This window comes from Lysinibacillus sp. GW823-FHT02G10 (genome assembly GCF_058797135.1).
This window is the reverse complement of the sequence record NZ_JBXAJI010000007.1, coordinates 115,343-171,508: the sequence shown is the minus strand read 5'-3', so window position 1 is coordinate 171,508 and position 56,166 is coordinate 115,343. Positions and strand designations below refer to the sequence as shown.

67 protein-coding genes and 2 other annotated features (1 of these 69 running past the window's edge) are annotated in these 56,166 nt (G+C 37.1%); of the genes, 19 read left to right on the top strand and 48 right to left on the bottom strand.

Features of this window, described 5'->3' with window-relative positions:
• Positions 1-111: 111 nt before the first annotated feature.
• From AC1RFD_RS19100 to hmpA, 10 genes are all read right to left on the bottom strand, one after another.
• Positions 112-816: a DsbA family oxidoreductase gene (locus AC1RFD_RS19100; RefSeq protein WP_054549636.1), complete on the bottom strand. Its 705-nt coding sequence runs from the start codon at positions 814-816 to the stop codon at positions 112-114.
• Positions 817-828: 12 nt separating this feature from the next.
• Complete coding sequence (locus AC1RFD_RS19095; protein WP_103118920.1) at positions 829-1,605, bottom strand: sulfite exporter TauE/SafE family protein; 777 nt, start codon at positions 1,603-1,605, stop codon at positions 829-831.
• A gap of 80 nt (positions 1,606-1,685) precedes the next feature.
• Positions 1,686-1,916, bottom strand: coding sequence for a sulfurtransferase TusA family protein (locus AC1RFD_RS19090; protein WP_103119113.1), 231 nt, complete (start codon positions 1,914-1,916; stop codon positions 1,686-1,688).
• 139 nt (positions 1,917-2,055) lie between these two features.
• Positions 2,056-3,183, bottom strand: a complete 1,128-nt coding sequence (locus tag AC1RFD_RS19085) for an MBL fold metallo-hydrolase (protein ID WP_054549638.1) — start codon at positions 3,181-3,183, stop codon at positions 2,056-2,058.
• A 79-nt stretch (positions 3,184-3,262) separates the two neighbouring features.
• A complete protein-coding gene (locus AC1RFD_RS19080; RefSeq protein ID WP_048394137.1) occupies positions 3,263-3,658 on the bottom strand; it encodes a DsrE/DsrF/DrsH-like family protein in 396 nt (131 codons plus the stop codon).
• 17 nt (positions 3,659-3,675) lie between these two features.
• Complete coding sequence (locus AC1RFD_RS19075; protein WP_048394135.1) at positions 3,676-4,224, bottom strand: sulfurtransferase TusA family protein; 549 nt, start codon at positions 4,222-4,224, stop codon at positions 3,676-3,678.
• A 66-nt stretch (positions 4,225-4,290) separates the two neighbouring features.
• Positions 4,291-4,587, bottom strand: a complete 297-nt coding sequence (locus tag AC1RFD_RS19070; protein WP_048394133.1) for a rhodanese-like domain-containing protein — start codon at positions 4,585-4,587, stop codon at positions 4,291-4,293.
• Positions 4,588-4,599: 12 nt separating this feature from the next.
• Positions 4,600-4,941 carry a rhodanese-like domain-containing protein gene (locus AC1RFD_RS19065; protein WP_054549639.1) on the bottom strand — a complete coding sequence of 114 codons (342 nt, stop codon included), beginning with the start codon at positions 4,939-4,941 and terminating at the stop codon, positions 4,600-4,602.
• A gap of 41 nt (positions 4,942-4,982) precedes the next feature.
• Positions 4,983-5,243, bottom strand: coding sequence for a metal-sensitive transcriptional regulator (locus AC1RFD_RS19060; RefSeq protein ID WP_054549640.1), 261 nt, complete (start codon positions 5,241-5,243; stop codon positions 4,983-4,985).
• Between the two features lie 221 nt (positions 5,244-5,464).
• On the bottom strand, positions 5,465-6,631 hold the full coding sequence (hmpA, locus tag AC1RFD_RS19055; protein ID WP_054549641.1) for an NO-inducible flavohemoprotein: 1,167 nt from the start codon (positions 6,629-6,631) through the stop codon (positions 5,465-5,467).
• Positions 6,632-6,821: 190 nt separating this feature from the next.
• Between hmpA and AC1RFD_RS19050 the strand changes: the two genes are divergently transcribed.
• The gene (locus AC1RFD_RS19050; protein ID WP_048394127.1) at positions 6,822-7,259 is read left to right on the top strand and encodes an Rrf2 family transcriptional regulator; all 438 of its coding nucleotides are present in this window, start codon (positions 6,822-6,824) and stop codon (positions 7,257-7,259) included.
• A gap of 49 nt (positions 7,260-7,308) precedes the next feature.
• On the opposite strand, the gene AC1RFD_RS19045 is transcribed toward AC1RFD_RS19050, so the two are convergent.
• The 4 genes from AC1RFD_RS19045 to AC1RFD_RS19030 all read right to left on the bottom strand — a co-directional run bounded on the left by AC1RFD_RS19045 (position 7,309) and on the right by AC1RFD_RS19030 (position 10,867).
• The gene (locus AC1RFD_RS19045; protein WP_048394125.1) at positions 7,309-8,289 is read right to left on the bottom strand and encodes a GNAT family N-acetyltransferase; all 981 of its coding nucleotides are present in this window, start codon (positions 8,287-8,289) and stop codon (positions 7,309-7,311) included.
• Between the two features lie 177 nt (positions 8,290-8,466).
• Positions 8,467-9,585, bottom strand: coding sequence for a DUF4179 domain-containing protein (locus tag AC1RFD_RS19040; protein ID WP_492475184.1), 1,119 nt, complete (start codon positions 9,583-9,585; stop codon positions 8,467-8,469).
• Positions 9,557-10,147, bottom strand: coding sequence for an RNA polymerase sigma factor (locus tag AC1RFD_RS19035; RefSeq protein ID WP_054549643.1), 591 nt, complete (start codon positions 10,145-10,147; stop codon positions 9,557-9,559). The genes AC1RFD_RS19040 and AC1RFD_RS19035 overlap by 29 nt, the downstream gene beginning before the upstream one ends.
• A 225-nt stretch (positions 10,148-10,372) precedes the next feature.
• Positions 10,373-10,867, bottom strand: coding sequence for a DUF1648 domain-containing protein (locus tag AC1RFD_RS19030; RefSeq protein WP_048394119.1), 495 nt, complete (start codon positions 10,865-10,867; stop codon positions 10,373-10,375).
• 311 nt (positions 10,868-11,178) lie between these two features.
• Between AC1RFD_RS19030 and AC1RFD_RS19025 the strand changes: the two genes are divergently transcribed.
• Positions 11,179-12,873, top strand: coding sequence for a methyl-accepting chemotaxis protein (locus AC1RFD_RS19025; RefSeq protein ID WP_054549644.1), 1,695 nt, complete (start codon positions 11,179-11,181; stop codon positions 12,871-12,873).
• A 262-nt stretch (positions 12,874-13,135) separates the two neighbouring features.
• Positions 13,136-13,374, top strand: a binding site (T-box leader).
• Between the two features lie 91 nt (positions 13,375-13,465).
• Positions 13,466-15,037 carry a 2-isopropylmalate synthase gene (locus AC1RFD_RS19020; RefSeq protein ID WP_036079516.1) on the top strand — a complete coding sequence of 524 codons (1,572 nt, stop codon included), beginning with the start codon at positions 13,466-13,468 and terminating at the stop codon, positions 15,035-15,037.
• Positions 15,038-15,087: 50 nt separating this feature from the next.
• Here AC1RFD_RS19020 and metG read toward each other — a convergent pair whose 3' ends face one another.
• The 4 genes from metG to rsgA form a co-directional block, all read right to left on the bottom strand.
• Entirely contained in the window at positions 15,088-16,722 is a 1,635-nt protein-coding gene (gene metG / locus AC1RFD_RS19015) for a methionine--tRNA ligase (RefSeq protein WP_054549645.1), read from the bottom strand.
• A 57-nt stretch (positions 16,723-16,779) separates the two neighbouring features.
• Positions 16,780-17,041, bottom strand: a binding site (T-box leader).
• A gap of 88 nt (positions 17,042-17,129) precedes the next feature.
• Positions 17,130-17,777 carry an HAD hydrolase-like protein gene (locus AC1RFD_RS19010; RefSeq protein ID WP_054549646.1) on the bottom strand — a complete coding sequence of 216 codons (648 nt, stop codon included), beginning with the start codon at positions 17,775-17,777 and terminating at the stop codon, positions 17,130-17,132.
• Positions 17,778-17,792: 15 nt separating this feature from the next.
• Entirely contained in the window at positions 17,793-18,218 is a 426-nt protein-coding gene (fosM, locus tag AC1RFD_RS19005; protein ID WP_054549647.1) for a FosM family fosfomycin resistance protein, read from the bottom strand.
• 17 nt (positions 18,219-18,235) lie between these two features.
• Entirely contained in the window at positions 18,236-19,306 is a 1,071-nt protein-coding gene (rsgA, locus tag AC1RFD_RS19000) for a ribosome small subunit-dependent GTPase A (protein WP_103118927.1), read from the bottom strand.
• A 392-nt stretch (positions 19,307-19,698) separates the two neighbouring features.
• Here rsgA and AC1RFD_RS18995 point away from each other — a divergent pair, with 392 nt between their 5' ends.
• Both AC1RFD_RS18995 and AC1RFD_RS18990 read left to right on the top strand, forming a co-directional pair.
• Positions 19,699-20,781 (top strand): type III polyketide synthase, encoded by a 1,083-nt coding sequence (locus tag AC1RFD_RS18995; protein ID WP_492475183.1) that lies wholly within the window; start codon positions 19,699-19,701, stop codon positions 20,779-20,781.
• Position 20,782: 1 nt separating this feature from the next.
• Positions 20,783-21,325, top strand: a complete 543-nt coding sequence (locus AC1RFD_RS18990; RefSeq protein WP_036079526.1) for an isoprenylcysteine carboxyl methyltransferase family protein — start codon at positions 20,783-20,785, stop codon at positions 21,323-21,325.
• Between the two features lie 20 nt (positions 21,326-21,345).
• Here AC1RFD_RS18990 and AC1RFD_RS18985 read toward each other — a convergent pair whose 3' ends face one another.
• A complete protein-coding gene (locus tag AC1RFD_RS18985; RefSeq protein WP_054549650.1) occupies positions 21,346-22,539 on the bottom strand; it encodes a GTP-binding protein in 1,194 nt (397 codons plus the stop codon).
• A gap of 169 nt (positions 22,540-22,708) precedes the next feature.
• Here AC1RFD_RS18985 and rpmG point away from each other — a divergent pair, with 169 nt between their 5' ends.
• Positions 22,709-22,858 carry a 50S ribosomal protein L33 gene (rpmG, locus tag AC1RFD_RS18980; protein ID WP_004231780.1) on the top strand — a complete coding sequence of 50 codons (150 nt, stop codon included), beginning with the start codon at positions 22,709-22,711 and terminating at the stop codon, positions 22,856-22,858.
• Between the two features lie 211 nt (positions 22,859-23,069).
• Here the strand turns inward: rpmG and AC1RFD_RS18975 are convergent, their stop codons facing one another.
• The 4 genes from AC1RFD_RS18975 to AC1RFD_RS18960 all read right to left on the bottom strand — a co-directional run bounded on the left by AC1RFD_RS18975 (position 23,070) and on the right by AC1RFD_RS18960 (position 25,397).
• Positions 23,070-23,804 carry a hypothetical protein gene (locus AC1RFD_RS18975; protein WP_492475182.1) on the bottom strand — a complete coding sequence of 245 codons (735 nt, stop codon included), beginning with the start codon at positions 23,802-23,804 and terminating at the stop codon, positions 23,070-23,072.
• Positions 23,805-23,815: 11 nt separating this feature from the next.
• On the bottom strand, positions 23,816-24,097 hold the full coding sequence (locus AC1RFD_RS18970; protein WP_048394106.1) for a hypothetical protein: 282 nt from the start codon (positions 24,095-24,097) through the stop codon (positions 23,816-23,818).
• The gene (locus AC1RFD_RS18965; protein WP_048394104.1) at positions 24,090-24,662 is read right to left on the bottom strand and encodes a hypothetical protein; all 573 of its coding nucleotides are present in this window, start codon (positions 24,660-24,662) and stop codon (positions 24,090-24,092) included. Before AC1RFD_RS18965 ends, AC1RFD_RS18970 begins: the two co-directional genes overlap by 8 nt.
• Before the next feature lie 84 nt (positions 24,663-24,746).
• Positions 24,747-25,397 (bottom strand): BMQ_0737 family morphogenetic spore coat protein, encoded by a 651-nt coding sequence (locus AC1RFD_RS18960; RefSeq protein ID WP_004231775.1) that lies wholly within the window; start codon positions 25,395-25,397, stop codon positions 24,747-24,749.
• A gap of 235 nt (positions 25,398-25,632) precedes the next feature.
• Between AC1RFD_RS18960 and AC1RFD_RS18955 the strand changes: the two genes are divergently transcribed.
• Both AC1RFD_RS18955 and AC1RFD_RS18950 read left to right on the top strand, forming a co-directional pair.
• Positions 25,633-26,820 (top strand): hypothetical protein, encoded by a 1,188-nt coding sequence (locus AC1RFD_RS18955; protein ID WP_066037978.1) that lies wholly within the window; start codon positions 25,633-25,635, stop codon positions 26,818-26,820.
• Between the two features lie 163 nt (positions 26,821-26,983).
• On the top strand, positions 26,984-27,601 hold the full coding sequence (locus AC1RFD_RS18950) for an exosporium glycoprotein BclB-related protein (RefSeq protein WP_054549653.1): 618 nt from the start codon (positions 26,984-26,986) through the stop codon (positions 27,599-27,601).
• A 79-nt stretch (positions 27,602-27,680) separates the two neighbouring features.
• On the opposite strand, the gene AC1RFD_RS18945 is transcribed toward AC1RFD_RS18950, so the two are convergent.
• The 13 genes from AC1RFD_RS18945 to AC1RFD_RS18885 form a co-directional block, all read right to left on the bottom strand.
• The gene (locus AC1RFD_RS18945) at positions 27,681-28,193 is read right to left on the bottom strand and encodes a YfiT family bacillithiol transferase (RefSeq protein WP_048394098.1); all 513 of its coding nucleotides are present in this window, start codon (positions 28,191-28,193) and stop codon (positions 27,681-27,683) included.
• Positions 28,194-28,464: 271 nt separating this feature from the next.
• A complete protein-coding gene (locus AC1RFD_RS18940) occupies positions 28,465-28,944 on the bottom strand; it encodes a DUF4871 domain-containing protein (RefSeq protein WP_054549654.1) in 480 nt (159 codons plus the stop codon).
• A gap of 72 nt (positions 28,945-29,016) precedes the next feature.
• Positions 29,017-29,661, bottom strand: coding sequence for a hypothetical protein (locus AC1RFD_RS18935; protein ID WP_066037976.1), 645 nt, complete (start codon positions 29,659-29,661; stop codon positions 29,017-29,019).
• On the bottom strand, positions 29,658-30,146 hold the full coding sequence (locus AC1RFD_RS18930) for a GNAT family N-acetyltransferase (RefSeq protein WP_066037975.1): 489 nt from the start codon (positions 30,144-30,146) through the stop codon (positions 29,658-29,660). The genes AC1RFD_RS18935 and AC1RFD_RS18930 overlap by 4 nt, the downstream gene beginning before the upstream one ends.
• An 82-nt stretch (positions 30,147-30,228) precedes the next feature.
• Complete coding sequence (locus AC1RFD_RS18925; RefSeq protein ID WP_066037974.1) at positions 30,229-31,800, bottom strand: BCCT family transporter; 1,572 nt, start codon at positions 31,798-31,800, stop codon at positions 30,229-30,231.
• A 119-nt stretch (positions 31,801-31,919) separates the two neighbouring features.
• Entirely contained in the window at positions 31,920-32,690 is a 771-nt protein-coding gene (locus AC1RFD_RS18920; RefSeq protein WP_112116804.1) for an alpha/beta hydrolase, read from the bottom strand.
• Complete coding sequence (locus AC1RFD_RS18915; protein ID WP_066038038.1) at positions 32,690-33,469, bottom strand: ABC transporter ATP-binding protein; 780 nt, start codon at positions 33,467-33,469, stop codon at positions 32,690-32,692. The genes AC1RFD_RS18920 and AC1RFD_RS18915 overlap by 1 nt, the downstream gene beginning before the upstream one ends.
• Positions 33,470-33,498: 29 nt before the next feature.
• Positions 33,499-34,494 carry a FecCD family ABC transporter permease gene (locus AC1RFD_RS18910; protein WP_016993066.1) on the bottom strand — a complete coding sequence of 332 codons (996 nt, stop codon included), beginning with the start codon at positions 34,492-34,494 and terminating at the stop codon, positions 33,499-33,501.
• Positions 34,495-34,522: 28 nt separating this feature from the next.
• Positions 34,523-35,530 carry a FecCD family ABC transporter permease gene (locus tag AC1RFD_RS18905; RefSeq protein ID WP_492475181.1) on the bottom strand — a complete coding sequence of 336 codons (1,008 nt, stop codon included), beginning with the start codon at positions 35,528-35,530 and terminating at the stop codon, positions 34,523-34,525.
• 154 nt (positions 35,531-35,684) lie between these two features.
• The gene (locus tag AC1RFD_RS18900) at positions 35,685-36,668 is read right to left on the bottom strand and encodes an ABC transporter substrate-binding protein (RefSeq protein WP_281217114.1); all 984 of its coding nucleotides are present in this window, start codon (positions 36,666-36,668) and stop codon (positions 35,685-35,687) included.
• Positions 36,669-36,872: 204 nt separating this feature from the next.
• Positions 36,873-37,703 (bottom strand): helix-turn-helix domain-containing protein, encoded by an 831-nt coding sequence (locus AC1RFD_RS18895; RefSeq protein ID WP_416141202.1) that lies wholly within the window; start codon positions 37,701-37,703, stop codon positions 36,873-36,875.
• A 10-nt stretch (positions 37,704-37,713) separates the two neighbouring features.
• Positions 37,714-38,178, bottom strand: coding sequence for a DinB family protein (locus AC1RFD_RS18890; protein ID WP_066037970.1), 465 nt, complete (start codon positions 38,176-38,178; stop codon positions 37,714-37,716).
• Positions 38,179-38,199: 21 nt separating this feature from the next.
• Positions 38,200-38,769, bottom strand: coding sequence for a nucleotidyltransferase family protein (locus AC1RFD_RS18885; protein ID WP_054549657.1), 570 nt, complete (start codon positions 38,767-38,769; stop codon positions 38,200-38,202).
• Positions 38,770-38,881: 112 nt separating this feature from the next.
• Here AC1RFD_RS18885 and AC1RFD_RS18880 point away from each other — a divergent pair, with 112 nt between their 5' ends.
• The gene (locus AC1RFD_RS18880) at positions 38,882-39,676 is read left to right on the top strand and encodes a sulfite exporter TauE/SafE family protein (RefSeq protein ID WP_492475180.1); all 795 of its coding nucleotides are present in this window, start codon (positions 38,882-38,884) and stop codon (positions 39,674-39,676) included.
• On the opposite strand, the gene AC1RFD_RS18875 is transcribed toward AC1RFD_RS18880, so the two are convergent.
• From AC1RFD_RS18875 to AC1RFD_RS18865, 3 genes are read right to left on the bottom strand one after another with little or no spacing between them, the layout of a single operon-like run.
• Positions 39,673-40,038: a YybH family protein gene (locus tag AC1RFD_RS18875; protein ID WP_066037968.1), complete on the bottom strand. Its 366-nt coding sequence runs from the start codon at positions 40,036-40,038 to the stop codon at positions 39,673-39,675. The two genes, AC1RFD_RS18880 and AC1RFD_RS18875, sit on opposite strands and share 4 nt — an antisense overlap.
• A 54-nt stretch (positions 40,039-40,092) precedes the next feature.
• Positions 40,093-40,986, bottom strand: a complete 894-nt coding sequence (locus AC1RFD_RS18870; protein WP_492475179.1) for a DMT family transporter — start codon at positions 40,984-40,986, stop codon at positions 40,093-40,095.
• Between the two features lie 4 nt (positions 40,987-40,990).
• Positions 40,991-41,941, bottom strand: a complete 951-nt coding sequence (locus AC1RFD_RS18865; protein WP_103118939.1) for a proline dehydrogenase family protein — start codon at positions 41,939-41,941, stop codon at positions 40,991-40,993.
• 113 nt (positions 41,942-42,054) lie between these two features.
• Here AC1RFD_RS18865 and pdxR point away from each other — a divergent pair, with 113 nt between their 5' ends.
• Together pdxR and AC1RFD_RS18855 are read left to right on the top strand one after the other, a co-directional pair.
• Entirely contained in the window at positions 42,055-43,446 is a 1,392-nt protein-coding gene (gene pdxR, locus AC1RFD_RS18860; protein WP_103118940.1) for a MocR-like pyridoxine biosynthesis transcription factor PdxR, read from the top strand.
• A gap of 4 nt (positions 43,447-43,450) precedes the next feature.
• Positions 43,451-43,942: an SRPBCC family protein gene (locus AC1RFD_RS18855; RefSeq protein ID WP_231595683.1), complete on the top strand. Its 492-nt coding sequence runs from the start codon at positions 43,451-43,453 to the stop codon at positions 43,940-43,942.
• Between the two features lie 44 nt (positions 43,943-43,986).
• On the opposite strand, the gene AC1RFD_RS18850 is transcribed toward AC1RFD_RS18855, so the two are convergent.
• From AC1RFD_RS18850 to AC1RFD_RS18840, 3 genes are all read right to left on the bottom strand, one after another.
• Complete coding sequence (locus AC1RFD_RS18850; protein ID WP_233732233.1) at positions 43,987-44,751, bottom strand: hypothetical protein; 765 nt, start codon at positions 44,749-44,751, stop codon at positions 43,987-43,989.
• 70 nt (positions 44,752-44,821) lie between these two features.
• Entirely contained in the window at positions 44,822-46,453 is a 1,632-nt protein-coding gene (abc-f, locus tag AC1RFD_RS18845) for a ribosomal protection-like ABC-F family protein (protein ID WP_492475178.1), read from the bottom strand.
• 330 nt (positions 46,454-46,783) lie between these two features.
• Complete coding sequence (locus tag AC1RFD_RS18840) at positions 46,784-47,149, bottom strand: hypothetical protein (protein WP_054549664.1); 366 nt, start codon at positions 47,147-47,149, stop codon at positions 46,784-46,786.
• Between the two features lie 132 nt (positions 47,150-47,281).
• Here AC1RFD_RS18840 and AC1RFD_RS18835 point away from each other — a divergent pair, with 132 nt between their 5' ends.
• The 3 genes from AC1RFD_RS18835 (at position 47,282) to AC1RFD_RS18825 (ending at position 49,540) form a co-directional block, all read left to right on the top strand.
• Positions 47,282-48,172 (top strand): endo alpha-1,4 polygalactosaminidase, encoded by an 891-nt coding sequence (locus AC1RFD_RS18835; protein ID WP_103118942.1) that lies wholly within the window; start codon positions 47,282-47,284, stop codon positions 48,170-48,172.
• Positions 48,173-48,243: 71 nt separating this feature from the next.
• Positions 48,244-48,726: a DUF2243 domain-containing protein gene (locus tag AC1RFD_RS18830; RefSeq protein ID WP_199768281.1), complete on the top strand. Its 483-nt coding sequence runs from the start codon at positions 48,244-48,246 to the stop codon at positions 48,724-48,726.
• 13 nt (positions 48,727-48,739) lie between these two features.
• Positions 48,740-49,540 carry a cytochrome c oxidase assembly protein gene (locus AC1RFD_RS18825; RefSeq protein WP_066037963.1) on the top strand — a complete coding sequence of 267 codons (801 nt, stop codon included), beginning with the start codon at positions 48,740-48,742 and terminating at the stop codon, positions 49,538-49,540.
• A gap of 14 nt (positions 49,541-49,554) precedes the next feature.
• On the opposite strand, the gene AC1RFD_RS18820 is transcribed toward AC1RFD_RS18825, so the two are convergent.
• Positions 49,555-50,064, bottom strand: coding sequence for a DNA-deoxyinosine glycosylase (locus AC1RFD_RS18820; RefSeq protein WP_103118944.1), 510 nt, complete (start codon positions 50,062-50,064; stop codon positions 49,555-49,557).
• Positions 50,065-50,082: 18 nt separating this feature from the next.
• On the bottom strand, positions 50,083-50,877 hold the full coding sequence (locus AC1RFD_RS18815; RefSeq protein WP_305193627.1) for a DUF2268 domain-containing putative Zn-dependent protease: 795 nt from the start codon (positions 50,875-50,877) through the stop codon (positions 50,083-50,085).
• A 105-nt stretch (positions 50,878-50,982) separates the two neighbouring features.
• On the opposite strand from AC1RFD_RS18815, the gene AC1RFD_RS18810 reads away from it, so the two are divergent.
• Positions 50,983-51,243 (top strand): hypothetical protein, encoded by a 261-nt coding sequence (locus AC1RFD_RS18810; RefSeq protein ID WP_004231722.1) that lies wholly within the window; start codon positions 50,983-50,985, stop codon positions 51,241-51,243.
• A gap of 65 nt (positions 51,244-51,308) precedes the next feature.
• Here AC1RFD_RS18810 and AC1RFD_RS18805 read toward each other — a convergent pair whose 3' ends face one another.
• Entirely contained in the window at positions 51,309-52,043 is a 735-nt protein-coding gene (locus tag AC1RFD_RS18805; protein WP_053075725.1) for a polysaccharide deacetylase family protein, read from the bottom strand.
• A gap of 271 nt (positions 52,044-52,314) precedes the next feature.
• Between AC1RFD_RS18805 and AC1RFD_RS18800 the strand changes: the two genes are divergently transcribed.
• From AC1RFD_RS18800 to AC1RFD_RS18785, 4 genes are all read left to right on the top strand, one after another.
• On the top strand, positions 52,315-52,437 hold the full coding sequence (locus AC1RFD_RS18800; RefSeq protein ID WP_004231718.1) for a hypothetical protein: 123 nt from the start codon (positions 52,315-52,317) through the stop codon (positions 52,435-52,437).
• 184 nt (positions 52,438-52,621) lie between these two features.
• Positions 52,622-52,924 carry a YunC family protein gene (locus AC1RFD_RS18795; RefSeq protein WP_004231716.1) on the top strand — a complete coding sequence of 101 codons (303 nt, stop codon included), beginning with the start codon at positions 52,622-52,624 and terminating at the stop codon, positions 52,922-52,924.
• A 105-nt stretch (positions 52,925-53,029) separates the two neighbouring features.
• The gene (locus tag AC1RFD_RS18790) at positions 53,030-53,656 is read left to right on the top strand and encodes a DUF2238 domain-containing protein (protein WP_103118945.1); all 627 of its coding nucleotides are present in this window, start codon (positions 53,030-53,032) and stop codon (positions 53,654-53,656) included.
• Positions 53,657-53,703: 47 nt separating this feature from the next.
• Positions 53,704-54,348 carry an SIMPL domain-containing protein gene (locus tag AC1RFD_RS18785; protein WP_048394056.1) on the top strand — a complete coding sequence of 215 codons (645 nt, stop codon included), beginning with the start codon at positions 53,704-53,706 and terminating at the stop codon, positions 54,346-54,348.
• A 42-nt stretch (positions 54,349-54,390) separates the two neighbouring features.
• Here AC1RFD_RS18785 and AC1RFD_RS18780 read toward each other — a convergent pair whose 3' ends face one another.
• From AC1RFD_RS18780 to AC1RFD_RS18770, 3 genes are all read right to left on the bottom strand, one after another.
• Entirely contained in the window at positions 54,391-55,038 is a 648-nt protein-coding gene (locus AC1RFD_RS18780) for a uridine kinase family protein (RefSeq protein ID WP_054549670.1), read from the bottom strand.
• 60 nt (positions 55,039-55,098) lie between these two features.
• On the bottom strand, positions 55,099-55,656 hold the full coding sequence (locus AC1RFD_RS18775) for a histidine phosphatase family protein (protein WP_281217105.1): 558 nt from the start codon (positions 55,654-55,656) through the stop codon (positions 55,099-55,101).
• Positions 55,657-55,741: 85 nt separating this feature from the next.
• Positions 55,742-56,166: the 3' end of a DMT family transporter gene (locus tag AC1RFD_RS18770; protein WP_054549672.1), read on the bottom strand. 493 nt of this gene lie beyond the right edge of the window; the window shows 425 of its 918 coding nt (coding positions 494-918); its start codon lies off the right edge, out of view — the gene reads right to left on this strand; its stop codon occupies positions 55,742-55,744.

The following is a 56,166-nucleotide window of genomic DNA, read 5'->3' as shown; positions in this document are numbered from 1 at the left end:
TTTTATTTTGTTCTATAACACAGAAAACAAGACTTAATACCTCTTGCAGTATTCATTTGTTCGAAAAAAAAGCGTCAAGTACACATACGCACTCGACACCTTTAAAGTCTTTTATAGTTTACACTGTCCATCAGCACATACCGATTCTCCATTACCATTTATCATTATCGTTGGCTGAATACCAGCTATTTCTGCAGCTTGATGCAAAGTTCGCACAAACACTTCATTCGGCTCAGCCCCTTTAATACCATAACGATTTTCAAATACAAAGAACGGTACACTTTGTACGCCAAGTTGCTGTGCTTCATAGCGATCCTTGTCTAGCTCTTCACTAAAATCAGTTGAAGCTAATATTCCCGCTGCAACTTCTCTATCCAAATCTAATTGCGCAATAACTTTTAATAAGAACTCATCTTTATTCAAATCTTCACCATCTTTAAAATAACCAGCCATTAGTGCTTCCGTATAAGCTGTCGCTTTACCAAATTGCTGCGTCCATTTAGCTAAACGATGAGCCTTTTCTGTATGCGCTGTTTTCATCTTAGCAAAATCATAATGCAAACCAACTTCCGTTGCTCTCGTAGCTATACCCTCGACCATATCTTTCACTTCATCTAGCGTGACATCATACTTTTTAGCCAGCGCCTCATAAAAAGAGGGTGCATTCACTTTCGGGATATCTGGGCCTATTTGAAATGCTTTATATTCTATTTCCACTAATCCTGTATAGCCTGCGATGCCAATCGCCCGTTCCAGTTCTCGCTTGCCAATATAACAAAATGGACATGTAAAATCAGAGAAAACTTCAATTTTCATTACCATACCCCCTTATAATATATCCATCCAAATTTTAATAGCTGTTGCTAATATAAGAACCGCTAAAATAATTTGTAGGAATTTAGTATTTAACTTGCCCCCTATTCTCGCACCTAGAGGAGCAGCTATTAGACTAGCTACAATCAAGATGAGCGCTGGATAATATTCCACTTGCCCAGTCATTAATTTACCAATAGTTCCTCCTATTGAGGAGATAAACGTAATAGCAAGGCTTGACGCAATGGTCATACGAGTAGGGATTCCTAAGACCACAAGCATGATTGGTACTAATAAAAATCCACCAGCTGCCCCTACTATCCCGGAACCGATACCAACAACGAAAGCTAATAGGGCCGACAATGGTTTATTAAATGTAACAGCCTGCATCGGTTTATCATCAATTTGCTTTTTCGGTATGAACATCATCACAGCTGCAATCAATGCAAGGATTCCATAGACCATGTTAATACCAGACTCAGATAAAAATTTTGAACCGAAGCTACCCACAAAGCTTCCTGCTAATATGGCGCTCCCCATATAGATAATGAGTGATTTATTTAAATACCCACCTTTACGATAGACCCAAACACCTGAAAGAGCAGCAAAAAGTACCTGAATCGCACTTATTCCTGACACCTCATGTGCAGAAAAGGCCGCAAATCCTAGTAATGGCGGTATATATAGTAGCATCGGGAAATTAATGATGGCACCGCCAATACCTAACATCCCTGATACAAATGAACCGAGAAAACCAATAAGTAAAATGGTTAAGATCCATGCAATATCCATTTAGTTTTCCTTCTTTCTGGCTGTATTCAACAAAAGGAAAGAAGGGTTGTTCTACTGTAATAGACAACCCTCAATCAGCCCTATGCTTTCTGAATGAAAAATGTAATAACGCCAGCCTCTTCAGATTGATCTAAAATGATATGACCTCCTGCTTTTGCCCAAGCAGGAATATCCGCTAAAGCTCCTTTATCTGTCACCTGAACTTCTAAAACTTCCCCAGACTTTAGGGAATCTATTGCTTTTTTTGTCTTCACAATAGGCATTGGACAAGAAAGGCCTTTTGCATCTAGTTGTAAACTTGATTTCATCATATTCTCCTTCAACTCGACAAAGGTTGTAAGCGATTTTGCCGGTTCTTCTTGTTTTATATCTTCATGAAGGATGAGCGCCTTCAATTTGAAATTTACATATAATAAGCATACATGCATACTCATTGCACTTTAGCATGTTTTATCGTACTGCACAGCGATTTGGTCCAATTTCCATTTCTGTTTGCTCATCTAACGCAGGTGTGATTTTCCCCATATTCACCTGACGAATTTCCTGATAAGCATTTGGTTGTGGAGGTAATTCATCTGTTACCACACGTCTAAATTCTTCTTCATCTTGAATATTTAATCCATGGTTTTGTACAAATAAATCCCCTAGTCGTCTAGCAACCGTCCCATCTTCACTCAGCTCATCAATAATCATAAAATGTGCTGGTAAGACAATAAGTTCATCAGACAATTCTCGATAACGCTTGTAAAGCGTGTCTCGTAAATCTCCAACCCAGTCATCAGCAAGGCCAGCTAAATCAGGACGTCCGATTGAATCGATAAATAAAATATCTCCTGTTAATAAATATTTGCTGTCAACAACAAATGAAGTAGAGCCTATCGTATGACCAGGAGAATAGATAGCTCCTACATCTATTTTTGATGCACCGATTTGAACAGTCGTTCCATCAACCAATGGTGTATAGTGGAACACAACTTCCTCAGCGTCCTTAGGTGGCAAATAATAGGTTGCGCCTGTCATCTCTGCAATATGGCGCCCACCTGAAATGTGATCAGCATGTAAGTGTGTATCAAAAACATGTTTAATTTGGACATTTTTATGTTCTGCAAAATTTATAAACACATCTGTAAAACGTACAGCATCAATAATAGCTGCTTCACCTTCAGAAAGGACCATATAAGACAGACAGCCCTTTCCTAAGCGAACAAACTGATAAAGCTCACCACCGCCTGTTAAATCACCTACTTTAATTGGCTCTAAATATTCACTCCAGGATTTCATACCTCCAGCTAAATAGGCAACCTCAATACCTGCCTCAGCTAACATTTCAGCAACCATTAAAGACGATCCTTCTTTAGCACAAACGACTAATACATCTTTATCAGTTGGGATATTCGGTAAAATATTATCAATACCATCTAACAGTTCAAAATACGGTATATTTAAGTACTCAAAACGATGTCCATCGATTTTCCAATCTTCGAATGCATCCGCATTACGAACATCTAAAATAAACAACTCTTCATTGTGAATAACCTTTTTAGCTACTTGTGACGCGCTCCATTTTTGAATTGACATCTCTTTTACCCCCATCGGTATTGTTTTTATGTTTTTTATAGCGGAGAGGGGTGCCCTCTCCGCTTTTATAGGTAGGTCACTAGAATGTAAGTGACGGTGCTGCGTCTTTCGCGAATTCTAGGAACGTTACGGCTCCTCCCACTTCAATACCCTCAATGAAATCTTCAGTAGTTAAACCCATAACATCCATCGTCATCTGACAAGCAATAAATTTCACACCTAATTCTTGTGCCATTTCCACTAGTTGAGGTATAGCTGGCACATTTGCTTTTGTAAACCCTTCAGCATAGTGTTCTGCTCCAGCTGGCATTGGTAATGCATGCATACCTTGCTTATGAATTAAATTCAAACCTTCAAATGTAAAGAAGATAGCTACCTCTTTCTCAGAAGCTGCCGCAGCTGTTGCGATATTAAATACCTTATACGCATCAAATAAACCACCGTTACTTGCAATGATTGCTACTTTGTTCGACATAATAAAATTCCTCCAATTTAAATGTTTTTTGTTAAATCGCCTGACCAGGATGTCATACCTGGTAAGACGTTAAATACTTTCGTAAAACCATGTGAAGCCAGCTTTTGCGCAGCCATGTCACTGCGTTTTCCAGTACGACAAATAACATATATCTCCTGCTCTTTATCAAGCTCAGAAAGTCGTGTCTCCAGTTCGCCCATTGGAATCGATTTTGCTCCCGCAATATGCCCAAAAGCGAATTCCGCTTCCTCACGTACATCTAGAATTAATCCTTTACGACTTGTGATTTGCTCTAAATCAATTGTTTGATCAAACGTCATTTCTTCTATTTGGTCGTTTGTACATTTACGAATATAGTGTTTCAGTACACCATCATCTTCTAAAGTACCAATATACTGATGACCTACAGTTTCAGCCCATGCCGCAATATCAGCTTTAGATCCTTTGTCAGTCGCAGCTACTTCTAAAATTTGACCATCTACTAAATCAGCCATCGCTTTTTTTGTTTTCACAATCGGCATCGGGCAAGAAAGACCCTTGGCATCTAGCTGAAAATCCGCCTTCATACTTTTCACAACCTCCATATACCTATAAGGGTATTATTTTAATCAAAAAAATATAGATTTAACCTATTACTGTACTTTTCCCTCCCAAGCTAACATACCACCAATCATGTTAGTTACATTAAAGCCATTACTTTCTAATAGTTGAGTAGCCCGAGCACTTCGTCCACCTGATCGACAAACCATAATATACGACTCCCTCTTATTTAATTCAGGTAGTCGAAACTCTAATAAACCTAGCGGGATATGAATAATGCCTGGGATGTGGCCAGCCTCTACTTCATCTACCTCTCGCACATCAATAAGATTCAGCTTCCCTCCTTGCTCCATCGTTTGTTGAACTTCTTTTGCTGTAATTTCTTTCACTTTTTTCTCCTCCTAGTATGCACTCATTCCACCACGAACATTAGAAACACGCTCAAAACCTTGCTTTTTAAGTTGCTTACAAGCCTGACTACTTCGCATACCACTCTGACAAATAACTATGATCTCTTTATCCTTCGGAAGGTTTTTAAAGCTCGACCCAAGCGGAACATTTTTAAATTGCGAGATATGCCGACCTTTATACTCAGCAGGCGTGCGTACATCGATAAATATCTTATCCTTATCATTCAGCATATCTTTTAATTGGGCTGTAGAAATTGATTGAACGCCCTTCGCCGGCTTCATTCGCCAAACGAAAAAGGCTGCCGCAAGCGCGATAATAATCCATATTTCCATATGACCAGTCCTCCTTTTTATACGATTATGGGTATATCAAGTTATCGACTTTTCACGACCAAGTCCATCGCCTCTAGGATAGCAGCATTCATTTTTTCAGCGTTGCCTTCAGCAGTCGATACACAATCTAATAAATTTTCACTTACAATGACACCAATCGTCCGGTCAACAGCAGAACGCACGGCAGATAGCTGTGTAATCACATCTTTACAACTTTGACCTTCTTCCATCATGCGTAAAATACCCCGCATTTGACCTTCCATACGTTTCACACGATTTGCAGTGTTTGAGCCATACGCCATTCTGTTATGCCCCCTTTCAAACGATAGATTGAACTTCCTTACGAGATTTATATTATACCCCTATAGGTATGTTGTCAACATAAAGCTTCTATCTTTTTTAAAATGCTGCAATTGCGAGTTACAATGTTCTCCCTATCGCTTTAACCTCATCTATCTGCTTCCTTATTATTTCAACAAAAAACCCTACTACGAGTTATTACTCATAGCAGGGAGTTTATTTTTTATTTAGCTAATTGCATGGCTGGCCCAAAGAATTCATAGTGAATTTTTTCATCTTTCACGCCAATTTCCTGTAAATTTTTAATAACCGCTTCCATAAAGCCTACAGGGCCACATACATATACATCTGCATTATCAGCTACTTTTTCAGCCAGCAATTCTTTTGTAATAAGCTTGTCTTCATCAGAGTATAAAGCTGTATAGGATGCATTCGGTAAGACGTTTACTTTCTTTTGAATGTCATCACTGAACGCTACAACCTTCTCATTACGAGCACATTGGATAAAGTTCACTTCATTCACTGCATTATCATTTAGAGATTGCAGCATACTGTTTAAAGGTGTTACACCGATACCGCCACTTACAAATGTAATTGGTGCAGCCGTTTCTTCTAACACAAATAATCCGGCTGGAGCACTTACATCTACCAAATCTCCAACTTGTAATTGATCATGAATATAATTTGACACTTTACCATTTGGCGTATGATCACTTTCACGTTTCACCGAAATACGATAGCCATCTTCTGCACTCGCTTGTGAAAGTGTATATTGACGGTTCATTAAATACTCTTCTCCTGGCACTTTCACTCGAATAGAGATGTATTGACCTGGTTCATAAGTTGGTAGTGGTGATCCATCTTCATTTACAAAATAAATAGAAGTTACTAAGTCACTTTCTACAACTTTTTTTGCCACTTTCAATGGTTTAAATAGACGCCAACCACCATTGTTCTCAGTTTTTTGGTATAACTCTTCTTCTACTTGAATGAAAATATCTGCGATAACGCCATAAGCCTCGGCCCATGCACCAATAATGTCATCAGTTGCTGCATCACCAAGTACTTCTTTAATCGCTTTTAATAAGTTTTCACCCACAATTGGGTAATGTTCAGGTAAAATTCCTAAACTACGGTGTTTATGTGCAATAAGCATTACGGCTGGTAAAATTGCTTCTAAGTTTTCAATATGAACTGCTGCAGCGTAAACAGTATTTGCTAATGCTGTTTGCTGACGGCCTTGTTCTTGGTTCGTGTGATTAAAAATATTTAGTAATTCTGGATGAGCTTGAAACATATTTTTGTAAAACGTCTTTGTGATTTCAACACCATGAACTTCTAATACAGGTACTGTCGCTTTAATAATTTGAATTGTTTCTTGTTTTAACATATCGCTTACCATCCTTTCGTGATTACAATATAACGCTTTCATTCTCTTAAAGCAATATATAAAATACATCTTTAACAAAATAGACATAATTAATGTATTTTAAATACATCTTTAAAAATAGGTTGTAGATATTATACTTCAATGTAAAAATGCTATAATTATTTTGAATTATAGAAAGTAGGGTGTTTAGATGCGCTTAACTTTATACACAGACTACTCTTTGCGCACACTTATTTATTTAGGCGCAAAGGAAGATGGTCAATTATCGACTATTCAAGAGATCTCAGATGCTTATAATATATCGAAAAACCATTTAATGAAGGTGACACACCAGCTCGGGTTATTAGGTTACATTGAAACAATCCGTGGACGTGGCGGTGGAATTCGCCTTGCTATCGATCCAAAAACCATTACCATCGGTGAAATTGTTCGTCATACAGAAGAGGATTTTCATCTTGTAGAATGTTTCGATAAAGAAAATAACCTATGTAAAATAGCTCCAGAATGTCAATTAAAGGGTGTACTGTATGAAGCTTTGCAAGCCTATTTGAAAGTATTAGATCAATACACCTTGGACGATTTCCTTCATTCTAAGGAAAAATTAATGGCTCTACTGCTCGGTAAATAAAAATACCCGCTCAACATTTGTTGAACGGGTATTTTTTTTAGAAGTTTGCTTATAATTGCTTTGAAAAGAAAATCATATCCAATGCACGAATACCATTTTCATAAATTGGTTCTGGGTAATGACTGAAGAAGTCCTTTTCAATAGCCTCCATGCGAAAGCCTGCTTTTTGATAAAAAGCGATATTATCAATACTTGAGTTCGCCGTTCCAACTAATACCGTTTGATAACCATCCTTTTGACATTCTTCAGTGAGCTGTCGCAATATCTCTTTGCCTATTCCCTTCCCTTGATACTTTGGTACAATAGCAATATTCTTCAATTCAATTGTAGTATTAGTTTGAGGAATGACTAATGCCACTCCCACCAACAGTTCTCCACAATTAATTTTATATAATGTACCCTTATCTAAATATTTCCGAACTGCCACTTCACTCTCATCAGCTAATAAAAGCTGAGGTAAAAAGGCTTCTCGGTTTCCTTCTACCTTTTCTAGGGATGTTCGATAACGGACATAATCTTCTCGTTCAAAAACATTTAACACACATGGTTGCTTTTCCTTCACTTCTAACCACGAATGCTCCTCAGGATAATCTTTTTCCACCCCTAATCGAACAAAAGGTAGCTTTTCTTGTGCTTTTTGTGAACGGATATTAACCTTTCGGGCTCCTGCAAAAACACGTGATAATCCCAGCTCAAAAAACGCAATATCTAAAATAGCCGTTTTTGCTTCAAGATTATAGCCCTTCCCCCAAAATTGATAGCCAAGCCAAGAGCCGATATGACAGCTCTTTTTATGACGATCGATAAACATTAATGATGTCACACCAATGACTTGCCCCTCCTCATCTAAAATCACACGAGGGACGGTCTTACCTTCTTCTTCATCTATACGTTCACGCTTAATAAAATGAATTGTGTCTTCTACCTTGCCAGCAGGTAAGCCTAGGGCATCTCGAACCTGTGGCATAGAAGACAACGCATGCATAGCCTCAGCATACTTCACATCATGCCTTACTAACGTTACTGCCATCTTCTATTCCCCTTTATTTCTTAGGATTGAAAACTTATTCTTTATATATACTCCATATACTATAGATTATTCAAAAGCCTTGTTTTGCTAGTATAACTGAATATCCATCTACTTTATATAAATATAGAAAAATAAAAATTGAGAAAGTGAGCTTTTACTACACTTTCTCAATTATTTTTATGGTTGAACTGGTATAGTGATCTCTAGTTCAGGTATATATTGAATTTTCGGATAACCGTTTTTATCCAATTGAAACATACCTTTTTCGTTTTCCTTGAAAAGATGGATATAGGGTTTTAAGGTTATTGTTTTTGGAACAGATTCAAAAGGAGTGTACCGAAGATCATCAAGATGAATGTTTCCATTGGTAGCGTTCCAACCGTTTCCTCCAATTAATTCAATTTCACGACCATGCTCATCAATAATAACTATCCCCATTGTTAGTAGTGTTAAATTATCAGTGAACGTTGAATTATCAGTTAAAACCATCCGTGTTGTGATACTTGTTGTAACTGGTGTTAGCTTGACCTTTTCAAGAGTCAAATGAATATTGTCATATTGTCGACTTATATTTGGTGCTAAAGCTACATAGTCTTTCACTTTATTTTTCACAGGAATATCAATTTCAATGGGGTTTTCTATACCTTTGACAAAAGCTTGAATGGTTAAATCAAATTGCTCTGGGAAAGGCTTCCCTCCCTGATTTCTCAGATCTGAAAATTCAATAATGACAGAAGCATTATCTTTACCAGGGTACATAAAACCACTAATAGAATTGGACTCACTCGGAGCAAAAGAATTAATAGGCTCATCATTTATAAACAAATTATAATTACTGATACAATCCATTAAAGCTTCTTTCTGATCTTCTTTATAGAGGCGTTCAATAGCAATTGAAACACGTGTACCGTCATACGCTACTTCCGATACACTTAATGTAAACCCCTCCTGTGTCACACTTACCTGTGGTTTTGTAGAAAGTCCTTTTTCATCAGCCATCTGCAACCCCAAATCACCAGCGAGACGGAAAATTGAGGATAGTACAGGCACTTGTTTAAGCGTTGCAGCCATTGTTGGTGAAATAAATGATGTAATAAATAGTAAGCTAACTAGCATGGCTGTTGCAAAAGCAACTTTATAGTGCCATTTCTTCTGGTGCTTTACTACTTGTGGCTGCTCGTTACGTTCATATTTACTAATTACACGATCAACCAAATCAATTTCTACAGGTGTTTCTCGAATTAGCAGCTCTATTCGTGCCATTTCTTTATCCTTCTGCTTTGAATGAATGCTCATAAAATCCACCTCCTAACTTATTTTCCTTTATTAATTTTTTGCGTAATCGTTCATATTTTTTTCTTATTGTAGCTGGTTTCATATCCATAATTTCAGAAATTTCTTCAAAGCTATATTCTTCAATAGAACGAAGCAGTAAAATCCTTTTTTCATCTACATGTAAGTTTTCCAATAGCCTATGCACCATCTCATCATAATCAGGTATCGGTGCTTGCGTCTGCTTCACCTGTTCTCGCTTCACACTTAGCCAAAATTTATAGCCCCTATTTTTTGCTTTTATGACATCAATACAATGGTGGTGAGCGATTTTATAAAGCCACGCCGATAAGGAAACCGTATAAGAAAATTTATGAATATTCTCTAGTCCTTTAATAAAAATATCTTGCGAAGCATCCTCCGCCTCCTCTTTGGTTCCTAGCATATAGTAACAATAAATATAAATTTGCTTTTGAAAACAACGAATAATTTCTGCATAGTCATGCGTGTCCCCTGATTGAACTTGCTCCACGATTGATTGAATATCTATATCAGCTCGCTCTTTTGATGGTTCTCGTGTAGTCAATGTTGTCCCCCCTCTCCAATCTATATAACTGAAATTATTAGAAGTTTGTGACACTAGATAAAAAATCTTAAAAATATTATTGAATGTCATCGAGTTACTTGGAGAAATCTTTTATATCTTCCCTTCTTCGCCTATATAACTGAAATCAACAGCCATTTGTGACACACTATAAAAATTTTTCACAAAAATAAAACGCTTAAGGGTAACCTAAGCGTTTGAGTCTCACTATTTTATTTTGTAGCTTGTTATAAACCCTTTAATAATTGGGATAAATACTCCTATCAATACAATGGGTAGGAACCACCATCCTAATGAATTTACCTCACCAAGACCAATACGAACCATCTGAATCGATATAAAAGCAAATAAAATGAGACAGATATTTTTTACTTGATTTAGTATTTTTCTGCTATTCAAATAAAATGCTTTTACATTACTTTCATCCAAACGTGACGGATAATTATGCATATGAGGTGCTTTTTCTAGCAGCCACATAACAATCCATAAAAATAAACCGATGAACGGAAGAATGAATAATTCTATTTTTGATCCCCATCGATCCACCTCACCTAATCCATTAAAATGACCAGGTATTTCATCAGGCAACTTACCCCATGCCAATATAATATAAAAGATGGATAAAATAAATATACTACCACCAATATAGTCCCATATCTTTTCTGATCTTGTTTTAGGTAACTTTAAAATTGGCCTATACATTTTCTCCACCCCTGTTCTTTTCCTTTACTACATCTACGTTATGACTACTATTAAAGTTTCAAAATTTATGAAAATTGACTTAATATTCAACATGCACCATTAATTATCCCTATTATTAGTAGCATTATAGCGATAAAATCTACTTTTTTTATTACTTCATATATAATTTATACCCATTTTCAAACTACTAATTACTGTAGAAATACTCATAATACTTTGTAAAATTCATATAATCTGATATAAATGATATATATACATATTTCATTATTTTGTAACATTTCTACTAATTACTGAGAAAGGATATTTCAACTATGCGATTTACTATCTACAAGAAATTATTACTCGGTTTTTTTATAGTTATTTTGGTACTCGTTACAACAATCGGCTTAAATATAAAACAGCTTGATTCTGTAAATAAGACCTATCGTACATTATTGGAGGAACAAACTACTAAATCTATAAGTATTCAGGAATTACGGGTGATTGCAAAACAGGAAATTGTCAGCATGCGAGGCTACTTACTACTTGGAGACAAACAAAACTTTCAAAGTAATCAAGCCTCACGCGAGGAATTCAAACAAAAATCAGAAGAATTAATGGCTACTTTAGATTCAGAAAAATCAATTAAGATGCTTGAAGCTATTAATAAAAGTGAGCAAAATGTGCAAGAATTTGCAGATCGTATGTTTGAGTTAAAAGCTGCTGGAGAAACAGAGAAGTACGAAAAATTGGATAGTACTCAAGGACGCTTAATTATTAAACAATTCGATGAACGTGTTGAAAACCTTTCTAATTATCAAAATGAATATGTAGAAGGTAAAATGGCTGCTACATCCAATCAAATTCAAGACATCAAGCTCCAAATGATGCTTCTTGGAGTCTTTGCTGTTGCCATAAGTCTGATAATTGCTATGGTTGTTGGTAGTCTAATGTCTCGTCCAATTAACGGTATGGCTAAAGCTGCGAAAAAAATAGCTGAGGGTGACTTAACAGCTGAACAAATTCGTATAAAGAATCGTGATGAAGTAGGTGATCTAGCGCTTGCGTTTAATCAAATGGCTACAAATTTAAAGGATTTAATTACGAATGTGCGCCAAAACACTGTACAAGTAAGTGGCTCTGCTGCTGAGTTAACAGCTAGTGCAGAGCAAACTATACAGGCTACAGAACAAATCACTTCTTCTATTCAAGAGGTTGCTAGTGGCTCAGAGGCTCAAGGGAAAAACGCAACTGAAAGCTCAGAAGCAATGAAAAACATGACAAAGGGTATACAACAATTAGCTTCTACTACTGCGGCTGTTTCTGAACTGGCAATCGAAACAAATTCAGAGGCTAAGAAAGGGAATGATTCTTTACATCGTGTTATCTCTCAGATGACAACAATCAACACGGCTGTTTTAGAGTCAGCAAGTGTTGTTAAAAATCTAGACGGGCATTCCATTGAAATTGGTAATATCATTGGCATTATTACTGATATTGCAGAACAAACAAACTTATTAGCACTTAATGCTGCCATTGAAGCGGCTCGTGCAGGCGATCATGGACGCGGATTTGCAGTCGTAGCAGATGAAGTGAAAAAGCTAGCAGAGCAATCAAAAAAATCCGCTGAGCAAATCGCTACCTTGATTTCTGAAATACAGCAGGATACAAACCGTGCTGTAACGGTGATGGATACTGGAACTCAAGAGGTTCAAATTGGTATGCAAGTAGTGAAGGTAGCAGAAGAAGGTTTCTCTAAGATTGTTGAGCTGATTGAGCAAGTATCCATGCAAATCCAAGAAGCAACGACAGTGTCAGAGGAGATGTCCTCTAGTGCAGAGCAAATCTATGCTTCCTTTGATGAAATTGCAACTATTGCACAGATGTCCTCATCTAATTTACAAAATGTTGCTTCTGCTTCCGAGGAACAATTAGCTACTATCGAAGAAGTAGCTGCTTCAGCAGCAACACTTTCAAATATGGCAGAAGAACTTCACACGCAAGTCTCTCGTTTTAAGGTAGAATAAAAAACTGCTCGTTTTCTTTAGGTTTATAGAAAACGAGCAGTTTCTTCATACAAAGAAAAATATCATGATTTTTCTACCTATCGTATGCTAACCCTACTCACCATTTTCTCCTAGTAAATACATTCTTCACTACTTTATTTTACACTTCACCAAATATCAAATTTTTAATAAAATAGACATTACTTAAGACAGAATTAAATAAATTTTTAGAATATTATTGACAGGCAGTTAATATCCAAGTAATATTGCTTTCAACAACACATTGCAGGCCAAGATTGGAAATAGTAAAAGTGTTTGTGTACTTGTAGAGAGCCGATGGTTGGTGTAAATCGGTAGGCACACATTTTGAACTCGTCCATGAGCTACTCCCTGAACTTTTTAGTAAGGGATGTCGGTTTCCTCCGTTAACAGGATAGACAGTGATAGCTGTCGATAAGGGGACTTTTTCTATAAAGAGAAGGTCAATTAGAGTGGTACCGCGAGCATAAACTCGTCTCTATTTTTAAATAGAGACGGGTTTTTTATTTTTTTAATGACTTATTGGCCTAAGTGTAGATTTTAGATACTAATCACTAAAAAGGAGTGTTTGAAAATGGGAAGAAAAATTTGGGTGTTTGATACAACTTTACGTGATGGCGAACAGGTGCCTGGAGCAAAGCTAAATCTTTATGAAAAAGTAGAGATCGCTCAGCAGCTGAAAAAATTAGGTGTCGATATTATTGAGGCTGGATTCCCCGCTTCCTCTCAAGGTGATTTTGATGCCGTCAAAGCTGTAGCTGAAAAGGTTGGCAATACAAACGACATTATGATTACAGCATTAGCACGTGCTGTAAAGGCTGACATTGATGCTGTCTATAATGCTGTGAAGTATGCTCAAAACCCGATGATTCACATGGTACTAGGAACCTCTGATATTCATGTGGAGAAAAAATTCAGCAAGTCAAAAGATCAAATTTTACAAATTGGCGTGGATGCTGTGAAATACGCTAAAACATTATTGCCGCAAGTTCAATATTCCACAGAGGATGCCTCTCGTTCTGACTTTGAATATCTTTGGAAAACAATTGAAGCTGTTATGAGAGCTGGCGCAACGATGATTAACGTTCCTGATACGGTTGGCTTTGCAGAGCCAGAGGAATTTGGAGAAATGATTTTTAAATTAAATGACCGTATGAAAAACTTAGATGATAGTGTTCTTTTAAGCGTTCATTGTCACAATGATCTTGGAATGGCAACGGCTAATACGCTAGCTGCAATTAAAAATGGTGCAGATAAGGTAGAGTGTACAATCAATGGTATCGGTGAACGCGCAGGTAATGCTGCATTAGAAGAAGTTGTCATGGCACTTAAAACTCGTAGCTCCGTCTACAATGCAGAAACACGTATTAATACAAAAGAAATTATGAATACTTCACGTCTTGTTTCTAGCTTTATGGGCTTAGATGTACAGGTCAATAAAGCCATTACAGGAGATAATGCATTTGCCCATTCTTCTGGTATTCACCAAGATGGTTTGTTAAAATCGCGTGATGCTTATGAAATCGTCCATCCTGAGGATGTAGGTCTTGATGATATGGAGCTAGTACTAACAGCTCGATCTGGTCGCCATGCAGTGAAAAATGCTCTTGAAAAATTAGGTTTTACTAATCTTTCAACAGAGGAATTTGAAGGTATTTTCGAAGGATTCTTAAAGCTAGCCGATGCGAAGAAAGAAGTATATGATCACGATTTATATGTTATTGTTGAAAGCTATTATGAAAAACATGATGCCAATAATAAAAATGCTACACATTATAGTGAGCAATTCTTTGATTTTGATGATCTCCAAGTCGTCAGCAATACAAGCTTCCCTTCAGCAAGTGTTAAGGTTCGAAAAGGCGGCGAAGTATTTAAAGCTAGTGCAGTAGGCTCTGGTCCAATTGATGCCCTCTATTCAGCCATTGCAGAAATTACAAATATGGATGTAAAACTAGTGGAATATAATATCAATAGTGTTTCACGAGGCAAAGAGGCTTTAGGTAAAGTAAAAATTACGATTGAGCATGAAGGCGAAAAGTATATTGCAAAAGCAGCAGATACAGATATTCTTAAGGCAAGTGCATTAGCCTATATTAATGCGATTAATAGCATTGTAGTGACAAAATTAACACCTGTTATGAATTAAATGAAAATAGCAAAGCAGTATGGCTCTTGCGCCATACTGCTTTTTCAATCCTAGCGACTATCCCTAACTAGTTTTTGATATTCCTCATCGATTCGTTCGATATCAAGACGTTCAAATAATGGTGTCACCTCTCGAATGACTTTAGGGAGATCTACCTGTTCATGCCACATCATTTCATTTATACCTAACATATTTCTTACTTTCTTTGCTGAAAACGGTAAGAAAGGATGCAGCAGCTGTCCTAAATTCGCAATGATATAGACGCAAGTTGCTAATGTACGATTACCTGCCTCTACGTTTTCTTTTACCTGTAGCCATGGCTGTTGTTCATCAAAATAACGATTAGCACCGCGAATATACTCAAAAATGGATTCTAACGCCTGCTTGAAATGACCACCTTCTATAAGAACACCCGCTTCATTAAACAATTGTACGGTTTGTTTTCGAATGTCGCTATCCACCTCCGCTTGTGGCACCTGACAAGCAAATGATTTCTCAATAAACTTCAATGTACGGTTTACAAAATTGCCATAGGCTCCGAGTAGTTCGCCATTATGGCTATAAATAAATTCCCGCCATGAAAAATCAGTATCACGATTTTCTGGCGCATTCATCGTTAAGAAGTAACGAATAGAGTCCGCATCATAACGGCTTAAAATATAAGGAACCCATACAGCCCAATTCTGACTAGTAGATAATTTGCGTTTTTCTAATGTTAAATACTCATTAGATACGATATGGGTAGGTAATGCCTTGGATCCAATTCCCATTAAAATGGCTGGCCAAATAACTGTATGGAATGGAATATTATCCTTCCCATGTACATAGTATGAAATGGTCTCTTCATTCCATAAATCTTCAATAGCTATTTGATGTTCTTTTGCCCATTCTAAGCTTGCTGTTAAGTACCCTGCTACAGCTTCAATCCATACATATATTTTTTTCCCTTCAAAACCTGGCACTGGAACATCTATGCCATTCGGTAAATCTCTTGTTACTGCTCGGTCGGGAACTCCCTCTGCCAAGTATCGCTCCGTTAACCCTAAAGCATTGTCACGCCAACGTTTCTCGACTTTTGCTTGTGCTAAATAAGACTCCAACCTTCCTTGAAATTGACTAAAGGTAAAATAAAAGTGCTCAGTTTCCCGAATAACAGGTTCGTTCCCACAAATTTTGCAGCGCTTATCAATTAAGTCCAATGGGTCTAAAATTTCTGAGCAGTTATCACATTGATCTCCCCTTGCTTTCGCTCCACAATTTGGACAAAGACCTTCGACAAATCGATCTGGTAGAAATTGATTATCCGTCTCACAGTAAGCCTGTTCAATTTTCTTTTTGTATAAGAAATTATTAGCCAGTAGCTGTAAGAAAAGGGCCTTAACGGATTCATGGTGGTGCTCCGCATCCGTTCTTGTGTACAAATCATAGGTAAATCCTAAATCATGAAAGCATCTTGTAAACTCATCATGATAGTGATTAGCTATAGCCTCTGTCGTTGTATTCTCTTGTGCGGCCCGTATAGAAATGGGTGTACCATTACAATCACTGCCTGATACATATAAAACCTGCTCGCCTTTTTGTCGGTAATATCTAGCCAAAATATCACCTGGTAATAATGCGGCAACATGCCCTAAATGCAAAGAGCCATTTGCATACGGCCAAGCGCCTCCAATAACAATCGTCATTCTAAATTGCTCCCCTCACAGAAAAAATGGTAAAAAAAAATCGCCCTAATCAAATCTGATTAGGACGAGTATACCCGTGTTACCACCTATATTTACAAATAGCTCACACTATTTGCCTCTATCAGTACGTCTTCATTCAAAAAGAGAGATACTGCCGCTGTTGTAACGAGTGCCCATCTCGTCGTAATCTACTGGCTAAAAAGCTTTCGGTACGAAGCTCAAAGGTCATTTTCAAAAGGGTTCACTTACCTCATTTCCACCAACAGAGGCTCTCTACAAAATGCTAATCCAATTTACTTTTCCTTCTCAATGCTTTTTCTATAGGATTGGCATTATTTTACGCCTTCTTGTGAGGAAATGCAATGTTTGTCTCTAAATCATCCCTTATTTTGATACACTTTCTTAAGTTAATCTAATGTAACCTTTACCAATGCAGTTAAATCATCAATTACTATATCTGCTTTTTCTAACTCCTTGTCTTGTGCAAAGTCAAAGCGAACACCTATTGATAGTAATTGATTGTCCTGTGCAGCTTGGATATCCGAAGAACGATCTCCTACCACTGCTCCATAATCAATTTTATTTTCATCTACAACTCTTTTGACCAGATCCGATTTATGCCCACTTGCAATTGCTTGAATGCTATAGATTCCCTTTATAAAACGCTCCAACTGATAGGTTTCGACGATTGCTTGTAAATAGTCAACCTGTCCATTACTCGCTATGTATAACGGATAATTCTCTGACAATGTTGCAAGGGTTTGTTCAGCGTTTGGATACAAAGCACCTTTATGTCCACGTATTTGCTCAATCAGCTTTACATGGAATAATACATTGCTCTCTTCTCGTATCTCTAAAGCATGCATAGGACATAATGTTTCCCACACAACAGGTAAAGGAACCCCCATTATTTCTCTATATTTTTCTATAGGTGTTTCCCCCTGCCACAAGCCGTTTGTCCGCAGCACATCAAATGTTGCATCGAGAGCAGGCTCTAAAATAAGATTGGTTTGAAATAATGTTCCATCCATATCAAAAATAAACGCTTTATTCATAAAATCTCTCCTTAATTAGTTATCAAAAAACGCCATATGCTGCTTTTCTTGCTTATAATAATCCAAACGATCCTGCAAAGTTCCTGTATGAAATTCAAATTTATGACCATCAGGATCTGTAAAGTAAATTGATTTTTTATCCTTTTCATCTCTTTGCCGACCTGCTAAAATATTGACCTTTAGCTGCACCAATCTGTCATACACCTTATCAAAGTCATCCTCAGCGATTGTGAAGGCAATGTGTGTATAGGAATGATGGATGTCATTACGGGGTATATCCTTTTCTACATTCAGAGCTAGCCACAGTCCATTTACATCAAAATAGGCTGTGCTGTTCCCCTTTACTAGCAACTTGGCATCGAATACTTTTTCATAAAAAGTGATGGATTCCTCTAAATTAGAAACTGAAAACAATAAATGATTGATGTTTTGAATTGTCATGGTTGTGCTCCTATTGATTATTTCTTCCCCTTTTTCATTCCCTTGGCTATTTGCTTCCACTTGCGCTGCTCCTCAAGTTTTGCTTGCGTATTTGTTTTGCGCTCCATATAAGCCAATTCTCTTTGCAGCTTAAAATAGCTTTGTAGGCGATATTGGTCCAAGTCCCCATCTACTATAGCTTGCTGGACAGCACAATAAGGCTCTTTTTGATGTGTACAATCACGATAACGACAAGCTGTTGCTAGTTCCTCAATATCTTGAAAGCTAGAAGCTAAACTATCCCCTTGATCCCACAATTGAAGCTCACGCATCCCTGGCGTATCAATTAGACAGCCACCAGCAGGCAATACTACTAGCTCTCGATGGGTTGTTGTATGTCGTCCCTTGGCATCATCCTCACGTATACCCGCTACTTTCATCAGTATCTCACCACATAAAGCATTTGTTAATGTGGATTTCCCTGCTCCAGAAGACCCCAATAGTGCCCCCGTGACCCCCTCTGTGAATAGCGTCTGAATTTCCATTAGACCTTCGCCCGATAGAGCACTCGTTACAAAGATATCCACACCAAAGGCTACAGACTCCACTTCTTGTACTAAGCTCGAAACATCTTCGCATAAATCAGCTTTTGTCAGGACAATAATGGGCTTTGCCCCTGAATCCCAAGCAGCCACTAAATATCTCTCCAAACGTCGAATATTAAAATCTGCGTTCAAGCTCATAACAAGTAACACAATATCGACATTTGATGCGACAATCTGTTCTTGAATTTCCGTTCCTGCAACTTTACGTGAAAATACAGATTTTCGTTGGAATAGCTGATGAATAATTGCTCGTGCCTCTCCGGGCATTTTCTCCACTAGCACCCAATCACCAACTGCTGGATAGTCCTCCCTCGCTAAAGATGTATACGCATAATGACCAGCAATTGTCGCAAGCCATTCTCCCTCTTCAGCTAACACCCGATAAGAATGCTTATGCTCTAAAGTAACCCTTGCAGGCACACAATTTTTTAATTTAGCCTGTTTTTTCATTTCTATCATTTGCTCTTCAAAATATGTTGTAAAACCTAATGTTGTTAAATTCAATTTATTTTCCTCCTAAACGTATGATGCCTCAGCGAAAATAGTTGTCATCCGCAAGAGGCCCTATCGCAATTCACCTTTTGGAACTACAATAAAAAACCTTGTAGCTGCAATTCGGCAGTTACAAGGTTTCACAGGCACGTTTAAAAGATACACAAATACCCCGAGTTATGGCACGGCGTCACTTTGTATATTTTAGGCGTGTGAAATTGAACAAACCGGATTGCAGTTCGCTAATTACAGATCTATTCATCATGTCACATCACCTACTTTCCATTTAGTTGTTATCAATATAGCTAAATTTTCAGAAATTGTCAATTACAATATTATAAGCATTTATTCCAATCATCCACGCATACAATGAACAAAACCATTAAATGCGAGGAGATGTTGGATTGCCTAAAATCATTTCAATTAGCACATATCAACCACCTTACACATTACAGCAAGATAACGCAGAGGAACTAACGAAAGAGCTTTTTTATGCAAAAATTCCAAAACTAGAGCGCTACTTAAAGGTTTTTGAAAATGGTGGCATCAACACACGCCATTTTTGTGTGCCAGCTGAATGGCATCGTACGAATCACTCCTTTGAAGAACGTAATAATTTATATATTGAGTTAGCTACACAATACAGTGTAAGTGTCATTCAAGCATGTTTAGCTAATACAGCTTTTTTATCCTCACCTATTCCTACTGAGGACATCGATGCCATCATTTTTGTTAGCAGTACAGGAATTTCAACACCTAGCATTGACGCACGTGTTATGAACAAGCTTCCCTTTTCAGATCGACTTAAACGCATTCCTCTATGGGGTCTTGGTTGTGCAGGAGGAGCCGCTGGTATAAGCAGAGCCTATGATTTTTGTAAAGCCCATCCACATGCAAAGGTACTTGTCGTTTGTGTCGAGTTATGTAGCCTCACTTTTCAGCCAAATGATTTTTCTAAAAGTAATTTAATTGGTGCTTCTCTTTTTGCCGATGGTGCAGCATGCATACTTGTTTGTGGGGATGAAGTAGCTATCGCAACAAAAAGGCCAACCCCTAATATTCTAGCTACAGGTTCTAAATGGATGCCAGATTCGGAAAATGTAATGGGTTGGGATGTGAAAAACAACGGGCTTCATGTCGTTTTCCAAAAAAGTATTCCTTCTATTATTACCAATTGGCTTGGACCTTTCATTGAGCAATTTTTAATGAAACAAGGACTGTACAGCGAACAATTGACTCATTTTATTGCGCATCCTGGAGGAAAAAAGGTATTAAAAGCTTACGAAGATACACTTTATCTATCTCCCCAAAAAACCGACATTTCTCGGGAAATATTGAGACGACATGGTAATATGTCATCACCGACAGTGCTATACGTATTAGAGCAGTTTATGTTAAATGAAGGACAAGTGGAGGATACAGGCTTGCTCGTAGCTCTTGGCCCTGGTTTTTGTGCAGAAGCTGTATTATTAAACTGGAGGGAGTAACATGATCTTCTATTTTATTTTTATCCTTGTCGTTCTACAAAGATTGACAGAAGTTGTGATTGCCAAGCGCAATGAGAAATGGATGCTTTCACAAGGAGCCTATGAAGTAGGTGCTTCACACTACCCCTATATGGTAGCCATGCATATTAGCTTTTTTCTGTTTTTAATAGTGGAAATCGTCACAAACAACAATGGTATCTCGCCCTTATTTCCGTTATTTTTTATATTATTTTTAGCAGTGCAGGCTTTGCGGATCTGGTGTATTCGCTCTTTAGGCACTTTTTGGAATACAAAAATCCTCATTTTACCTGACGCACAAGTTGTTCGTAAAGGGCCATATGAATATATGCGCCACCCCAATTATGCGGTAGTTTGTTTAGAAATCCTTTTGCTACCACTCATGTTTCAGGCTTACTTTACAGCATTTTGTTTTACATTACTCAATATTACAATGCTTTCTGTCCGAATACCTATAGAAGAAAAAGCATTACGAGATGCTACTAATTATAATCGTGTATTTCAAAAGAAGATTTCGGAGTCTTAGCCGAAATCTTCTTTTCTTCTTTATTGCCATTCCCAGTTAAAGGGATCTTGTAGACGTTCCCAAGGGTTCCGAAACTCTTCATTTGTTAACAAACAGTTGTCCAACTGTTTAGTGATGTCTTCTCGATCTAGATCAATGCCAATAATCACAAGTTGTGTCATTCGATCTCCGAACTCTTCATCCCAATCTTCCAATACTTCAGGGCTTTGCTGGAATACATCCTGCTGCTGGGCTTGAGAAAGTGCCGCTACCCAATAAGAGACTGGTTCAATTTTTGCAGATGACCCCGCTTGCGATAATAATAGCGCAACTTCCTGATGTCTTGCACTCCAAATAATACCCTTCGCTCGTACTATTGAATCTGGCATGTGATCACACCACTCAACAAAGCGCATCGGATGAAACGGTCTTTTGCGTTTATAGGTAAAAGAAGAGATCCCGTACTCCTCAGTCTCTGGTGTATGGTTTTCATGACCAAGCTCCAACTCCTTTAACCAACCAGCCGATTCAGAGACACGTTCAAAGTCAAAGCGCCCCGTATTTAAAATTTCAACTGGATCAATAACACCATTTGTTGTACGTATAAGTTTTGCCTCAGGCTGTAATGCACGTAAAATACGTTCTAATCGCTCAAGCTCCTCTGAGGATACTAAATCGCACTTATTTAAAATAAGGACATCACAAAATTCAATTTGATCAATGAGAAGGTCTGCAACATCACGCTCATCTAATTCACCAACAGCTTCCTTCCGCTCCAATAAGCTTTCCCCAGACTGAAAATCATGCCAAAAACGATGGGCATCTACGACAGTAACCATTGTATCTAATCGACAAAACTTCGTTAAATCAATGCCAAGCTCCTCGTCTAAATAACTAAATGTTTGTGCAACTGGAATCGGCTCACTAATCCCTGTCGATTCAATCAAAATGTAATCAATATTGCCTAGCTTCGAAAGACGTTCCACCTCCTGCAATAGATCCTCTCGTAATGTACAGCAAATACAACCATTCGATAGCTCCACAAATTTCTCTTCTGTACGTGATATACCGCTACCATTTGCGATAAGCTCCGCATCAATATTAATTTCACTCATATCATTCACAATAACAGCGACACGTAAATCTTTTTTGTTTTGCAATACATGATTCATCATTGTTGTCTTACCAGAACCTAAATATCCACTCAATACTGTAACAGGAATTTTCTTTGTCATTCTTACAACTCCTTAAATCGTAATCATTACTATTTACAATTTGTAATTAAATCATATTACTTTGGAAAATGCAAAGCTTTTTATTACTAGTGAAATTAAACTTGACAATCTCCAGTGAGAAATATATTGTTTAAATCGTAATAATTACTATTTAAAAGGAGGTCCTTCAATGCGTGTACAAGTAACACTAGCCTGTACTGAAACAGGTGATAAAAACTATATTACTACTAAAAATAAACGCAATAATCCCGAAAGATTGGAGCTTAAAAAGTACTCCCCTCGCCTGAAGCGTGTAACCCTGCATAGAGAAACAAAATAATATTGGAATGGGGGGTCATGATGAGATCCTCATGAGCGGGTCTGACCTGTTTTAGAGCGGTGTCTTCTACTTTGTGAGCGGGGTTAACCTGCTTTGGAGCGCCTTCCTCTTCTTTGTGAGCGGTTGAACCTTCTTATAAGCTTTTTATGCAAATCAAAAAATGACTGTTTCAAAGGCATATCTTTGAAACAGTCATGATGAAATTTTATAGCTAAAGCTGCTCACTATTGATTTCTAACGCTAGTTCATTCAATTTCGCTTCTAATTCATCGAGCATGCGTAATCTAAAATCTATTTGTTCGTCAATATTAACTCCTTGTTTCATTGATGTGCTACCATCCTTAGATTGTTTCTTTAATGCAACGATTTCATTGGATAATCTCTCAATATCTAGATTTTTCGTCTCTAACTCACTTAGTAAATGTCGATGAAGGTTGTCTGATTCTACTTTCTCTCTATGGTATTTTTCTAGTGTCTCTAAAATATTCTCCATTTGTTTACTTGCTATGGTTGTATAGTCACTTAACTTTTTATCTATGCCTTCCACAATAGACCTTTCATTTGAATCGATCGAAGCCTCCTTTGATGCTTGAAATTTGTCCATCAATGACTTTTTTTCAGCCCGCAATTCTGCCAATTCCTTTAATAATGCCTCAATGGATGCAATTTGCTTTTTTCTTTGCGCTTCTCTCTTCTGAATTTCTTCATCGTAAGCTTGCAATTCTTTATCAAAGTCTCTTTTCAACTTTAGGAGTTCCATCGAAAGTTCTTTTTTATGCCTTGTTAATTGAACATTTTCTCGTTCAAGTCGAAGAACCAAAGCATAATAATCACTATCTCTAAGTCTTTTTACTTCATTTTTGTACTTGGCTAACTCGGCCCTTAAAAAAATAATCATTTGTTGGAGCTGTATTGGATCATTGTTTTTCACAATATCATTGTCCATCATCACACCCCCTAGCCTGAATATCTTTTTAGTAAATCGACCACCTCTTCAAGCTGCTCTCTACTTTCCTCTAGTAAATCATCCAGCTGCTTCATCCATTTTTCTTCTAACTTTGAATTCTCTATTTGTTCAACATGACTCTTTTCGTCTGAAACAAGATAGGCTATTAATAGCTGTAATGTACTTTTTTCAAGAAAGGCAAAGCTATTATCTTGTTCATTACGACGACTTAGCTGTTCCTTTACTAATTGTTGAATTACACTACCAAACTCTTGTTTTTCGTTGTCACCCATTGTCTTCCTCCTGTGTTTGGCCCATTCCATTTAGATTAATTGGATTTAAAACAACAACACCTTCTGTGAGCTGATCGCAATATGTAAAACCCATAATCGTGCCTGAATATGATAAATTATGGGACCATTTTATTTGAAAATTGGTAAATGAAATGGTTTCATTCGGTTCGATTGTTGATTTACCAACTGGTCTCAGCCAATACTCCTCTTTGCTTGATTTGTCATTAAAACGCTCCCACTGACTCTGCCCCTGAGTTTTAAAATTCGGAGTGAAATTTTCATGAACATATCTCCCTGAAAAATAAAACGGTGACTCCTTGGGTATTGTTATACACAAAGATGGGTTCGTGACGGCTGCACTACCAATATTACGAATATGATAGGAGCCTAAACATAAACTCTCTTGCTCAGGATCATAAGAAATATTAAGTGCAGTTGTAAAATAACTAATGAGGTTAATCCTATTCGGAATTGCTAATTCCTCAACCAACCTTTTAATATCATGAACATAGGCATTTGTTTGTTCTTTTAGTGCCTGTATCTTGTCTTCAATACGATCTGCCACTTTAAACCTCCTTGTTATTTCCATTAAAAAAAGAGAGGATTACCCTCTCTTCATAGTATGACTTTCTTCTTTTTGTTATCACAATTAACCAACAGTTGGGAAAATAACTGGGCATTGTTGTGGACGAACCGCAGTTGGACATGAGAATGGTAAGTCTGCTCTTGGTTCGCAGAAAGTTGCTAAAAATTCCACAGTAACTGGGAATGTAGATTGAATACTTTGACAAACAGCAACAGTAATTGTCAACGCAGAGAACGTGATTGTACCTGCTGCAGCACCTGTTCCAACACTAAGTGTTCCAGTTGTACAAACGAAGCAATCTAAATCTGTGTATAAAATTTCAACGTCTGTTCCCTTAGGTGCACATAATGTCACTTGCTCACAGCGAGAAACTGGAATATTATTGCTTGTGAAAACAGTACCATTAGGTAAAGTAACGACAATTGTTAGAATGAAGTTCTTTTGAACATTTAGATGTTGCAGACAAACAGTTGATCCATCAATAGAGAATTGGCGATTCTCACGGTTCAGAATCACAATTGGATTTGTAGTTGCTGGAATTACTCGACAAGTAACAATAGCACCTGTTAAGTCAGTAGTTGCTGTAACACCTGGGAATGTAATTGGTCCAGTAGGTGAAATATCAAACGACATTTCTTTTACAATCCAGTCGTATACCTTATCAACATTTATACAGATTAGTTCCTGCGCCTGGGATGGCATATGCTCTTGCATCCTTTTGACACCTCCATAAAATTTTTATCTTTCGTTTGTAGCATATGTTTTTCAGCTATAAGTGCATGGGCTAACAAATAGTTACATTGGATATTTATTAAAATCAATCAAGATTTGTTTTCATACTCCTCCCTCATTAACGAGACGAATCAAAATGTTGAAAGAACCGTTATATTTGTAACAGAAAGTCAATATTTTTAATAAACTAATAATGGACTGAAAGGGGTGAACTACAATGGAAGAGTCAAAATTGTATACCACTCAAGAAATTGAAAATTTAAAGGAAAAAATTGAATCTTATAGAGAATCGTTAACCTCGTTAAAAATGGGGAAGTCAATTGAAGATTTCCTTTATATGAAGCAGGAGTTTGATGGACTAAAAACACAGATGGCCCATTTAGAAGGGATTACAGAGACATTGGATACTAAACAAAATTCATATATAAAAGGATACGACGATCAAATTAGGGTTCTTTCAACACAGCTTGAGTCTTTGAATCAAACCATTGAAGGAATGAACCAAGAGATTTTATCAATTTTAAATAAACTGTTACCAGTTAAAGGAAATGATGCAAAAACCATAATGCCCTCCATTGACATGCCTGCTCAAACCTATTCTAATCTTTTACCTAGACAACCTAGAATGACACAGACAGCAGATCAAACTACAATTACATCAGCACAACCTTCTTATAGACTACTACAAAGTGTGGCAGGTAAAGCCAAAAACCACCAACCAAATGTAAATATCGGGGGTCCCTCTCCTCAGAATGGTCTACCGGAAACTAAACCTGAAGAACGGCATTTTAATCAGCAATATTTCCAATCAATCAATACGCACCCCAGCCAAATATACAATGGTTTATACAGAAACACGACAGTTGAATCCACCTTCCATTTTAAAAATGCCATGGATGCAAAGGAAGTTCCAGTAAGTGTATATGATCCATCTGCCGTACAGCCTGCTTCAAGAGAAGAAAACATCGAGAATGATACTTTACAATCTTCTATAGTTAATGAATCAGATAGCACTAAAACTGAAACATTAAATAATCCTATGGAGGCTGTGAAAATTGAGAATGAACATAACAATCTTGAGAATCCCATTGTAACGAATGAATCGATAGAACAAGTTATCTTGGAGCAACTTAGCGAACCTGTTAGTCAAGACATTGAAGCAATAGCTAGTGAGCCTCTCAACCAAATCATTGCAGAAACAGTAGCAGAACCTTCAGCTATAGATCATTCTCCTTCATTGGAAACAGAAGAATATGTTGAAGTGTATCATGCTGATGCAACCTATGAGGTTCATCTGTCCTTTGAAGAAGAGATCATGCAACTTGAATCTGTAAACAAGCCGATTGAGGAAGACCATAAAAAGGGAAAAAACTCATTTTTCGATTTCTTTAAAAGATGGAGTTAACATTATCTTAAACATCCACTATGTCAAAACATACATAGTGGATGTCTTTATGTGTCAAATAAAAGCAGTCATTAAGAAATCATTGAATTTATAGGTGAAATAGATAATTGCCCTTAACCCCTAATCTGAAATGAATAGAATAATGAAGAAAGGGGGTGTAAAAATGTGTTTGAATAACTCAATGTGTGGCTGTTCAGGTAACGGTCATGGTAACGGGGAGTGTACTGCACTGGGACCTTTTGTTGCAATTGACGCTGCATGTATTACTCCACCAGTAGCTACTGGTTCTATTATCCCATTCTCATCAGGAATAACTCCTGTTGCTTTAGTGTCTCTTGCTACTGGTTTAGTTGGTACTGTAAGTCTTGTTGGATTTGGTACATCTGTTCCAGGAGTTGCTCTTGCTGGCGTTAATATCGATTTAACATCTAGTCTTGCTACTGAAGCATTTACGGTTCCACGTCCAGGTACAATTACATCTATTTCTGCTACAATCTCAGCAACTGCTGCTTTAACTCTAACTGGAACAGCGACTGTCAGAGCACAGATTTACCGCGCAGTTCAAGGAAGCAATGTATTCAGCCCTACTGCAGCATTTGTTGATTTATTACCAGCTTTACCACTAATAGCATTAGCAGTAGGTACGATTGCAAGTGGTAATGCAAACGTTTCAGTACCTGTAAGTACTGGTGATCGTTTACTAATGGTATTCTCTATGACTACTACAGGAGTTGCTGCTACACTTGCTGGTAACGCAAGTGCTGGTATTACTATCGTATAAAATAAACTTAAATAAAAAATGAAAACAAGTGATTTCCTTATTAGCAGAAATCACTTGTTTTTTCATAAAACATCCATATTTATTTAACCAAAGCATTCTGAATATGTGCCAAATGATGCTTACCATGCCATGCATAAAGGCCAATTGCATGCTCAAGAGTCGTCAGGCCTGAATCAGGATGATTAAAGGCTCTTTGTAATTGTTCATCCGATAAGCTTGACAGTAAATAAACCCAACGTTCATGTAAGCTTTCAATTAAATTAAAAGAAATTGCTACTGGCATTTCAGAATCTGGTAGCTGTGCCCATTCTGCCTCATTGTATGGCTTAATGGTTGGTACATCCTCTGTTAAAGCTAGCTTAAAACGAATATAGCTATTCATATGACTATCAGCAATATGATGGACTAGCTGTGTCACTGTCCAGCCATTTTCACGATAAGATTTTACTAAGTCTTGCTCGCTTGCACCACTTAATGCCTCTGCAAGTTGTTTTGGTAACAAACGAATTTCATTAATCCACTCTAGTACTTGCTGTGAATTCATTTCTTTGGGAAATTGGAATTGTCCAATAGGATAACGTAAATCTTTCATATTGCTGACCTCCATTTTACTTTTTATCTTACCAATTTAATATTTTTCTTGCTACAACCTTGCACTGTAATTATCTATGTTCAATAGCTTTTCGTATTTACATATTCTTTCTGAATGGCGTCTTCAGCATCTTGTGCATTTCAGAAATATGAAAGCAATACACAATGCAAGCTTACATGCGCACACCATACACCTCCTTTCCCAATACATATACAAACATCAAAAACCCTTATTTTATAAGTATAAATAATTATAAAATAAGGGTTTACTATTATTCCTGGATATCGTATATCAACGTATCAAAGTATTTTTCATTTGTATACAGTAGAATAGCCCATTCACCAGGCTTAGGAACTTTCACATGAGAAGGTGTATGGGCATCTGCTCCATTAACAGGTCCTCCGAGTCCTATGCTCCAACCATTCACTAAAATCGGTTGTATGACTTTAGAGTCTCTATGGTATCCAATAACCGTTAATTCTGTATCTCGTACTTCATCTATTCCCCATAGATGCCACATCCATTTTTGTGTGCTTAAACTTGGCATATCTGCACCAATGACACCCGACTTATCAGCATTACCAATAATGCCTCTATCACCAAATTCCACTGCCTTTTGATTCCAATCAACTGATGCAATATCACTTTCTTGCACAAAATCAGGTAGATCCTCTGGCATTGTAACATTTGCTTTGTCTGTACAACCCACTAAAAATAATAGCAATATACATACAAATACAACTCGTTTCATAACATCCCCCTTTCTTATGAAACGTTTGTTTTAACCAGATTGTTACAGATAATTCTGTAAATTATGAAACTATCATTTTATCTTACTCTTTACAATATCAACTAATGACTTTAATGGATGGAGAATTGTAATTGCCGTGTGATCTTGAAATCGTTGCGCTGCATCCACCATCGATAGCTGGGCAACTGATATGGATTTTTCTTCAGCTGACAAAGTATGTAAAGCCCTTAAAATAGCATCATCATATGCTTCCTTTTTCCCCTGCATAATGAGATTAAATGTATGCTCAATAATTTTTCCCTCTACATCTACTGATACTCCTTGATGCTTAGCATATTGGTGAAGTCTTGCCATCGTTCCTTCGACAGTTGCAGGATTTGTAAAAAGAATAAATTGAGGCTGTTGCTTACATATACTTTCAAAATAGGGCTCATCTATCTTTATGATAGGGATCGAGGAATCGAGCAAAGTTTCATCCTCTAATAAAGCAATATAATTTGTACACGTTATTAAAATGGCATCCACATCACAACTAATTATCCATTCAATTTGCTCCTTAACTTTACGTGCTAAACCATCACTACCTTTAGACACGTGCTGTATTACGCCAGGGTCTACAAAATGGAGTATCTCTATGTCTTCAGCGCTTTGAAAAGCCTGCTCAATGTATTGTATATTGGAATAATGAGCATGCAAGCAGCCGACCTTTTTTCTCAATTAAACTCCTCCTCATTGGAAAGTCTCTTTTCCATTGTTGCTATTACTAGAGAGTTACCATTACGATTCTTCACCATTTCCTCTTTCGTTACAACATAACCTAATGAACGATATAACTCAATATTACGTGGGACACTCATACGTACTTTGCACTGACTAATTGTTATTCCCTTCGATAGTGCATATTGTTCAAGCCAAGAAATTAGTGTTTTAGCTAAACCTTGTCCCTGTCTTTCTGGGATAACTGAAAGTCTAAAAAAATAAATTCCCTTTGTACTGAGGGTAAACCTTACCATGGCAACTGGCTGTTTATTGATATAGCCAATAAACGCTTGTTCACTTTGCTGCATTGCCTGCTCAATAAAATCCACCGTTTCACTTAGTGCACTGGATGGTGGAGTGGCTTTTTCATATTCTTGAAACGCCTGTAGCATCACCTGATGTATAACTGGGGCATCCTTGCTCTGTGCTAAAACAATTTCCATCCTAAAGCACCTCTTATCGTTTTTTATTCATAATAGTGCATGTTAAAACAAAAAGAAACCGTATTATTTCGAATACGGCCTACTACTTAGTATGTTTATCTTTCACTTTTGCTTCCTTTTCAATATGCTTTCTCGCTATTTTCAAACGTTGGATATCCTTTTTCTTAAGAGGAATAATCTCTTCCTTCATCATCTTAATATAAGAAATCATTAATAAAAGTAACACCACTGTAAAGGGTAATGCAGCAATTAACGAGGCCGTTTGTAATGCTTCAAGACCTCCTGTATACAATAAAACACCTGAAATAGCTGCCATCAAAACACCCCATACAAACTTTGATAAAATGGTGGGATTTAAAGATCCTTTTGTCGTCATACTTGCCATAATAAAGGTGGCGGAATCAGCAGAGGTAATTAAAAATATTATGATTAAAAGTATTCCAATTGTGGATGCAATCATTGAAAGTGGTAAGTGTTCAAAAAGCTGGAAAAGAGCAACCGTTACATCATTATGAACAGATTGAGCGATTTGTGCATCTTGATGTAAATCAAACCACATCGCAGTTCCTCCAAAGGTCGCGATCCAAAAGCAGGCAATGAGGGGCGGAATAATTAATACACCTATAATAAATTCTCGTATAGTCCTGCCTTTGGATACACGAGCTATAAAGGAGCCTACAAATGGTGACCAAGCAATCGCCCATGCCCAGTAAAAGATTGTCCAATCCTTCACCCAAGTTCCACCAACATATGGCTGCATCCTTAAACTATATTGAATAAAATTTGAAATATAATCACCAATAGCTAATGTAAAGGTTTCAAGTATAAAGATTGTTGGGCCTGTAATAAAAACAAATAAGAGTAAGACAATTGCTAAAGTCATATTGACATTACTCAGAATCTTCATCCCTTTTTGTAGACCTGTTGTGGCTGATAACATATAGCCAATAAACATGATAAGAATAATGGCCACTTGCAAGATAAATGTATCTGGCAAACCAAAGACAAATGTCAAACCTCCATTTGTTTGTAATACGCCTAGCCCTATAGACGTTGCTACCCCCATGACGGTAGCAATTACTGCGAGAATATCGATCGTTCCTTTAACGACTCGATTTGTTCCAGTGACAGGCTCTAAAGCAGTGGAGATGAGCATATTTCTTTTTTTATTGAATTGTACAAAGGCCATAACAAGGCCCAATATGGCATAAACAGACCACTGGCTTAATCCCCAATGAAAGAATGAATATCCCATCGCAAGTCGGGCTGCATCCGTTGATAGAGGCTTTGTGTCACTGAATGGGGGTGAAAAATAATGACTCATTGGCTCAGCTACACCCCAAAAGACCAGACCGACACCAAGTCCAGCTGAAAAGAGCATGGAAATCCATGTTAGAAAACTAAACTCAGGACGACCATCTTCTGATCCTAAACGAATAGTGCCATATTTGCTAATTGCCAGTCCGAATAAAAAAAGAACGATAATAAAGACTGACATTAAATAAAACCAGCCGAAATAATCCGTTGTCATATGAAATACGCTGTTTGCTACGTTCTTAAATTTTTCTGGTATCGTTGCTCCGATAATGACCAAAAGAAAAATTGCTCCACTTGAAATAAGAAATACTGGGTTTCTTAAAATTTTATTTTGCATACAGCGCCTCCATTTATCCCAGACAGATGACCAAATTTCCTTTATTATGCGTATCATTCGTTAATTTTATTAATAAATAAAAAAGAAACCGCATTATCAAAAGACAATGCGGTCTACTATTAATGTGATTTATGCATAAAACGTATGGCTCTACTCATAACAGTTGGTACGATCGAAGCATGATTTTCGTTTAAAGCCTCATAAAATTCAACATTCATTATTTTTTCTAATACTGTCGCCATTTGGCGCGCATCATCCACCATAAAGGTTTCAAGTTCACCAGCGCTCAAAAACAAAGTTTCGTTCATATCTTGATGCTCGTTCAGAAATACTGAAGCACACTGCACTAATTCATGCTCATTCCACCAAATGGAGGGGCTAATAGCTAGATAGCGCTGGAAGCTGGATTGGTGGTGAAATAGTTGCCACAGTGCAAAGTAACCTCCTAGGGAATGACCAAATAAAGCTTGCTGTGCTTGATTTACTGGATATTGTGCCTCAATCGTCGGCTTTAGCTCTTCTTCTATAAAGCGACTAAAATCCACTGCTCCTCCAAGCTTCTCATGACCTTTTCCTTTAAATCTTGCTGGATAAATATAAGACTCCGCAGGTGCTGTAAAATCATAAAATCTTCTTTCACGCATATCGTCGCCATGACCAATTCCAATAACAATAGCTGGAAGGATACCTGTTTTTGGTGCATTACGACTTTGTAGACGCACCGCTTCCTTTACAAGGTTAAAATAGGATGAGCCATCAAGTACATACAAAACTGGAAAGCCATCTTGTGGCGCTTCCTCCTCTGGCACATAGATATTAATCGTGTACAAATAATTTGTCAATTTTGAAGTCATATGTTGTGTAATGTAGTCTACTTTAGTTGTATTCATTAGATATCCTCCTTCAAAATTTCATAGCCATAACATACAGGTGTGTTGGTTACAGGATCTTCCATAATGCGTGCATCAATATTAAATACTTTACGCATTACCTCAGCACTTAAAATTTCCTGTGGCGTGCCAGTTTGCATAATAGTACCCTTACGCATTGCAATAAGATGATCTGAATATCTGGCCGCGTGGTTAATATCATGTAGAACCATCACTACTGTACAGCTGTGGTGCTCATTTAAACTTTTAACAATGTCCAATACCTCTAGCTGATGCGCCATATCTAAATAAGTAGTAGGTTCATCCAATAGCAAGATATTTGTTTCTTGTGCTAAGGCCATAGCTAGCCAAACACGCTGACGCTGACCTCCTGAAAGCTGGGCAAGCTCCCTATTTCGATATTCCATCGTATTAGTAACTGTTAAAGCCCATTCAATCATTTCCTCATCCTTATTCGTTAAACGATTGACATTGTTGCGATGTGGATAGCGACCATACGCAATTAACTCCTCCACTTTCAATTGACCAGGAGCTATCGGTGTTTGAGATAATATTGCTAGTTTCTTGGCAATATCTTTGGTCGATAAATTTTGCATATTTTGCTCCTGCAAATATACCGTACCTTGTTGTTTTTTTAAAATACGTCCTATTGTTTTAAGGAGTGTAGATTTACCACAACCATTTGGACCGATGATTGTAGTCACTTTGCCCTCTTCTATCGTTAAATTTAACCCTTCAAAGACACGTACCTGCTCATAACCTGAAGCCAAATTTTCCATTCTAAATGCAGTTTGCACGCCATTTCCTCCTATGCCTTAGATTTCACCAGTAAATACAAGAAATACGGAATCCCAATAATTGAAACAACAATACCTACAGCCAGTTCCGATGGTGCAAAAACGGTTTTACCAATAAAATCAGCGAGGATTAACAGACCTGCACCAATTAAAGCACTCACTGGCATAACATAACGGTGCTGAATACCAACAAGCTGCTTGGCAATGTGTGGGGCCATTAAACCTATGAATCCAATACTCCCTGATACGGACACACAAGCACTGACAAGACCTACACTGGCTAGTAACAGCTTCATTTTCTCCTTTTCAACAGCTATTCCTAAACTTGTGATGCTATCCTCTTCAAGCTGAAAATAATCGAGTAAATATGATTTTCTATGCACATATATTCCTAAAATCAAAAGCCAAGGTAGCATCGTAAGCGCAAAGATCCAATTCGCATTATAAATTGAACCTGCCATCCAAATAGCCGCTGATTCAAAATCTTGTGCACTCATTTTTAAGGATAGGAACAAGGACAAAGCTCCAAATCCACTATTAATAGCTATACCAGTTAAGATTAATCGCTGCATATCCAGATGACCATTTTTTAAAGCAAATGAAAAAATCAGGATAGCTGCAATTGTTCCACCGATAAAACCGAATAGTGGCATCATTAAAATTGACATCCAGCTGTTCATATCTGCACTCACTAGCTTTACTTGAAAGAAGTACATGAATAGTACGACTGCTGCACCAGCTCCAGCATTAATCCCTAATATTCCTGGATCTGCTAGTCCATTGCGTGTAATCCCCTGTAATACAACTCCTGCCATACCTAAGCCAATACCGACAAGTCCAGCAATGACAATCCGAGGTAAACGGAACTCAAATATAACAAGATCAAATTTTGAATTTGACTCGATCCGTAGCAATGTTTTGATGACATCCATTACAGACATATCAAAAACACCATTTGTAATATGTAAATAGCTCGCAACTAAAATCATTAAAACAAGCATCAGCATGGTTAAAAAGAATACACTTGAGGTTTTTTTATGCACGTTTTTCACCTCCGTGCTTACGAACTAAATATAAGAAGAATGGTACACCGACCAATGCGGTTAAGACACCAATTGGCGTTTCAAATGGATAATTGACAACGCGGCTCAAGACATCACAAAGCGCTAAGAAAAAGGCTCCAATGACAGCTGCACAAGGAATAATATAGCGATAATCAACACCAACAAGGAAGCGTGTAATATGTGGTATGACTAACCCTACAAAGGCGATTTTCCCTACAAGTGCAACCGCTGTCCCTGTCAAACATACGACAGCTAGCATGCTAATAATACGTACTGCTTTTGTTTTCTGTCCTAGCCCCATGGCAATATCTTCACCTAATGAAGTAATGGTAATCGCTTTTGCCGATAATAAAGCCAAGATCAACCCAGTTAAACCAAATGGAATAGAAAGAATCAGCATATCCATATTTACCATATGTACCTTTGTGTTATACCAAGCACTTACTGTTTGTGATACTTGGAAATAAATCGCAATAGCAGTAGCAATACTACTTAAAAATGTGCCAATGACCGTTCCAATTATGGCTAGCCTTACTGGAGATAAGCCATTGCGGATTAACGAGCCAAAACCAAAGACAATACCAGCTCCCAATGCAGAACCAAGCATCGATAATAAAATCATTTGATAGTTTGGTAGCCCTGGAAAAAAAACAATGGCTAATGTAATGACAAATGCAGAGCCATCATTGACACCCATTAATGAAGGCGAGGCTAAATAGTTTCGTGTAATCCCCTGCATGACTGCACCGGCAACTGCTAAAAATGCTCCAACTAGTAATACCGCGGCAACTCTTGGAATACGGCCTGTTCTTATAATTTGATGATCGACATCCGATGGATCAAATGCTGTCATCGACTGCCATACTGTAATGGCACTAATATCTTTTGTCCCATACATAACAGAAATAAGTGCCACAAGGGCAATAAGGAAAGGAGATATCGCTAATATTGAAAACGACACTATGTTTGTTTTTTTCAACTTTCACACCTTTTTCTTTATCCATTTTGCGGTACACAATATCAATCACTTAAGTGTATACCCTTAACAACGCCTGCAATGAAAAATGCCACATCTTACAAAAGGCTGGTAATAGCCCGGTGATATCACCAAATCTACTACCAGCCTGTTTATACTATTTAAATAATTTTTCAGCCGCAGCATCTAAGAATTTCACCTTAGACCAAGCAGTACCACCTTGTGCTAATGGCTCAATTGTGTTGACGAAAACTTGATTATTTTGTGTTGCCTTTAAGCTAGTGAAAATTGGATTCTTTTGTAGCTCCTCTAAAGCTTTTGGCGTATCCTTATTCTCGGAATCCTCGAATTGCAGGAAAATCACATCTGGATTTACTTGTGCTAATGTTTCAAGTGATAGTTCCGCTTGCGCCTTAGCTGTTGTAACAACTTCTGGTACAGGTGCTCCTAAATCTTCATATAGAACAGGGTTTAAATAAACGCCTGCTGGATAGATGTACATCACTCCACCACGAACACGGATGATTAATACTTGCTTATCTGCTAATTGCTCCTTGGATTTTACTTGGGCATCAGCAACTTTGGCTTCATAGTCAGAGATGATTTTCTTTGCATCCTCTTCCTTCCCAGCTAAATGTGCAAGCAATGTTAAATTTTCTTTCCAATTTGTTGAAATATGTGAGTATGGAATCATTGTTTGAATTTTGTTGAGCTTTTCAGCCGTTTCTTCAGGGAATTTCGAAGTACCCACAATTACATCAGGATCCAGATTAAGAATGGCTTCTGCATTTGGCTCCATTTTATTTCCTACAAGTGTAGCTCCTTCAAAATCTGTTGCTAGATAGGCAGGAACTTTTCCACCTACTTCTAGAACACCTACTGGCTTAATACCAAGCATTGCCGCATCTTCCATTGATTCAAGACTGGCAGCGACAATGTTCTTTACTTCGGCTGGTAGCTCATATTGCTCGCCTAAGTACGTGATGGTCTGCGTTGATTTAGCTTGCTCTGTCTGTGATTCTGTTGCACTTGTCTCTGCTGTATTAGCTGTTGATGTTGCTTCCTCTGCTTTGTCTGTTCCACATGCAGCCAGTGATAATGCTAATAGTGCTGGTGCACACATTTTAAAATATTTATTCATAGATATTCTCCCCTAACGAGCTCATATTGATAATGATAATCGTTTTCATATATAAGTCAATATATAATTGATACTCATTATCATTTACGGATACTATCCTAACAAAGTGAAAAAAGATTGTGAATGGACGATTTCGAAAATGACATGGATTTTTGCCGATTTAAGCAATAAAAAAACTGCTTCTTTTTTATAAGAAACAGTCAATTATACATATCTGGCTTCCTCTATTTTTAACTTGCGATAGGCTGAGGGAGATAAACCCGTACACTTTTTAAATACTCTGCTAAAATAAAAACAATCTACATATCCAACACATTCCGCAATTTCAGCTACAGGTATTCCACCATATTCTAGTAAGTCTTTCGCACGTCGTATACGGTATTCTGTTATATATGTACTTGGATTCATACCTGTATGCTGCTCAAATAAATAAGCAAAACGACGACGCTCAATGCCCAATTCCATCGAGATATTTGATACTGAGATTTGCTGTGCATAATTTTCATGTATATACTGTAATGCCTGTTCCATTAATTCGCTGGCACTATCTAAAACCTGCATTTTTGCCGCTACAAGGATATCTTCCAACAAATTCATAAATAATGTCTTAGACTTGAATAAAGCCATATTACCAGGAAAGGAATAGCTTTCTACTAATTGCTGAACATGGCTAATAATTTGTGTGTTAAAGCCTGTATTGATTAGAAAATGTTGCTCGGCTAGTGGATATAGATTTATTTCTTCTGTAGGTAGGCTGTAATGAACAACTGCATACTCCCAACCTTTATAGCCAGTCGCTCTCACTTCTATCGGCATCTGGGGGCCAGCATGGGCAATCATTCCCGGCTCCATCATATAGGGGGTTCCATTAAAGCTAAAGATCGCACTCCCTGCAAGTGGCACTACTAAACCACACTTTTCTGGAGCTGTTGTTCTACCAGCATCTACTTCACTTGGCTCCATTTTTTTAGTAAAAACATCTGTAAATTTTACAGAAGCATGTGCAAAGTAATCAATTAAATACTTGATATCCATATGCTAACTCCTATACATGTATAACATTCTGAATCTGTGAAAAATGATGTAAATCATGATTGATTAATCCTACAAAATAGTCGATTATAGTCATTTCTGACTGCCCAATTTTAAATGACTGTTGCCATTGCTCATCTGTCCATTGCTGAATGTCCTGCAATAATTGACGCCTTGTGGAAATAAAATCATTCAATGTTTCCTCCATTGTTTGTTCACGGCTTTTCTTAGCTGCCATCGTATTCAAATGTGCTACATCTGGCCCTTTCGGCAGACGCTCATCTGTAAAGAGAAAAGGAATTCGGTAATTTTGCACAAACTTGTCCCATGGAGGAAGATGCCCAATTACCTCTGCAACCGACCATTTCCCAGGTTCAATGGGCATACGCCATTGTGCCTCAGATAACCCTCGTAAATTATCTATCCAATCTAAAGATTTTATATAGTGTTTAATGACATAGGTTATATCTTGTTGCAATTGTTCCCCCTCTTTCTTTTTTTATTGAAGATGAATTTTCAATTCTGGCCAACATAAATGCCATTGTTTTTGCTGAATTCTTTGACGATAAATCGCATAGGCATACTTATTTTCTAGGTAAAACGATGTTGGCTCTACTATGCCTGCTCCTAAAAGATGAATACCGTACGGTGCTGCAATCTCTAGTACCCCATCTGATAATTTTACTCCAATTGCCGTTGGGATTTCTGGGAAATGAGAGATTCCATCAACAGCAGACTGATATGGTTTACTACCATTTAGGACATGCATTCGTGCTTGATTTTTCACGGACCAAGGCTCGTTTGGAGATAACTTTCTCAGTTCTCGCTCATACTGCTTCTCTACTTCTTCTGCTAAATTTTCTTTATCAAAATATATCACATCAATATCAGCAATTGGTGTTCTTTCTTTTTTATTATGAAGGTAATCCCATACCTTTGAGCGAATAATTCCTGCGCATATCCACCAATCTGGTAGTTGCAAGTTTTCTACTGTGGATAAAATGCTCATCACCCAGTCATCAGATGCAATTAAGTTCTTCAGCTCTTCCTCCGATTGAAGCAACCTCATTCTGTCAGCCTCCATTAATATAAATTAAATTTATAAATCACTAAAAATTATATATTAGATTTATACATTAACACCATTTACCCTAAAGCTAATAAAAGAAAGGGAGAAGCTTATGAATAAAATGATCATGCTGTTATTATTTGTACTACTTAGCTTAGTTGGACTTTTCTATACAAACATTTCTTTAACACTCATATGTATCGGAATGGTAGCTGCTTTTATTGGTACACTTGCGGGAGGTGGTGGACTAATTACACTTCCTGCCATGATGCTTGTCGGTATCCCTATTCAAACAAGTATTGCCACAAACAAATTTTCGACAGGCATTTCGTCTTTATCCAGTATTTTTTATCTACTCTATCAGAAGGAGCTACATCTCACATCTATCATCAAATATATAGCTCTTGCTATTGTTGGGGGGATTTGCGGCTCACTTTTAGCGGTTTCGCTGTCTGAGCAAACTATGAACTATATGGCCTGTGTACTACTTCTTTTGGCTTTAGTCGTAACTTTGAAAAATAAGGCGTTGACGGAAGTTCCTGATTCGCTAGAACATCAAGCACCTCATTTTTGGCAACCATTTTTCATCGCTATGTATGATGGTGGTTTCGGCCCTGGCTCTTCGACATTTAGCATCTTACACTATCTACGTACTCATCATACTTACATAAAGGCTGTACAGCTCACTCGAGTACTCCTCTTCGGGAGCTGTACAGGAGCATTTATTGTGTTTTATCACACTGGCTTTATTCAATGGCACTATGCAATTGCTATGGCATTTGGCTCCATTATAGGCTCCCAATTAGGTCTTATAGTGCTCCCATACATTCCATTAAAAATAGCCAAAACACTACTAACATTGATTATTATATTGTTGCTTGTTCAAGTTACATTGAAAATAATTTAATGACCACTACTCAAATGCTCATGAATTACCTTCCATTGATCGTTAACTAATGTAAAAATATTAGTTGCTCTACCGCTACCTGATACAAATTTTTCGTTATGATAGCCTTCATAGTGATATGTATAAAGACAGGTAGCCGTCGTTTCATCAACGGTTAACCATTTTACATCAGTAGCTGAATAAACCTCTTCTTTAATGACATTCCATGCATGCTTGAAATAAGCCTCAATCTCCTCTGTTGTTGTGCATGTTTTATCAGAGAACCAATAAATTGCTTGTGGATGCAAAATAGCCTTTACTTGATTAAAATCATGGGTATTTGTTGCTTGGATATAATGTTCCAATGCTTGTTGATGTGTCATCTTCACCCCTCCTTTTTTCACAAAATTATCCGATAATTAACTTTTTATAAATCACTAGTTCTCTATCCCTTTCTGCTTTGACAGTAAATAGATGGCAGCTATAATTAAGAAAAAACCACAGACCTGAAGATTAGTTATTTTTTCATCCAATAGAATAGAAGATAAAATCATACTACTAATTGGCAATAAGCTAGTAAGTACACCTGCCCAAGATGCTGAAATTACTGCAAGACCCTGTTGCATCAAAAGAAACGCTATGACGGTTACAACAATGCCGAAATACAATACTAATCCCCACTCTGCAGCTGATATTTCTTTAAATTCAAAATATCTGCTTTCAGCTACAGCAAATGGGAAAAATAATATGACGCCAAATAAGCTAACCATAGTTGAGACTGTAAGAGCACTCATACGATAAGAAATTAACTTACCAATGATGATAAATAAAGATTCACAGAATACTGCACCTAAAATGAATAGATTGCCTAATAATGAAGTTGAATAATGGTTAGTAGAAGAATGGTTAGCAATGTTCATAAGGATAGCTCCCACTACGGCAAGAAGTATGCTAATACCCATATTCCTCGTTAATTTCTCCTTCAAAATAAAATAGGATAGGAATGCCGTGCAGACTGGCAGAGTACCAGTAATAATACCAGCTTCCATAGCAGTCGTTTTTGAAAGACCATGGAGCATTAATAGATTAAATAAAAACACCCCTAATAACGCTTGTAAAAAAATCGCTACTAACTCTTTTCTGTTTAATGTTGAAAATCCCTCTATCTTTATCCACAAAGGAATCAAAATAATTGCAGCCACAAGAAATCTTAGTTCATTAGCTAAGAAAATTGGAAAACTTTGAACAACCAATTTGCCCGCAACAACTGAACTACCAACGATACTCATCGCCACAATAACTTTCCCACTACTCCAGATCCACCTATTCATTTTTCTATACTACTCGTTCCATGGATTCATTAATAATATCGGTTACTGCTAAATATAGGTTTTCAGGGTGTTCAGCAATTCGGTGGCAAAGATATAAGTACCACTCATTTCCATACGTTAAATATACTCTACAACGATAATCTTTCCTTCTTAATTCATTGAGTAATGTAGGGCGTACACCATAAAGCATCTCAACTTCAACATTTGGGTTCTCAAGATATTGACGTCGCTCTATCTCTTGAATAAGCATTTCATCATGTGTAGCGATTGATAACGGATGATTTGCATTTACTAACTGATCAACATAATCAAGATAATGCTTATTCAGTTCTTCTGATCTGATCATGGCTATATCGACAGACTCTTGAAAAGCCCCTTTAACAAGTCTTATTTTCCCTGGATATTGCATAAGTTCTTGTAAATCTAACTTTGTACGATAAAGATGCACTTGCAATGTAATTCCAACATTTGTATACTCCGTTGCTATTTTTTTGTAAAGAGTAATAATATCATTAGTCTTAGAGGATTCTTCCATACTTATCATCAAAGTTATTCCATACTGCTGAGCTTTTTGTGTAAGCTCTTCAAGATGCTTATAAGCTATCTCAGCATTAATAGAAAGACCTATATGAGATAAATCGAAAGATACTGTTTGCTTTAAAGATAAAATCCCCATTTCCTCAATTACTTGTAAAAGCTCATCCTTTGCTCTTTGACAATCCCTTAAATTGGTTGTATTTTCCCCAATATATTCAATGGAGATATTATAATTGTCATTAAGATAATTACGTGCAGCAGCGATGGCATCCTCTCTTTTTTCTCCTGTTACATACCTTTTTGCTGCTTTCCATAATAATGGGTAGAGCTCTATTGATTGCTGCACCGCATATTTCAAGCGCTCGTCTCGTGCCGCGGCTTTTAAGGCCTGAATCACTAATTCTTCTGTTTTCTTCATATTTATTCCCCCTCTTCGGTATTGGTAAGTACTTTATCATGATAAAATTGGTAACTGTAGAACCACTTTAAAGTGATTTTAAAGGTACCACTTTCAAATCGGAGGTATGTAAAATGTTATGGATACCTATAGATCGAGCATTAGATATTCCTTTAAATCGTCAAATCTATCAGCAAATACGGGAAAAAATTTTAAGTGGACAACTTCAGGCAGGTGAAAAATTAGTATCAACACGAGAGCTTTCAGTAGAATTAAAAGTATCAAGAAATGTCATATTAGAAGCTTATGATCAGTTACTTGCCGAAGGATTTTTAATTGCACGAAGAGGAGCTGGTACATTTGTTGCAGAAGGCACATTGTTACCACAACAGACCAAACCTCTTATTACAAATAAAGCAGGAGATCCAATAGTAGGGAAAGAGGTTGTAAACTTACGCTCGGGTATTCCAGCACTCGACTTGTTTCCTCGTAAAACTTGGGCGAGGATAAGTCACCAGCTATGGCACGATAGTGAGTCCTCCATATTAGGATACGGGGTTCCAGAGGGGCGCATAGAATTAAGGCATACTCTTGCCCACTACTTATTAAGGACAAGGGGCGTTGAATGTCATCCAGAGCAAATTATTATTACATCTGGTGCGACACAGGCAATGATGCTTGTGTCGAGATTATTGCTGTCATCTAATGATATTGCTATTATGGAAGATCCTATAACTAATGATATTCAAACTATCTTTAAAGCTTCTGGTGCTACCATTTATCCGGTACCAGTAGATGAATTCGGGATGAAAACAAGCCTATTACCAGATAATATAGATCCTAAACTTGTCTTTCTAACTCCCTCTCATCAATTTCCTTTAGGAAGTACCTTACCTATTCAGCGTAGAATTCAATTAATTGAGTATGCTAGAAAGAAACATTGCTTTTTAATAGAAGATGATTATGATAGTGAGTTTCGCTACGAAGGGCCACCTGTTAGCTCTTTACAGGGCCTAGATCCAGAGCTAGTTCTCTACATCGGTTCTTTTAGTAAAATTCTCTCTCCCGCATTAAGAATAGGATACATTATCCTTCCAACACAGCTTACTGAAAAATGTCGTCAATTAAAATGGTTTACGGACTTACATACACCTTCCTTAGACCAGCTTATCCTTTCTCGCTTTATACAGGAGGGCTATATGGAAAGACATATCACAAAAATGAAGAAGTTCTATAAAAGCCAACGTGATTTTCTGATTCAATGTTTACAATCCACTTTTTCACATAACATAAAAATATTTGGCTATTCTACAGGTATGCACTTAGTTGCAGAATTTGAGAAGATTGATTTTACACGAAACTTATTAGTGAAAATAGAACAATTTGGTGTAAAGGTTTACCCAGTAGAGGATCATACAATTCAAAAGGGAAAATATAATAACAGATTGATTATTGGCTATGGTCATTTACAAAAGCATGAAATTGAACTAGGCATCACTAGACTTTTTCAAGCAATTTATCATTAGGAGGATGTCTGTGCTAGCTACTATTGAAAAACAATCAAATTACCATATTGCTACATTCAAACGGCCATTACTATATTCAATAGATGCCGTTTGGGCCGCTATGACTAACAATGAAAACCTACAAAAATGGATGAGTAATTTAGAAATCATTGAGCTACGTAAGAACGGGAAAATACATTTTAATATGAATGATGGAACAGGTAATTTTGAGGAAATAACCATCACAGATTATGTTGAGAAAGAAGTATTAGAATTTGGTTGGGGAACAGATACGGTGAGATTTGAATTATTTTCTACTGAAAAGGGTTCTTTATTGGTATTAGTGGAGACACTTCAAAATCTGACAGAGCATACACCGAAGGATTTAGCAGGATGGCATATTTGTCTTGATATGTTAAAAGATCTACTAAATGGCGTTGACCATCAATATTTCCCAATGGATGAATGGCAGCAAAGATTCAGCGAATACCAAAAAATGCTGAATAGTATAAAGTAAAATAATACAAAAAATCCTAGAGCATCATTACTCTAGGATTTCTATTATTGATAAAAGGCTGTAGCAATTGCTAGTGCTTTTAAAGGATCTTTGATTGAATCCAGTGTGTAAACAAGCTTTTCATCCTGCCACACAATTAAATTACCTGATTGATATACATCTAGCTGAGCCATGCCATATTGCCTTGGAATAGGTAGCATGTGGTTTTCTAAATACGCTACTGCCTGCTTAGCAAGTTTGACACCTGCATCAGGATTATCAGTTCGTGTATGAGTGGCAATTGCCCATCGCCCTTCGTTCCAACCAGTCCATAATGAACCAGCGCCTGCATCTTGATAACCTTTTATATTGTAACCAAGATCAACCTCTTGCCCGCCATTTTGATTAAAATTATCAAATGCTATCTGTGTGCTTGCACCTTCCACACTTTTATATTTCTTGACCAGCAATCTTCCAATAACAGTCGCTGATTTCTTTAATCGAATATCGTTAATTGGCATATTCTCTTTGCTCTCATAAAAAATAACTTCAACCTGGTCGCCCTGTGTTCTTGCTGTAGCTGATAAAAATGCACCCTCTGCAATAGGTAACGTTGTTGGCATTTTTATTGGAACATTGAAATGTATCTGCTCCTTTATTTGTTGAAGAGCTTCAGTTGCTTGAACCGCATCAATTTGATCATTATTAGACAGTGCTACAGATGTACTTGTTTCAATCTCATGTTCTTGTGCATTCTTATTTCGTTCAGCACAAGCACTTAAGCTACAAATGCTTAACAATAAAAAGAGAAATACTACCTTTTTCAACATGTTAACCCCCATTTAAGAAATGCCTTCTCTCCATATTTTCCCCTGAAAAAGGTTAACTTAAACGCTTCAGCTATTGAAGTTCATTGATGCGCTTCGTCAGCTCATTAAACTTCTGATCAAGCATTGTGTAGTCCTTATCTTTTACTGTTAGAAAGCTCAGTTTGCCTAAAATCTCTTGCCTTTCCGTTTCAAGCTTTAAACGGTGAGCCGCTGTATCATCCACTTTATTCGGTGTGACTTCTGTCCACTTTTTCTTGATGTGCTGACCGTGAAGCTCCCAAACACTGTTCGTGACTTTTTCTAGAAAGTATCGATCATGTGAAACGACAAGCAATGTTCCATTATATTGAGTAAGAGTATGCTCTAACTGCTCACGAGAAGGTAGATCAAGATGGTTTGTCGGCTCATCTAAAATAAGAACATTTTTATCCTCTAAAATATAAGCCATCAGCTTACACTTTACGCGTTCTCCCATACTCATTTTGCCTATGGGAGATGTCCAATGTGTCAGTGTAAACCCTAAATTCTTCATCAAGTTGCGCACTTTAGCACGCTCTTCAAATGTCTCTTGATAAAAATATTGCTCTGGTGTCTGATCAAGTGGTAAATCAAATACTTCCTGTGTCAGATAACCAATGTTTGCAGCTGGTGATACCCATACTTCACCCTCAGCTTCTAGCTTGCCTAAAAGAACTTTTAAAAAGCTTGTTTTCCCACTTCCATTCTTTCCTGTGATAGCTATCTTATCTCCAAATTGAGCCGTAATATTCACATCGTTAAATAGTATGCGTTCACCAAATTTTAAAGATAAATGTTTGATTTCCAGTAAGCGCTTGCCAACTCGTTGATTCGTGCCTAAAGAAAAACGAATCTCTGCTTCTGGCTCCACTGCTTCCACTCTTGACTTCGCAAGTTCAGCCTCTAATCGCTTTTTCTTAGATTTCACCTGAGAATCTAAACGCTTTGCTTTCACACGATGGTACTCCTTAAAACCTTCCAGTTTTGTTGACTGGGCGTGGCCCTTTTGTGACCAACACGTCAGTTCCGACATTTGAGCCTCAATTCGTTCAATGTTTTTTTGCTGCTTCTCGTAGGCACGTTGTTGTGTTAATCGTCGGTGTTCCCTATCAGCCATGTAGCTTGTATAATTGCCATCATGTTCAATCAGGCTTTTTTCCTCAATAGACCAGATTTTTGTGGCAACCTTATCTAAAAAATAGCGATCATGTGATACCACGATGATTGTCCCCTTATAGTTTTGTACTTGTCTGATGAGGAATGCGGTACTTCGTTCATCTAAATGATTCGTTGGTTCATCAAGTAATAAAATTTGAGCATTCTGGGAAAAACCTTCTGCAAGACGCATTTTCAGCTTTTCACCCCCACTTAACGCTGCAAATGACACATTAGGTACCTGCCACTTAGCCAGCAGATCAGCTTCTCTTGCGGATACTTCTAGTTTGTCAAAATGAGCTAGCTCCTGTTCAACAAATGTAATTTTTAAAGCCTGTGCTCCCTGAATTACTCCCATAGTTGGTGATAATGTACCTTGAATCAATTGTAATAATGTCGATTTCCCAGCACCATTCCTCCCTATAATGCCGATGACTTCGCCTTTTTTTACTGTGCCTGTCACATGCTCAAATAACAACATATCCTTTATTTCATAACGTACATCCTGTAATTTTAAAAGTTCCTTCATACTATCCATCCTCTCAGTTGGAGGGACAAAAAAATCCCTCCAATTCATTTGGAAGGATTAGTCGCTACAATATCATACACAAATAAGCTCCAAAATTATTGTGAAAACAAGCTTTGGAGTAGCTAAATATCGGCAGTGGTTTGCGAATATAAAGCAATTATTATGAAAAATGGGCAGACTAATCCTATTTTTGTTGTTCGTGAAATATAAAATTTCCTATACAAAAATTAAGATTAGTTATTCATTAGCCACCCATCTTCCCTTCATTCATCGTTATCGTCATTGTAACATCATTTTTTTAAAAATAAAACTCCATACCTTGAGCTAAGTCTATCTAAAACATTCATAGGAACGAATTTGGTTTCTAGAAATGGTACGGAAATACCAGCCATATCTTCGACTCCATCTAAAGCCAGCAATGATTTCCCTTCCTACAGCTGTTGGGAAAAACCAAAAACTTCTACCACTATTCATCCAAATATACGTATTTCTAAATAAACAGGAGCGTATACCACTAGAACCTTCTCGCCAAGCAGGAATTGGTGGTGAAAAACCTGGTGGTGTGCTCATTGGCATTTGTCCTGCGGGAGGGGGGCCGAAATGAGTTGGCCCAAATGACGTTGTTTCAAAATCATTATAACCTCCCCAACCACCAGGTCTTCTAAAATTATCTTCTCTAAATGGATTATTATACACACAAACCCTCCTTTTACATTATTCAATATATGTAAAAGGGCGATTCACCGTTGAGCCATTGCCCATTTACCAAAGGTAACCTAGTTCCTATTATTGTATAATGGAAGGAAAATCCTTCAAAAAGGAGTACTTATGAAAAAATTATTGATACTCTTATTAGCCCTGCTTATCGCAGGTAGTATGTGGATGCTGCTTGCTAAAAATTCAGTCTCTTATTCCATAAATATCCAATCAAAGCTTGCTGATGTGAAAGATTACACATACTACTTAGATAAAGGCAACGATGCCATTGGCAAGAGCATGACGAAGTTAGATTTAGTGATTGTAGAACCTCTTGAAATGCAGCAAAAGTATATCGTCAATGCTCAAAAAAGCGGTACTTTAGTGTACGGCTATATTAATGTGATGGAAGCAGACAAATGGAATACAGCACTCTATCAACAATTGAAGGAAGAAGATTTTTATCGAGACAAACAGGGTGAAAGAATATATTTTGCCAAATGGGATTCTTTTTTAATGGATTTGACTTCTACGCACTATCAAGACATTTTGCTAGCAGAAATAGAGCAACAAATTGTTCAGAAAGGCTTAGACGGTGTGTTTTTAGATACGGTTGGTAATATCAATTCCTATTTACCTGAAGATGAACAAAAGTGGCAAAATGAAGCCATGTTATCTTTTATCCAACAAATCAAAAAACGACATCCAAATATATCTGTTGCTCAAAATTGGGGATTTCAAACACTCGCCGATTATACAGCACCGTATATTGATTTTATTATGTGGGAGGATTTTTCGTATCCTGTGGTAGGAAAAGATAAATGGTCACTCGATATGATGCAACAGCTTGTCCACATACGCAATAAATTTGGTACACAGGTGATGGCAATTGGTTTTGAAGAAGAATCAAAAAGCCGTGCATTAGCTGAGAAGCATCATTTCAAATTCTTTTACAGTCCTGCTGGTTCTTACTATAATAGCTGGCAATCATCCTTACTTCCCTCTGACAAACGACTGTTTTGAGGGATATTTGTTTAAGAGCTCATCTCAGGGGTAGACTAAAAGAAAATCAGCTTGAGGTGATAGGATTGGATATGACCAATATGTATGAAGAACAAAAACATAAGCATGAAAATCGCTTTCAATATAAGCAGCGTAACATGTGGACTGGGATTTTATTTGGGCTTGGGGTTGTGGCATTTATAGATGAGGTGATTTTTCACCAATTATTACACTGGCATCATTTCTATGATAAGTCTACAGCAGCTATTGGACTAGTTTCAGATGGTTTATTTCATGCATTCAGCTTTTTTGCTACGATTGGATCTGCTTTTTTATTGGCTGATCTACATAGAAAACATGGGTTTTGGCTAAAAAGATGGCTAGGCGGTATTTTTCTTGGAGCAGGCTCATTTCAGCTTTACGATGGAATTATACAACATAAATTCATGAAACTTCACCAAATTCGTTACAATGTTGAAATACTTCCCTATGATATCGTTTGGAACATATTGGCGGCGCTATTAATAATTATCGGTATTGTCTTACTGCTCCAAACAAATCAAAAAGATCAATAGGAGGTGGCGCATCTTGCATTCTCACGATGTTCATGCTCAAAACTTTCCTATTATGGTTCAGCTTCTACTGGCCTTGCCATTTGTTCTAGCTCTTATAGGCTATATCCTCGCTGTTATTATTTCGAATCAACATAAAAAACAATGGCCTCATTTCCGTACTATCTGTTGGATTGTTGGAAATGTCTGTGCTCTGATTACATTAATCGGCCCATTGGCTGCTCTTAGTCATATTCATTTTGACGCACATATGATAGGACATTTATTGCTTGGCATGCTGGCACCATTACTTATGGCTTTAGCAGCACCAATGACTCTGCTGTTAAGAACCTTACCAGTAAACAGGGCACGTATTCTCTCTCGACTACTAAAAAATCCGTATGTTCGTTTTATTCGTCATCCAATTATTGCATCTATTCTAAATGTAGGAGGCCTATGGTTACTCTATACAACCTCACTTTTCAATTTGATGCATGAACATATACTATTGTATGTATTCATTCATCTCCATATTTTTCTAGCGGGTTATTTGTTTACTATTGCCTTTATTTATATTGATCCTACTCCACATTCATACTCTTATGTTTTTCGATCCCTTACATTAGTAGTAGCATTGGCTGCCCATGCCATATTGGCAAAATTTATTTTTGCAAATCCGCCTCATCATGTACCATCCACTGAGGCAGAACTAGGTGCTAAGATCATGTACTACGGTGGAGATGCTATTGAAATCCTTCTTGTGTATATTCTCTTTTATCAATGGTTTAAAAGCACAAGGAATAGTATTCACCCCAAAGCAGCTACTTCATCACGCTAATCTCGCCCTGTTGATTAGGTTAAATAGGATTGGATAATCTGCCAGTCCTCTAGCTTTTCAGTGAACGTTTTAATATTTTTCCCTGGTATTGGACTTGTTGATGGCATTTTTTTATAGGCTCGTCCTTCTAGAAGCCCTAAGCCAATATGCTTTTTAAAAACCTCAAATGCTTTCGCTCCATTAAAAAGCACTAATTGAATATTAGGGTATTGTTCAAAAAGGGTTTGAAAATCATTGGGCTTTTCATTGCGTATCGCTGCATCTAAACTTCCTTCACGTTCACAAGTTGCAATCGTGTCCCAAAGACCGATTGCATTGTTTTTTAATAAGGCTATTCTCTCTGTATAATCATTTGGAATCGCTATCTGTAATAACTCACCCATAATAGGCCAAAAGTGATTGCGTGGATTGCCATAGTACTGCTGTTTCTCTAACGATTGTTTTCCTGGCATGGATCCAACAATGAGCACCCTTGTTGATGAGTCTACAATTGGTAATAATATATTTTTTAAATCATTGGACACAACAATCACTCCTTTTCTCTATTGTAACGGAAAATTTGAACCAGTAAGTAAATCTTGGCTTGAAATGAACAAGGGATGTTGGCATGAATGGTTCATTTTATACGACTGCACAATTTTGTAGCCTATACAGTAGCCTATCCAAGGTGGAAGGGCCCCCCCGTATAGAAATGGATGATGTTGTTTGATTCCTTGGAGTTGTAAATTCGGTAAAAAATGATGCTCCCATAAAGCTAAAAGTTCTTTTTCTGAGTAGGATTGTAACCAGGGAGCAATCCACCTTTCTCCGTATAAATCTTTCACCGCATCTTCTGCTAAGCCTTCTAAAATGAGAGAATCCAATAAAGTCATATCATCTAAATTTTTTTTTAATATGTGTATACGACAAACATGGTTATATTCATGAGCAAATAATGCTTGAAGCTCCTGCTTTTCTAAATCACCCACAAATAAAAAAAGCGAATGAGGATAAGCGACACCATTTTTATTGGTTATCGTTTGCTGCTGAGTAATGGGGAAAATATAAATTGGTATTGATGGGCCTTTCCATTTCCTCTGTAAGTATAGGAACTCCTGCTGTACACTGGCCCATACTTTTTGCTTCTTTAATTTTTCAACATCGACTTCCTCATGAGGTAAAAAAAGACCCTGTTGCTGTAATGTATAGTGAATTTCTTCTGGAAGCCCATCTCGAAATAGTTTGACTAATCGACCGCAAAGAATCGAGCATTGTAAGCTTGTTCGCTCATCCTTTCTAGTTGATTTTCTAGCACTTACAAATTCATCTAACCACTTATCCGTTGACACAACTGCCATATTATCACCTCTTCACAGCATATGTCTTGAATAGACAATCGGCTAGTGATAAATGCATCAAATCGCATATATTAGCTTGTAATGACAATGAAAGGAGGGATATGTGTGAATCCAGCTGATGCTTATAGTCTTTGCTGTAAATATCATGGTAAACGTGTTCGAATCTCGGATTCATCTGGTAAAGTACATGTTGGAGAAATCACAAGGGTAGATAGAAGACAGGTATGGATTCTACCTGATAGAAGATATAGTGGTTATGGTTTAGGGTTTTGGGGATTTGGAGGGTATGGAGGAGAAGGTTTTGGCTATGGAATTGCTCTAGGAACAATTTTAGGTATTGCGCTAGCTCCAATTATTTTCTTCTAATTCAAACCTTTTATTTAAGTGAAAAAGAAGCCATTTCAAACATTGTTGAGATGGCTCATTTTTCATTATTGAACTTGCTCTTGTTGCTGTTTGCTTTCAATCAGCTCGGATATTGTAACAAATGTGTAGCCTTGCTTTTTTAATGCAGGTAGTATTTCTTCTAGTGCTTGAATTGTTTGTGTACGGTTCCCGCCACCATCATGAAATAAAATGACATCTCCAGGCCTTGTTCCCTTCATTACCTTTTGCACAATTTTTCTTACACCAGGCTCTTTCCAATCTTGCGTATCCTGATGCCAGGACCACATTACTACCTTATAGCCGTCCTTAACAGCAGCATTAATCATAGCATCCGTGTAATTTCCACCAACGGGACGGAATAAAACTGGGGAAAAACCAGTAATACTATAAATCGTGTCATTTGTCTTTTGAAGCTCCTCTTGCAATTTTTTGATGGAAACTTTAAATGGATGTGTATACGTATGATTTGCTAATTCATGGCCTTCTGTATAAGAACGTAAAACAAGCTCTGGATATTTTTCTGCATTTTTTCCAATAATAAAAAAGGTGGCTTTTGCATCATATTTTGCTAATAAATCTAGCACAGCAGCTGTGTATTTAGGATGTGGACCATCATCAAAGGTGAGTGCAACAATTTTATCCTCTGTTTTGATATCCCAAACAACTTCACCTGTCTCCTCATAATAAGGACGACCTCTATCTGCGTAGCCTTCCTGCACTAAAAATCCCGAGATGATTAAAAAGAAAACCATAAAAATGAATACGTAATTACGTGTCATAGCATCACCTCCCAAGTCCGAAATCACAGAACTCCGTCAACTTACTATTTACGAATTACCCGGAAATATACTTGTGAAGGATTGTCTGTTTTCTCCTTTTAATTATTTCAAAAAAATTTTAAACGTTCTTTATAATTTTGAACAATATGTGAAAATCTTTGAATAGTACTTTATTTTTTTATTTATTGATGTAAAATTAAATCAAATCTGATATATAACAGTTATTATAAATATATAAATGTTATGCAACACAATAAAGGGGATGACATATATGTGGATTATTACAGTATTTGAAGAAAACACTTATCGCATGTTTGAGTATAGTTCTAAACGTGAGGCAACAAATGCATTACATAAATTTAAAGAAACTGCTTTGCTTTCTTATACAAGATAATAAAGGATAAAAGGAATCTATTCATTTGAGTAGATTCCTTTTTGTTATAAAGTACCTCCGATGCTTCCCCTCTAATTCCTTTCATCCTTATACATCTAGCAACATATTTAGTTTTTTTTTCATGAAAATGTCGAACACCTTGCTAGCCTTCACCATATGTATATAGAGAAAAGGAGTGATTTCAATGGTGACAATTGAACCTATTATGATTAAAGGGCATTTCTTCACTGCAGTAGTTGTTCAATTACCTAAAACAACATTACTAACGATTTCTAATGATACAGGCTACATTATGTGTGGTGCTTTAGATGTCGGCCTATTAAATAGTCGCTTAGTTGATCGAAAAATTATTGCTGGTCGTGCAGTAGGCGTGAAAACAATTGACGAGCTATTAACAGCTCCATTAGAATCTGTAACATATGAAGCAGAACAGCTTGGTATTACAGAAGGAATGACTGGTGTAGAGGCACTTTTAAAAATGATCTAATTGGCTAAAAAAGCGTCAACTAGACGCTTTTCTTTTTTGTTTGCTAACTATTTGAATAAGCAATTTCCCCATTTCCCATACTGTTGGACAAAGGGAGTTGTTAGTATGAATAGTAGGCAACATGTTAAAATACACGCCACATTACTTATTATTGTTTTAATTGTTTTCATCTGGTCTGTTATAAAGCCGTCCTCCTATTTAGATTGGCTAGCTGAAGTTAGTCCTGGAATTGTGGCAATAACAGTCGTTGTTTGCATTTATCATAAATTTCGCTTTACCACATTTTCTTATTTTATTATCGCTCTCTTGTCGATCCTGACATTTATAGGTGGGCATTATACCTATTCGGAAGTCCCTTTTTTTAATTGGATAAAAGATGAATTTCATTTACAACGTAATCACTATGATAGGTTTGGTCATTTTTTAAAAGGTTTATTAGCCATCGTAATAAGGGAAATACTAATCAGGAAAACACCACTTACAAAAGGAGCTTGGCTTACAGGTATTACGATCAGTATTCTGCTCGCAATTGCTGCTTTTTATGAAATCATTGAATGGTTAAGCACAAGAATCTCGAAGGGAAGTAAAGGAGCAAAGGATTTTTTAGGCATGCAGGGAGATAAATGGGATGCACAATGGGACATGTTTTTAGCCTTGCTGGGAGCTATTTTAGCTTTACTTCTATTCACAAAGCTCCATGACAAATTTTTAAAAAGAATAAACAAATCATAAATATTTTTGCATAGCATGATTATATAACCTATGAAAGGTGGTATTAGATGTACTATGCACAGGTCAATCAACAAACACATCATCCATCACGTACTATGATTGTAATCGGCTATGGACAGGTAATGGCTACACCAAGCTCTGTACAATTACAAATTGAAGTCCAAACACAGGGCAACCATGTACAAGGTCCTCAACAGGAAAATGCGGCAATCATGAATGAAGTTATGCAATCACTTATCGCACTTGGTATTCCAAGAGAACAAATTCAAACTGCTAGTTATACAATCACACCACTATATAATTTCGAAGATGGCAAACAAATTTTTAATGGCTATGAAGTAGTCAACGCCATTTCCGTCAACGTTTCGGATACCAATGATTTGGGCTTAATCATTGATACGGCTGTAGAAAATGGGGCAAATCGAATAACCAATATTCAGTTCAAAATGGACCATACCGATGCTTACTATCAGCAAGCATTAAGTTTAGCGCTACAGAATGCTCAATTGAAGGCGAAAACAATAGCAGAAACTATGCACCTGCCTTTGCAGCCACTCCCTGTAGAGATTGTGGAAGAGCAGGCTAACACACCTATCCTTTATCGCTCTATGGCTGTATCCTCGGGAATCACGCCTATAGAACAGGGACAAATTGCTATTGATGCTACTGTTCGTGTGAAATTTCAATACTAAAGTTAGGAGCCTTCCGCTACTCAAAGTGCAGAAGGCCCTCATTTATTTTACAAGTGTATTTTTTTCAATAAGGATTTCATCATCCTGAGTTTTAATAACCATATCAAAATGTTGGCAATGTGGATGCATAAATAATTCATATTGAATACGTCGCTCATCATGTGATTGTTTTAAATAATTTATATCTGTCCCTCTTTCAAGCACATCACGATCTGATCTTCTTTTAAGTTCTGTAGCCCCATCCGTATAAAAATAAATCTTTAAATCGAATAACTGCGGATCTATAAATGCTACACACATTCCTTCTACTATCGTGATCTGTTTTTTTGAAGAAATTAATGCACTTTTCATATAATGTGTATCGATTGTCATTAAATCGAGTCCTTCTCTTATCATCTGAACATCTCGCTCCAATGATGGTAGATGATGAGCAGCGGGATGACAAGCCGTCATTTTAAAACGATGATGCTCATTTTGATATGTATATTCAAGTATTGATTGTTTGCGAATATCCGAATCCACAATATACGGATCAGTATTTAAATAATTCACTTCATCTTGATCTAAAGCATGTATAAGTTTTTTGGCAAATGTCGTTTTTCCAGCAGCTCCATGACCAGAAATGCCGATTATGATTTTTTTATCAGCTTGTTTAACCCATCTTAAAATTTCTTTTAATATCGTCTCCATCATACTCTCCTTCACTATAAAAGGTATGGCAAGAAACAATTCCTACCATACCACTTAATATTAGCCTTCATTATACGGGGAATCCCATATTCGCTCTATCATTACTCCATTATGCTTAGGGCTTAGTAGAAAAACATCTGGGTTGCTTAAATTTTTCCAACAGTGAAAATCAACATCCTTATCATAATACTTCAATAGCAAAGAGATGATATTGCCATGACTCACAATTAATGTATTATCAACATCCTGAGCAAATGCATCTTTTACAAGGTCTACAATTCGATGCATCGCTTCATTACTGGATTCTCCACCATCATATTTTAAATCCATATCAACAAATGTCGCCTGTAATTTTTCGTACCAATCTGGAAAATCTCTAGTACTTAAAAGCCGCTCCGAAAGACGTTCATCAATTTCAATCTTCATACTTTCTCTGCTACTTAATGGTTCAATGGATTGGATTGCTCTTAAGAAAGGGCTAGATACAATTCGATCAATTTTTAGATTCTTGAAAAATTCAGCTAAACTATTTGCTTGCTCTATTCCCTTCTGTGTTAAGGGTGCATCTAGTGATTGTCCTTGTGCTAGACAATGTCTAATAACATAAATTTTCCCCATAAAAACCTCCTAATTTAGAAAGTCATTTATAAACGATTATTATACCCCGTTTACTAAATAGCTCAGATTTAAATGTTCCTATTCATTATCTCACTTGTTCTACATTTTTCCGCCCAAAATAATTCGTCCCTATCACACCAATAATAATCATGATGCCACCAATAAGATGATATAGATGGAAATCTTCCTGTAAAAATAAGACCCCTGCCAAAATAGTAATAAGTGTTGCAAAATTGCTAAAGACACTCATTTTAGATGCTTCCAATTTAGATAAAGCATAATTAGATAAATAGGATGTACCAAGTGAAGATAGTATACCTAAATATAAAATAGCGAAGACAAAATGAGCATGTGTTAATGGCTTAAAAAATTCATTGAGTGTTCCATTCATCATATGACTTCCAAGAGCCATTCCATTAAAAATAACAAATCCACACAATGTCATGACATATGTTAATGCTAGTAAAGAATATTTCTTGGTAAGCCCTCTAGCAAAAATATTATAAAGTG

Excerpts from the sequence above, each read along its gene's own strand:
- AC1RFD_RS18930 (WP_066037975.1), bottom strand. The coding sequence starts at position 30,146 with ATGGAAATTGTTTTAGCACAGAGCAAGGATGCCCCAGTTATACATCAG.
- AC1RFD_RS18785 (WP_048394056.1), top strand. The coding sequence starts at position 53,704 with ATGTACTATGCACAGGTCAATCAACAAACACATCATCCATCACGTACT.
- AC1RFD_RS19090 (WP_103119113.1), bottom strand. The coding sequence starts at position 1,916 with ATGATGAAATCAAGTTTACAACTAGATGCAAAAGGCCTTTCTTGTCCA.
- AC1RFD_RS19050 (WP_048394127.1), top strand. The coding sequence starts at position 6,822 with ATGCGCTTAACTTTATACACAGACTACTCTTTGCGCACACTTATTTAT.
- AC1RFD_RS18915 (WP_066038038.1), bottom strand. The coding sequence starts at position 33,469 with ATGGAAAATTTGGCTTCAGGTTATGAGCAGGTACGTGTCTTTGAAGGG.
- AC1RFD_RS18900 (WP_281217114.1), bottom strand. The coding sequence starts at position 36,668 with ATGAATAAATATTTTAAAATGTGTGCACCAGCACTATTAGCATTATCA.
- AC1RFD_RS19025 (WP_054549644.1), top strand. The coding sequence starts at position 11,179 with ATGCGATTTACTATCTACAAGAAATTATTACTCGGTTTTTTTATAGTT.
- AC1RFD_RS19080 (WP_048394137.1), bottom strand. The coding sequence starts at position 3,658 with ATGTCGAACAAAGTAGCAATCATTGCAAGTAACGGTGGTTTATTTGAT.
- abc-f (WP_492475178.1), bottom strand. The coding sequence starts at position 46,453 with ATGAAGGAACTTTTAAAATTACAGGATGTACGTTATGAAATAAAGGAT.
- AC1RFD_RS19100 (WP_054549636.1), bottom strand. The coding sequence starts at position 816 with ATGAAAATTGAAGTTTTCTCTGATTTTACATGTCCATTTTGTTATATT.
- AC1RFD_RS18945 (WP_048394098.1), bottom strand. The coding sequence starts at position 28,193 with ATGAAAGATTTACGTTATCCTATTGGACAATTCCAATTTCCCAAAGAA.
- AC1RFD_RS18910 (WP_016993066.1), bottom strand. The coding sequence starts at position 34,494 with ATGCTGATGCTTGTTTTAATGATTTTAGTTGCGAGCTATTTACATATT.
- AC1RFD_RS19045 (WP_048394125.1), bottom strand. The coding sequence starts at position 8,289 with ATGGCAGTAACGTTAGTAAGGCATGATGTGAAGTATGCTGAGGCTATG.
- AC1RFD_RS19060 (WP_054549640.1), bottom strand. The coding sequence starts at position 5,243 with ATGGCGTATGGCTCAAACACTGCAAATCGTGTGAAACGTATGGAAGGT.
- AC1RFD_RS18990 (WP_036079526.1), top strand. The coding sequence starts at position 20,783 with ATGATCTTCTATTTTATTTTTATCCTTGTCGTTCTACAAAGATTGACA.
- AC1RFD_RS18955 (WP_066037978.1), top strand. The coding sequence starts at position 25,633 with ATGGAAGAGTCAAAATTGTATACCACTCAAGAAATTGAAAATTTAAAG.
- fosM (WP_054549647.1), bottom strand. The coding sequence starts at position 18,218 with ATGACAATTCAAAACATCAATCATTTATTGTTTTCAGTTTCTAATTTA.
- AC1RFD_RS19065 (WP_054549639.1), bottom strand. The coding sequence starts at position 4,941 with ATGGAAATATGGATTATTATCGCGCTTGCGGCAGCCTTTTTCGTTTGG.
- AC1RFD_RS18895 (WP_416141202.1), bottom strand. The coding sequence starts at position 37,703 with ATGGATATCAAGTATTTAATTGATTACTTTGCACATGCTTCTGTAAAA.
- AC1RFD_RS19030 (WP_048394119.1), bottom strand. The coding sequence starts at position 10,867 with ATGTATAGGCCAATTTTAAAGTTACCTAAAACAAGATCAGAAAAGATA.
- metG (WP_054549645.1), bottom strand. The coding sequence starts at position 16,722 with ATGACGATTGTTATTGGAGGCGCTTGGCCGTATGCAAATGGCTCTTTG.
- AC1RFD_RS18855 (WP_231595683.1), top strand. The coding sequence starts at position 43,451 with ATGTCTGTGCTAGCTACTATTGAAAAACAATCAAATTACCATATTGCT.
- AC1RFD_RS18790 (WP_103118945.1), top strand. The coding sequence starts at position 53,030 with ATGAATAGTAGGCAACATGTTAAAATACACGCCACATTACTTATTATT.
- AC1RFD_RS18920 (WP_112116804.1), bottom strand. The coding sequence starts at position 32,690 with ATGAATACAACTAAAGTAGACTACATTACACAACATATGACTTCAAAA.
- AC1RFD_RS18805 (WP_053075725.1), bottom strand. The coding sequence starts at position 52,043 with ATGACACGTAATTACGTATTCATTTTTATGGTTTTCTTTTTAATCATC.
- AC1RFD_RS18835 (WP_103118942.1), top strand. The coding sequence starts at position 47,282 with ATGAAAAAATTATTGATACTCTTATTAGCCCTGCTTATCGCAGGTAGT.
- AC1RFD_RS18800 (WP_004231718.1), top strand. The coding sequence starts at position 52,315 with ATGTGGATTATTACAGTATTTGAAGAAAACACTTATCGCATGTTTGAG.
- AC1RFD_RS18925 (WP_066037974.1), bottom strand. The coding sequence starts at position 31,800 with ATGCAAAATAAAATTTTAAGAAACCCAGTATTTCTTATTTCAAGTGGA.
- AC1RFD_RS19010 (WP_054549646.1), bottom strand. The coding sequence starts at position 17,777 with ATGAATAAAGCGTTTATTTTTGATATGGATGGAACATTATTTCAAACC.
- AC1RFD_RS18865 (WP_103118939.1), bottom strand. The coding sequence starts at position 41,941 with ATGAAGAAAACAGAAGAATTAGTGATTCAGGCCTTAAAAGCCGCGGCA.
- AC1RFD_RS18940 (WP_054549654.1), bottom strand. The coding sequence starts at position 28,944 with ATGAAACGAGTTGTATTTGTATGTATATTGCTATTATTTTTAGTGGGT.
- AC1RFD_RS19040 (WP_492475184.1), bottom strand. The coding sequence starts at position 9,585 with ATGAGCATTCATTCAAAGCAGAAGGATAAAGAAATGGCACGAATAGAG.
- AC1RFD_RS18960 (WP_004231775.1), bottom strand. The coding sequence starts at position 25,397 with ATGCAAGAGCATATGCCATCCCAGGCGCAGGAACTAATCTGTATAAAT.
- AC1RFD_RS19075 (WP_048394135.1), bottom strand. The coding sequence starts at position 4,224 with ATGAAGGCGGATTTTCAGCTAGATGCCAAGGGTCTTTCTTGCCCGATG.
- AC1RFD_RS18985 (WP_054549650.1), bottom strand. The coding sequence starts at position 22,539 with ATGACAAAGAAAATTCCTGTTACAGTATTGAGTGGATATTTAGGTTCT.
- AC1RFD_RS18815 (WP_305193627.1), bottom strand. The coding sequence starts at position 50,877 with ATGGCAGTTGTGTCAACGGATAAGTGGTTAGATGAATTTGTAAGTGCT.
- AC1RFD_RS18950 (WP_054549653.1), top strand. The coding sequence starts at position 26,984 with ATGTGTTTGAATAACTCAATGTGTGGCTGTTCAGGTAACGGTCATGGT.
- AC1RFD_RS18880 (WP_492475180.1), top strand. The coding sequence starts at position 38,882 with ATGAATAAAATGATCATGCTGTTATTATTTGTACTACTTAGCTTAGTT.
- AC1RFD_RS18875 (WP_066037968.1), bottom strand. The coding sequence starts at position 40,038 with ATGACACATCAACAAGCATTGGAACATTATATCCAAGCAACAAATACC.
- AC1RFD_RS18850 (WP_233732233.1), bottom strand. The coding sequence starts at position 44,751 with ATGTTGAAAAAGGTAGTATTTCTCTTTTTATTGTTAAGCATTTGTAGC.
- AC1RFD_RS19020 (WP_036079516.1), top strand. The coding sequence starts at position 13,466 with ATGGGAAGAAAAATTTGGGTGTTTGATACAACTTTACGTGATGGCGAA.
- rpmG (WP_004231780.1), top strand. The coding sequence starts at position 22,709 with ATGCGTGTACAAGTAACACTAGCCTGTACTGAAACAGGTGATAAAAAC.
- AC1RFD_RS18870 (WP_492475179.1), bottom strand. The coding sequence starts at position 40,986 with ATGAATAGGTGGATCTGGAGTAGTGGGAAAGTTATTGTGGCGATGAGT.
- AC1RFD_RS18970 (WP_048394106.1), bottom strand. The coding sequence starts at position 24,097 with ATGGGTGACAACGAAAAACAAGAGTTTGGTAGTGTAATTCAACAATTA.
- AC1RFD_RS18780 (WP_054549670.1), bottom strand. The coding sequence starts at position 55,038 with ATGGAGACGATATTAAAAGAAATTTTAAGATGGGTTAAACAAGCTGAT.
- AC1RFD_RS18885 (WP_054549657.1), bottom strand. The coding sequence starts at position 38,769 with ATGAGGTTGCTTCAATCGGAGGAAGAGCTGAAGAACTTAATTGCATCT.
- AC1RFD_RS18975 (WP_492475182.1), bottom strand. The coding sequence starts at position 23,804 with ATGGACAATGATATTGTGAAAAACAATGATCCAATACAGCTCCAACAA.
- hmpA (WP_054549641.1), bottom strand. The coding sequence starts at position 6,631 with ATGTTAAAACAAGAAACAATTCAAATTATTAAAGCGACAGTACCTGTA.
- AC1RFD_RS18830 (WP_199768281.1), top strand. The coding sequence starts at position 48,244 with ATGACCAATATGTATGAAGAACAAAAACATAAGCATGAAAATCGCTTT.
- AC1RFD_RS18775 (WP_281217105.1), bottom strand. The coding sequence starts at position 55,656 with ATGGGGAAAATTTATGTTATTAGACATTGTCTAGCACAAGGACAATCA.
- pdxR (WP_103118940.1), top strand. The coding sequence starts at position 42,055 with ATGTTATGGATACCTATAGATCGAGCATTAGATATTCCTTTAAATCGT.
- AC1RFD_RS19095 (WP_103118920.1), bottom strand. The coding sequence starts at position 1,605 with ATGGATATTGCATGGATCTTAACCATTTTACTTATTGGTTTTCTCGGT.
- AC1RFD_RS18795 (WP_004231716.1), top strand. The coding sequence starts at position 52,622 with ATGGTGACAATTGAACCTATTATGATTAAAGGGCATTTCTTCACTGCA.
- AC1RFD_RS19085 (WP_054549638.1), bottom strand. The coding sequence starts at position 3,183 with ATGTCAATTCAAAAATGGAGCGCGTCACAAGTAGCTAAAAAGGTTATT.